Origin of the sequence: Mycolicibacterium parafortuitum (genome assembly GCF_002086815.1) — a bacterium.
GTDB lineage: Bacteria > Actinomycetota > Actinomycetes > Mycobacteriales > Mycobacteriaceae > Mycobacterium > Mycobacterium parafortuitum.
On sequence record NZ_MVID01000035.1, the window covers coordinates 1 to 57671 of the forward strand.

General features: G+C 68.4%; 54 protein-coding genes (1 of these 54 running past the window's edge). 20 read left to right on the forward strand and 34 right to left on the reverse strand.

Annotation, left to right across the window (positions count from 1 at the left end):
* The first annotated feature begins 5 nt into the window (after positions 1-5).
* From BST38_RS26130 to BST38_RS26140, 3 genes are read left to right on the forward strand one after another with little or no spacing between them, the layout of a single operon-like run.
* A complete protein-coding gene (locus tag BST38_RS26130) occupies positions 6-821 on the forward strand; it encodes an enoyl-CoA hydratase/isomerase family protein (protein WP_083146413.1) in 816 nt (271 codons plus the stop codon).
* 47 nt (positions 822-868) lie between these two features.
* Positions 869-1198, forward strand: coding sequence for an ArsR/SmtB family transcription factor (locus BST38_RS26135; protein ID WP_083146414.1), 330 nt, complete (start codon positions 869-871; stop codon positions 1196-1198).
* The gene (locus tag BST38_RS26140) at positions 1198-1818 is read left to right on the forward strand and encodes a methyltransferase family protein (RefSeq protein WP_083146487.1); all 621 of its coding nucleotides are present in this window, start codon (positions 1198-1200) and stop codon (positions 1816-1818) included. The genes BST38_RS26135 and BST38_RS26140 overlap by 1 nt, the downstream gene beginning before the upstream one ends.
* On the opposite strand, the gene BST38_RS26145 is transcribed toward BST38_RS26140, so the two are convergent.
* Complete coding sequence (locus tag BST38_RS26145) at positions 1808-3850, reverse strand: NAD(+) synthase (RefSeq protein ID WP_083146415.1); 2043 nt, start codon at positions 3848-3850, stop codon at positions 1808-1810. The two genes, BST38_RS26140 and BST38_RS26145, sit on opposite strands and share 11 nt — an antisense overlap.
* A gap of 102 nt (positions 3851-3952) precedes the next feature.
* Between BST38_RS26145 and BST38_RS26150 the strand changes: the two genes are divergently transcribed.
* Positions 3953-4795 (forward strand): NAD-dependent protein deacetylase, encoded by an 843-nt coding sequence (locus BST38_RS26150; protein WP_083146416.1) that lies wholly within the window; start codon positions 3953-3955, stop codon positions 4793-4795.
* On the opposite strand, the gene BST38_RS26155 is transcribed toward BST38_RS26150, so the two are convergent.
* On the reverse strand, positions 4785-6062 hold the full coding sequence (locus tag BST38_RS26155) for a cytochrome P450 (RefSeq protein ID WP_083146417.1): 1278 nt from the start codon (positions 6060-6062) through the stop codon (positions 4785-4787). The genes BST38_RS26150 and BST38_RS26155 overlap by 11 nt on opposite strands.
* Before the next feature lie 66 nt (positions 6063-6128).
* Here BST38_RS26155 and BST38_RS26160 point away from each other — a divergent pair, with 66 nt between their 5' ends.
* Positions 6129-6761, forward strand: a complete 633-nt coding sequence (locus BST38_RS26160) for a TetR/AcrR family transcriptional regulator (RefSeq protein WP_083146418.1) — start codon at positions 6129-6131, stop codon at positions 6759-6761.
* 10 nt (positions 6762-6771) lie between these two features.
* On the opposite strand, the gene proB is transcribed toward BST38_RS26160, so the two are convergent.
* From proB to BST38_RS26220, 12 genes are all read right to left on the reverse strand, one after another.
* The gene (gene proB, locus BST38_RS26165; RefSeq protein ID WP_083146419.1) at positions 6772-7887 is read right to left on the reverse strand and encodes a glutamate 5-kinase; all 1116 of its coding nucleotides are present in this window, start codon (positions 7885-7887) and stop codon (positions 6772-6774) included.
* Positions 7884-9323: a GTPase ObgE gene (gene obgE, locus BST38_RS26170; protein WP_083146420.1), complete on the reverse strand. Its 1440-nt coding sequence runs from the start codon at positions 9321-9323 to the stop codon at positions 7884-7886. Before obgE ends, proB begins: the two co-directional genes overlap by 4 nt.
* A gap of 85 nt (positions 9324-9408) precedes the next feature.
* Positions 9409-9675, reverse strand: a complete 267-nt coding sequence (gene rpmA / locus BST38_RS26175; RefSeq protein WP_083146421.1) for a 50S ribosomal protein L27 — start codon at positions 9673-9675, stop codon at positions 9409-9411.
* An 18-nt stretch (positions 9676-9693) separates the two neighbouring features.
* Complete coding sequence (gene rplU, locus BST38_RS26180) at positions 9694-10017, reverse strand: 50S ribosomal protein L21 (protein ID WP_083146422.1); 324 nt, start codon at positions 10015-10017, stop codon at positions 9694-9696.
* A gap of 156 nt (positions 10018-10173) precedes the next feature.
* Positions 10174-13254, reverse strand: a complete 3081-nt coding sequence (rne, locus tag BST38_RS26185; protein WP_083146423.1) for a ribonuclease E — start codon at positions 13252-13254, stop codon at positions 10174-10176.
* A gap of 310 nt (positions 13255-13564) precedes the next feature.
* Entirely contained in the window at positions 13565-13975 is a 411-nt protein-coding gene (gene ndk / locus BST38_RS26190; RefSeq protein WP_083146424.1) for a nucleoside-diphosphate kinase, read from the reverse strand.
* Between the two features lie 10 nt (positions 13976-13985).
* Positions 13986-14396, reverse strand: coding sequence for a DUF4233 domain-containing protein (locus BST38_RS26195; RefSeq protein ID WP_083146425.1), 411 nt, complete (start codon positions 14394-14396; stop codon positions 13986-13988).
* Positions 14393-15802 carry a bifunctional tetrahydrofolate synthase/dihydrofolate synthase gene (folC, locus tag BST38_RS26200; protein ID WP_083146426.1) on the reverse strand — a complete coding sequence of 470 codons (1410 nt, stop codon included), beginning with the start codon at positions 15800-15802 and terminating at the stop codon, positions 14393-14395. The genes BST38_RS26195 and folC overlap by 4 nt, the downstream gene beginning before the upstream one ends.
* Complete coding sequence (locus BST38_RS26205; protein WP_083146427.1) at positions 15799-18483, reverse strand: valine--tRNA ligase; 2685 nt, start codon at positions 18481-18483, stop codon at positions 15799-15801. Before BST38_RS26205 ends, folC begins: the two co-directional genes overlap by 4 nt.
* Before the next feature lie 53 nt (positions 18484-18536).
* Complete coding sequence (locus BST38_RS26210) at positions 18537-19130, reverse strand: DUF937 domain-containing protein (RefSeq protein WP_083146428.1); 594 nt, start codon at positions 19128-19130, stop codon at positions 18537-18539.
* Between the two features lie 43 nt (positions 19131-19173).
* Positions 19174-20430 (reverse strand): saccharopine dehydrogenase family protein, encoded by a 1257-nt coding sequence (locus tag BST38_RS26215; protein WP_083146429.1) that lies wholly within the window; start codon positions 20428-20430, stop codon positions 19174-19176.
* 11 nt (positions 20431-20441) lie between these two features.
* The gene (locus BST38_RS26220) at positions 20442-22454 is read right to left on the reverse strand and encodes a S9 family peptidase (protein WP_083146488.1); all 2013 of its coding nucleotides are present in this window, start codon (positions 22452-22454) and stop codon (positions 20442-20444) included.
* A gap of 176 nt (positions 22455-22630) precedes the next feature.
* Here BST38_RS26220 and BST38_RS26225 point away from each other — a divergent pair, with 176 nt between their 5' ends.
* Complete coding sequence (locus BST38_RS26225) at positions 22631-23965, forward strand: ammonium transporter (RefSeq protein ID WP_083146430.1); 1335 nt, start codon at positions 22631-22633, stop codon at positions 23963-23965.
* The gene (locus BST38_RS26230; RefSeq protein ID WP_083146431.1) at positions 23966-24184 is read left to right on the forward strand and encodes a hypothetical protein; all 219 of its coding nucleotides are present in this window, start codon (positions 23966-23968) and stop codon (positions 24182-24184) included.
* Between the two features lie 170 nt (positions 24185-24354).
* On the opposite strand, the gene BST38_RS26235 is transcribed toward BST38_RS26230, so the two are convergent.
* The 3 genes from BST38_RS26235 to BST38_RS26245 are packed head-to-tail and all read right to left on the reverse strand — an operon-like array spanning position 24355 to position 26827.
* The gene (locus tag BST38_RS26235) at positions 24355-25332 is read right to left on the reverse strand and encodes a heme-dependent oxidative N-demethylase family protein (RefSeq protein WP_083146432.1); all 978 of its coding nucleotides are present in this window, start codon (positions 25330-25332) and stop codon (positions 24355-24357) included.
* Positions 25329-26291, reverse strand: coding sequence for a PDR/VanB family oxidoreductase (locus BST38_RS26240; RefSeq protein WP_083146433.1), 963 nt, complete (start codon positions 26289-26291; stop codon positions 25329-25331). The genes BST38_RS26235 and BST38_RS26240 overlap by 4 nt, the downstream gene beginning before the upstream one ends.
* Positions 26288-26827 (reverse strand): dimethylamine monooxygenase subunit DmmA family protein, encoded by a 540-nt coding sequence (locus tag BST38_RS26245; protein WP_083146435.1) that lies wholly within the window; start codon positions 26825-26827, stop codon positions 26288-26290. The genes BST38_RS26240 and BST38_RS26245 overlap by 4 nt, the downstream gene beginning before the upstream one ends.
* A gap of 127 nt (positions 26828-26954) precedes the next feature.
* On the opposite strand from BST38_RS26245, the gene BST38_RS26250 reads away from it, so the two are divergent.
* Positions 26955-28121 (forward strand): FAD-dependent oxidoreductase, encoded by a 1167-nt coding sequence (locus BST38_RS26250; protein WP_083146437.1) that lies wholly within the window; start codon positions 26955-26957, stop codon positions 28119-28121.
* A gap of 8 nt (positions 28122-28129) precedes the next feature.
* Here BST38_RS26250 and BST38_RS26255 read toward each other — a convergent pair whose 3' ends face one another.
* From BST38_RS26255 to BST38_RS26285, 7 genes are all read right to left on the reverse strand, one after another.
* Entirely contained in the window at positions 28130-28639 is a 510-nt protein-coding gene (locus BST38_RS26255; protein ID WP_083146440.1) for a transglycosylase family protein, read from the reverse strand.
* 197 nt (positions 28640-28836) lie between these two features.
* Entirely contained in the window at positions 28837-29154 is a 318-nt protein-coding gene (locus BST38_RS26260; RefSeq protein ID WP_181792060.1) for a transglycosylase family protein, read from the reverse strand.
* Between the two features lie 1000 nt (positions 29155-30154).
* Complete coding sequence (gene mobA / locus BST38_RS26265; protein WP_083146446.1) at positions 30155-30760, reverse strand: molybdenum cofactor guanylyltransferase; 606 nt, start codon at positions 30758-30760, stop codon at positions 30155-30157.
* A gap of 44 nt (positions 30761-30804) precedes the next feature.
* Positions 30805-31887, reverse strand: coding sequence for a 2-oxoacid:ferredoxin oxidoreductase subunit beta (locus BST38_RS26270; RefSeq protein WP_083146449.1), 1083 nt, complete (start codon positions 31885-31887; stop codon positions 30805-30807).
* A complete protein-coding gene (locus tag BST38_RS26275; RefSeq protein ID WP_083146452.1) occupies positions 31884-33824 on the reverse strand; it encodes a 2-oxoacid:acceptor oxidoreductase subunit alpha in 1941 nt (646 codons plus the stop codon). The genes BST38_RS26270 and BST38_RS26275 overlap by 4 nt, the downstream gene beginning before the upstream one ends.
* A 372-nt stretch (positions 33825-34196) precedes the next feature.
* On the reverse strand, positions 34197-35015 hold the full coding sequence (locus BST38_RS26280) for a PfkB family carbohydrate kinase (protein WP_083146489.1): 819 nt from the start codon (positions 35013-35015) through the stop codon (positions 34197-34199).
* Positions 35016-35157: 142 nt separating this feature from the next.
* Positions 35158-36168 carry a LacI family DNA-binding transcriptional regulator gene (locus tag BST38_RS26285; protein WP_083146455.1) on the reverse strand — a complete coding sequence of 337 codons (1011 nt, stop codon included), beginning with the start codon at positions 36166-36168 and terminating at the stop codon, positions 35158-35160.
* 166 nt (positions 36169-36334) lie between these two features.
* On the opposite strand from BST38_RS26285, the gene BST38_RS26290 reads away from it, so the two are divergent.
* Genes BST38_RS26290 through BST38_RS26305 form a run of 4 tightly spaced genes read left to right on the forward strand, consistent with a single transcriptional unit; the run spans position 36335 to position 40357 of the window.
* Positions 36335-37513, forward strand: a complete 1179-nt coding sequence (locus tag BST38_RS26290) for a phytanoyl-CoA dioxygenase family protein (RefSeq protein WP_083146456.1) — start codon at positions 36335-36337, stop codon at positions 37511-37513.
* Positions 37510-38526: a Gfo/Idh/MocA family protein gene (locus BST38_RS26295; protein WP_083146457.1), complete on the forward strand. Its 1017-nt coding sequence runs from the start codon at positions 37510-37512 to the stop codon at positions 38524-38526. The genes BST38_RS26290 and BST38_RS26295 overlap by 4 nt, the downstream gene beginning before the upstream one ends.
* Positions 38523-39398, forward strand: coding sequence for a sugar phosphate isomerase/epimerase family protein (locus tag BST38_RS26300; protein WP_083146458.1), 876 nt, complete (start codon positions 38523-38525; stop codon positions 39396-39398). Before BST38_RS26295 ends, BST38_RS26300 begins: the two co-directional genes overlap by 4 nt.
* Positions 39395-40357 (forward strand): Gfo/Idh/MocA family protein, encoded by a 963-nt coding sequence (locus BST38_RS26305; RefSeq protein WP_083146459.1) that lies wholly within the window; start codon positions 39395-39397, stop codon positions 40355-40357. Before BST38_RS26300 ends, BST38_RS26305 begins: the two co-directional genes overlap by 4 nt.
* 3 nt (positions 40358-40360) lie before the next feature.
* Here the strand turns inward: BST38_RS26305 and BST38_RS29500 are convergent, their stop codons facing one another.
* Positions 40361-40501, reverse strand: coding sequence for a hypothetical protein (locus tag BST38_RS29500; RefSeq protein ID WP_165761661.1), 141 nt, complete (start codon positions 40499-40501; stop codon positions 40361-40363).
* 91 nt (positions 40502-40592) lie between these two features.
* On the reverse strand, positions 40593-41066 hold the full coding sequence (locus tag BST38_RS26310; protein WP_083146461.1) for an SRPBCC family protein: 474 nt from the start codon (positions 41064-41066) through the stop codon (positions 40593-40595).
* A gap of 123 nt (positions 41067-41189) precedes the next feature.
* Between BST38_RS26310 and BST38_RS26315 the strand changes: the two genes are divergently transcribed.
* Both BST38_RS26315 and BST38_RS26320 read left to right on the forward strand, forming a co-directional pair.
* On the forward strand, positions 41190-41888 hold the full coding sequence (locus BST38_RS26315; RefSeq protein ID WP_083146463.1) for an Abi-alpha family protein: 699 nt from the start codon (positions 41190-41192) through the stop codon (positions 41886-41888).
* Positions 41885-43147 carry a DUF445 domain-containing protein gene (locus BST38_RS26320; protein WP_083146464.1) on the forward strand — a complete coding sequence of 421 codons (1263 nt, stop codon included), beginning with the start codon at positions 41885-41887 and terminating at the stop codon, positions 43145-43147. Before BST38_RS26315 ends, BST38_RS26320 begins: the two co-directional genes overlap by 4 nt.
* An 83-nt stretch (positions 43148-43230) precedes the next feature.
* Here BST38_RS26320 and BST38_RS26325 read toward each other — a convergent pair whose 3' ends face one another.
* The 3 genes from BST38_RS26325 to BST38_RS26335 are packed head-to-tail and all read right to left on the reverse strand — an operon-like array spanning position 43231 to position 46195.
* On the reverse strand, positions 43231-44055 hold the full coding sequence (locus BST38_RS26325) for an ATP-binding cassette domain-containing protein (protein WP_083146465.1): 825 nt from the start codon (positions 44053-44055) through the stop codon (positions 43231-43233).
* Positions 44056-44059: 4 nt separating this feature from the next.
* On the reverse strand, positions 44060-45118 hold the full coding sequence (locus BST38_RS26330) for an ABC transporter permease (protein ID WP_083146467.1): 1059 nt from the start codon (positions 45116-45118) through the stop codon (positions 44060-44062).
* A gap of 60 nt (positions 45119-45178) precedes the next feature.
* Positions 45179-46195, reverse strand: a complete 1017-nt coding sequence (locus BST38_RS26335; protein ID WP_083146468.1) for a substrate-binding domain-containing protein — start codon at positions 46193-46195, stop codon at positions 45179-45181.
* A 377-nt stretch (positions 46196-46572) separates the two neighbouring features.
* Here BST38_RS26335 and BST38_RS26340 point away from each other — a divergent pair, with 377 nt between their 5' ends.
* The gene (locus tag BST38_RS26340) at positions 46573-47367 is read left to right on the forward strand and encodes a TIM barrel protein (protein WP_083146470.1); all 795 of its coding nucleotides are present in this window, start codon (positions 46573-46575) and stop codon (positions 47365-47367) included.
* Here the strand turns inward: BST38_RS26340 and BST38_RS26345 are convergent.
* From BST38_RS26345 to BST38_RS26355, 3 genes are all read right to left on the reverse strand, one after another.
* On the reverse strand, positions 47336-48091 hold the full coding sequence (locus BST38_RS26345) for a dihydrofolate reductase family protein (RefSeq protein ID WP_083146472.1): 756 nt from the start codon (positions 48089-48091) through the stop codon (positions 47336-47338). The genes BST38_RS26340 and BST38_RS26345 overlap by 32 nt on opposite strands.
* Positions 48088-49563, reverse strand: a complete 1476-nt coding sequence (locus tag BST38_RS26350; protein WP_237160929.1) for a DHA2 family efflux MFS transporter permease subunit — start codon at positions 49561-49563, stop codon at positions 48088-48090. Before BST38_RS26350 ends, BST38_RS26345 begins: the two co-directional genes overlap by 4 nt.
* A gap of 104 nt (positions 49564-49667) precedes the next feature.
* On the reverse strand, positions 49668-50399 hold the full coding sequence (locus BST38_RS26355; protein WP_083146474.1) for a GntR family transcriptional regulator: 732 nt from the start codon (positions 50397-50399) through the stop codon (positions 49668-49670).
* 157 nt (positions 50400-50556) lie between these two features.
* Here BST38_RS26355 and iolC point away from each other — a divergent pair, with 157 nt between their 5' ends.
* Genes iolC through BST38_RS26380 form a run of 5 tightly spaced genes read left to right on the forward strand, consistent with a single transcriptional unit; the run spans position 50557 to position 56303 of the window.
* A complete protein-coding gene (iolC, locus tag BST38_RS26360) occupies positions 50557-51558 on the forward strand; it encodes a 5-dehydro-2-deoxygluconokinase (protein ID WP_083146476.1) in 1002 nt (333 codons plus the stop codon).
* Positions 51551-52435, forward strand: coding sequence for a Cgl0159 family (beta/alpha)8-fold protein (locus BST38_RS26365; RefSeq protein WP_083146478.1), 885 nt, complete (start codon positions 51551-51553; stop codon positions 52433-52435). Before iolC ends, BST38_RS26365 begins: the two co-directional genes overlap by 8 nt.
* Positions 52432-53322 (forward strand): 5-deoxy-glucuronate isomerase, encoded by an 891-nt coding sequence (iolB, locus tag BST38_RS26370; protein WP_083146479.1) that lies wholly within the window; start codon positions 52432-52434, stop codon positions 53320-53322. The genes BST38_RS26365 and iolB overlap by 4 nt, the downstream gene beginning before the upstream one ends.
* Positions 53323-53325: 3 nt before the next feature.
* A complete protein-coding gene (gene iolD / locus BST38_RS26375; protein ID WP_083146480.1) occupies positions 53326-55275 on the forward strand; it encodes a 3D-(3,5/4)-trihydroxycyclohexane-1,2-dione acylhydrolase (decyclizing) in 1950 nt (649 codons plus the stop codon).
* An 11-nt stretch (positions 55276-55286) separates the two neighbouring features.
* Positions 55287-56303 (forward strand): Gfo/Idh/MocA family protein, encoded by a 1017-nt coding sequence (locus BST38_RS26380; RefSeq protein WP_083146481.1) that lies wholly within the window; start codon positions 55287-55289, stop codon positions 56301-56303.
* A gap of 28 nt (positions 56304-56331) precedes the next feature.
* Here BST38_RS26380 and BST38_RS26385 read toward each other — a convergent pair whose 3' ends face one another.
* Together BST38_RS26385 and BST38_RS26390 are read right to left on the reverse strand one after the other, a co-directional pair.
* The gene (locus tag BST38_RS26385) at positions 56332-56826 is read right to left on the reverse strand and encodes a hypothetical protein (protein WP_237160930.1); all 495 of its coding nucleotides are present in this window, start codon (positions 56824-56826) and stop codon (positions 56332-56334) included.
* Between the two features lie 16 nt (positions 56827-56842).
* On the reverse strand, positions 56843-57671 hold the 3' portion of the coding sequence (locus BST38_RS26390) for a glutamine synthetase III family protein (RefSeq protein ID WP_083146482.1). 1346 nt of this gene lie beyond the right edge of the window; 829 of the gene's 2175 nt are visible here — the last part of the coding sequence; its start codon lies beyond the right edge, outside the window; it ends in the stop codon at positions 56843-56845.

Here is a 57671-nt window from a genome sequence, read left to right on the forward strand (position 1 = left end):
CCCCTGTGCCTTCTCCCGCCCGCCCCCCTGAAGGCGACTGGCTCGGCACCCCCTTCCTCCACTTCACCCGCGAAGGGCCGTTCGGCGTGTGCCGGCTGGACCGCCCCGAAGCCCGCAACGCGATGACCCCGGCGATGTACTTCGGCATCAAGTACGCGGTCAAACACGTCGAGGCCGACCCGGACCTCGCGGGGCTGCTGATCACCGGCACCGGTGACGTGTTCGCCCCCGGCGGCGACATGGGCGGCGGCGGGGCCGACAACTGGATGACGTTCGGGCCCGCGCTCGGCATGGACGCGCTGCCCTTCGACACGCTGCGCCAGTCGGCCAAGCCGGTCGTCGCCGCGGTCAACGGCCTGTGCCAGGGCGGCGGACTGCAGATCGCGCTGTGCGCCGACATCGCCGTCGTCAGCGAGCGTGCCACGTTCCGGGTGCCCGAGCTTTACCGCGGCATCGCCGACACGTACTACAGCCACATGCTGGCCCGGTTGATCGGCCCGGTGCGCACCCGCGACCTGATGTTCACCGGGCGCACGCTGACCGCCGCCGAAGCCCACGACTGGGGCATGATCGCCCGCGTCGTCACGCACGACGAACTCCAGGACGCGGCCCGGGAGGTGCTGGCGCAGTGCTGCCGCACCGCCCCCGGCGCGCGCACGGTGGTCAAGTCGAGCATCGACGACTACATCGGCCTCTACGACCGCATCGGCATGCAGGCCAGCCTCGGCGCCCCCGAATCCATCGAAGGCTTCCTGGCGTTCAAGGAGCGGCGTTCGCCGTCCTGGGTGCACCCGGATCTGCGCATCGACGGCAGGCTCTGAATAGTTCAGCCTTTCCTGAATACAGAATCAGATGTACTGTCTCGGTCATGAAGACAGTCATCGGCCGTGACGCGCTGGCCCGTTTCGGATCCGCCCTGTCGGATCCGACCCGTGCGGAGATCCTGCTGATCCTTCGGGACGGGCCGGGCTATCCGTCCGAACTGGCCGACCGAATCGGGGTGTCGCGCCAGATCCTGTCCAACCATCTGGCCTGCCTGCGGGGTTGCGGACTGGTCGCCGTCAGCCCGGAGGGCAGACGCAGCCGCTACGAACTCGCCGATCCCCGCATCGCCCATGCGCTCGCCGACCTCGTCGGTCTGGTGCTCGACGTGGACCCGGCGTGCTGCCCCGCCGCCGGCGACAACGCGTGCTGCTGATGACTCCGTCTACCGCGGCTGTCGTCGCGATCGCGTTGTTCGTCGTATTCGGAGCCCTCGGATTCGGTTGGCGCAGTTGGGTGCAACACCGCAGGACCGGCTCCACCGGATTCAAGGGCATCAGCGGACGGCCCGGATCGGTCGAATGGTTCGCCGGGGTCGGGTTCGTCGCCGCGATCGTCGTCGGCGTGGCGGCACCCACGCTGCAGTGGGTGGCACTGGTCGCACCGCTGCCGCTCCCGAACTGGGTGCCGGTGGCCGGAACAGCGATCGCGGTCGCCGGGATCGCGGCGACCGTCTACGCGCAGATCGACATGGGCGACTCGTGGCGCATCGGCGTCGACCACAGCGAGTCCACGACGCTGGTGCACCGCGGCGTGTTCGCGGTCGTGCGCAACCCGATCTTCACCGCAATGCTGATCTTCGGGTTCGGGATCATGCTGGTGACGCCGAACGTCGTCGCGATCGTCGGTTTCGCGCTGTTGCTCGTCACGATCGAACTGCAGGTACGGGCCGTCGAGGAACCGTACCTACGGAAGGTCCACGGTGCGGCCTACCGCGAATACCTCGCCACCGTAGGGCGTTTCGTGCCGCGGGTCGGCACCACCCCTATTCGATAGGGATGCTGCGTTCGATCTCCTCGAGCCAGATGCGCGCCGACATGTCCGACGGCGCCCGCCAATCCCCGCGCGGCGACAGCGATCCGCCCGCGGACACCTTGGGGCCGTTGGGCAGCGCCGACCGTTTGAACTGGCTGAACGAGTAGAACCGCTGAGCGAACACCTGCAGCCAGTGCCGGATCTCGTTGAGCGAGTAGCTCGGCCGCTTCTCCTGCGGGACGCCGACGGGCCAGTCGCCGCGGTCGGCGTCGCTCCACGCATGCCAGGCAAGGAATGCCACCTTCGACGGCCGGAATCCGTAGCGCAGCACCTGGAACAGTGAGAAGTCCTGCAGCACATAGGGCCCGACCTTGCCCTCGCTGCTCTGGATCTCCTCGTCCTCCCCGGCCGGAACGAGCTCGGGGCTGATCTCGGTGTCCAGCACCGACTGCAGCACGTCGTTGACCGTGTCGTCGAACTGGTTCGACGAGATCACCCAGCGGATCAGGTGCTGGATCAACGTCTTCGGCACCCCGCCGTTGACGTTGTAGTGCGACATCTGGTCGCCGACACCGTAGGTCGACCAGCCCAGCGCCAGCTCCGACAGATCTCCGGTGCCCAGCACGATCCCGCCGCGCTGGTTGGCCAGGCGGAAAAGGTAGTCGGTGCGCAGACCGGCCTGCACGTTCTCGAAGGTGACGTCGTAGACCTTCTCACCGCGGGAGAACGGGTGGTCCATCTCGGAGAGCATCAACTCGGCAGTGGCCTTGATGTCGATGGTCTCGAACGTCACTCCGAGCGCTTCGGCCAGCCGGGTCGCGTTGTTCCTGGTGCGGTCGCCGGTGGCGAAACCGGGCATGGTGAACGCGAGAATGTCGCTGCGGGGCCGCTCTTCCCGGTCCATCGCCTTGGCCGCGACGATCAGCGCGTGCGTGGAATCCAGACCGCCGGACAGGCCGAGGACGATCTTCGGGAAGTGCAGCGCGCGCAGCCGCTGTTCGAGCCCTGAGACCTGGATGTTGTAGGCCTCGAAGCAATCCTGTTCCAGCCGGGCCTCGTCGGCGGGCACGAACGGGAAGCGCTCGACCTCGCGAAGCAGCCCGATGTCGCCGTCGGGCGGGTCGAGCCGGAACTCGATGCGACGGAACGAGTCCTCGTCGATCAAGTGGTGACGGCGGTTGTCGTCGAAGGTGCCCATGCGCACCCGTTCGTTGCGCAGCAGCTCCAGGTCGACGTCCGCGGTCGAACGGCGCGGTCCCTTCGGGAAGCGCTCGGACTGCGCCAGACACACCCCGTTCTCCCAGATCATCGTCTGCCCGTCCCAGGCCAGGTCGGTCGTCGACTCCCCTTCGCCGGCGGCGGCGTAGACATAAGCGGCCAGGCAGCGCGACGATGCCGAGCGCGCCAGCAGAGCGCGGTCCTCGGCGCGACCGATGGTGATCGGACTGCCGGACAGATTCGCCAGCACCGTGGCACCGGCCAGCGCGGCCTCGGCGCTGGGCGGCACCGGGACGAACATGTCCTCGCAGATCTCCACGTGCAGGACGAACGCCGGCACGTCGACGGCGGTGAACAACAGGTCGGGCCCGAACGGCACGGTGCCGTCACCGAGCCGGATCTCGCCGCGCTCGTCGTCACCCGCCGCGATCTGCCGCTTCTCGTAGAACTCGCGGTAGGTCGGCAGGTAGGACTTCGGCACCACCCCGAGCACCCGGCCGCGGTGGATCACGACGGCGGTGTTGTAGATCCGGTGGCGGTGGCGCAGTGGCGCGCCGACCACCAGCACCGGCAGCAGGTCGACAGATCCGGCGACCACCTCGAGCACCGCCTCGTGCACGGCTTCGAGCAGCGCGTCCTGCATCACGATGTCCTCGATCGAATAACCGGACAGCGTGAGCTCAGGGAAGACCGCGAGCGCGACGTTGTCGTCGTCGCATTCGCGGGCAAGCGCCAGCACCGTCTCGGCGTTCGCGGCGGGATCGGCGAGGGCGGTGTGATGGGTGCACGCGGCGACCCGCACGAATCCGTGCCGGTAGGCCGAATAGAAATCCATGCCTCATTGTTGCCCGAACCCGCCGCGGCTATACATGCCCCCTCCGGTACCGCTGACCAGCGCGTCTCCACCACGCCCCGACCGTGGCCTACATTCGACTACGTGGAAGCACCCGAACTCGTCTCGCTGTTACAGGGGCGGCGCATCGCGGTGCTCACCGGCGCGGGCATGTCCACCGACTCCGGGATTCCCGACTACCGCGGGCCGGATTCCCCGCCGAGCAACCCGATGACCATCCGGCAGTTCACCTCGGATCCGGCGTTCCGGCAACGCTACTGGGCACGGAACCATCTCGGCTGGCGGCACATGGACCAGACGCTGCCCAACGCCGGGCACCGCGCGCTGGCCGCTCTCGAGCGCGCCGGTGTGGTGACCGGGGTGATCACCCAGAACGTCGATCTGCTGCACACCAAGGCCGGCAGCGAGGTGGTGGTCAACCTGCACGGCACCTACGCCCAGGTGATCTGCCTCGACTGCGGGTACACCATGTCGCGCACCCTGCTGGCCGAGATGCTGGAGGCGGCCAACCCCGGTTTCGCCGACCGCGCGGCGGCACTGGGTGGTATCGCGGTCGCCCCTGACGCCGACGCGGTCGTCGCCGACACGTCGTCGTTCCGGATCGTGGACTGCCCGCGCTGCGGCGGCATGCTCAAACCCGACATCGTCTACTTCGGCGAGAGCGTGCCCAAGCAGCGCGTCGAGGACGCCTACGCCCTCGTCGACGCCGCCGACGCGCTTCTCGTCGCCGGATCGTCACTGACCGTGTACTCGGGCTTCCGGTTCGTGCGGCACGCGGTTGCGGCCGGGCTTCCGGTCGCGATCATCAACCGCGGCCGGACCCGCGGCGACGAACTCGCGACGGTGAAGATCGACAACGGCTGCTCGCCGATGCTGGCGCTGCTGGCCGACGAGCTGCCCGCGGCCGGGGCCAGCCTCACCAGGTGACGGGCATCCGACGCACTGCGTGGATGAAATTGCCTGCCACATAGGACGGTTCACCGGCCTGCAGATCGGGGATTTGGGTGAGCAGTTCATCGAAGATCGCGCGCAGCTGCGCGCGGGCCACGTGTGCGCCGAGGCAGAAGTGCCTGCCACCGCCACCGAAACCGATGTGCGGGTTTGGATCCCGGCCCAGATCGAACCGTTCGGGGTGGTCGAACACGGCGGTGTCCTGATTGCCCGACGAGTAGAACATCACCACCTTCTCGCCCGCGGCGATCTGCCGGCCGCCGAGCACGTAATCGGTTGCCGCCGTGCGACGGAAGGTCATCACCGGGCTCGCCCACCGGATGAGCTCCTCGACCGCGACGCCGATCCGGTCCTCGAACGACGCCGTCAACCAGGCGCGCTGCTCGGGGTGATCGGTGAGCGCCTTCATCCCGAGGCTGGTGGTCTGGCGGGTGGTGTCGTTGCCCGCTACCGCGAGCAGCACGAAGAATGCGGCGATCTCCGCGTCGGTCAGGCGGGCGCCTTCGACCTCGGCGTGCACCAGCGCGCTGAACAGGTCGTCACCGGGGTTCTCGCGGCGTTCGGCGGCCAGACTCAGCGCCACCTGGTGCAGGTACATCTGGCTGGAGACCAGCACCTCCAGCGGATTCCGGCCGGCGAGGTACTCCTCGTCGCCCCAGCTGACCAGCGCGTCGGCAGCGTCGGCGACCGCGTGCCGTTCGGATGCGGGAATGCCGACCATGTCCGACAGCGTGCGCACCGGTAGCTCCTTGGCGCAGTGGCTGACGAAGTCGACACCGCTTCCCGCCGCCCTCAACTCGGCCACGATGTCGCGGGCGTTCGCCTTGATCGAGTCCTCGATGCGACGGACCTGACGCGGGGTGAACGCGGCGTGGACGACCTTGCGGATCAGCGTGTGCCGCGGCGGATCCATGGCCAGGAACGACTGGCTGGCCTCGAGCAGTTCCTCGGGGACGTTCTCGAACAGCACGCCCTTGCCCGACAGGAACACCTCGCTGTTGCGGCTCACCTCGACGATGTCGGCGTGCCGGGTGACCGCCCAGAAGCCGGGGTCGGCCGGATCGGGCATCAGCGAGTCTTCGACGGGCGGATGCCAGCTCACCGGGCGCTCGGCGCGCAGTTGTGCGAACGAGCGTTCCCGCTCGGCGGCGGTGGTGGCCCAGAACGCCCGCGAGGACAGATCGATGGGGTCGTATGACCGACCCGACGGATCGGCTCTTGGTGTGGGCGTGGTCACAGTCATGGCGGCGACAATACGACTAGACACTATGTCTAGTCAATGGCGTCAGGCTTCGGATACGCTCGGGCGATGCCCTCGGTCACCAGAAAACCGCAGGCCAGTCGGCAGGAGCGGCGCGAGCAGATCGAACGCAAGCTGCTCGAGGCCACCGATCGGCTGATGGCCGACGGGGCGAGTATCACCGAGCTCAGCGTCGACCGGCTGGCCACCGAGGCGGGGATCTCGCGGGCGAGCTTCTACATCTACTTCGAGGACAAGGGCCATCTGCTGCGCCGGCTGGCCACCCAGGTCTTCGTCGATCTCACCGAGGCCGCGCAGCGCTGGTGGTCGGTCGCCGACCGGCTCGACCCCGCCGATGTGCATTCCGCGATGACGGCGATCATCGCCGCCTACCGCCGACATCAGCCCGTGCTGGTGGCGCTCAACGAGATGGCGCCGTACGACACCGCGGTCGGCGACACCTATCGGTCCCTGCTCGCCGAGGTCAGCGACGGGTTCAGGGCGGTGATCGTCGCCGGGCAGAAGGCCGGCGCGATCCGCCCGCAGCTGCCCCCGGACACGACCGCCCAGGTGCTGGTGTTGATGGTCGAGCGCACCTGCCAGCAGAACCTGCCGTCAAAGCCCACGTCGTTCGACGCCGAATTGGCCGGGGTGCTGACCGAATTGGTCTGGGGCGCGCTGTATCTGAAGGCCGGCCTCTGACTGCTGGCCGCTAGACCGCGACGAGATCGTCGGCGTGCACGGCGGGGCGGCGCATCTCGGCGGGCAGATCGGCGGTGGACCGGCCGAGCATGGTGGCCAGCTCGGCGGCATCGTAGGCGACCACCCCGCGGGCCACCATGGTGGCGTCCTGGTCGCGCAACTCGACCACATCGCCGCCGTAGAAGCGGCCCGACAACGAGGTGATTCCGGCCGGAAGCAGCGAACGCCGTTGCTGAACCACCGCCTTCACCGCACCGGCGTCGAGCGTGAGCGCTCCTGAGGACTCCGCGGCGTAACGCACCCAGAACCGCCGCGCCGACATCCGCTCCTTACGGGGCGCGAATACCGTTCCGACAGAGGCGGTTTCGAGAGCGGCCGCCGCGTCGGAGGCGGCCGCCAGCAGCACCGGGACGCCGGCGTCGGCCGCCAGGAGCGCCGAGGACAGTTTGGAGACCATCCCGCCGGTGCCCAGGTTGCTTCCCCGGCCCGCGGTGACACCGTCCAGGTCGTCGGGGCCCGCGACCTCGGGGATGAACCGGGCCGGATTGTCCTTGGACGCCTTGCGCGGGTCGCCGTCGTAGAGACCGTCGATGTCGCTGAGCAGGATCAGGGCATCCGCGCCGACCAGATGGGCCACCAGCGCCGAAAGGCGGTCGTTGTCACCGAATCTGATCTCGTTGGTGGCGACGGTGTCGTTCTCGTTGACGATCGCCACGGCGTGCAGCGCCCGCAGCCGGTCCAGGGTGCGCTGGGCGTTCGTGTGCTGAACCCGCATCGAGATGTCGTGCGCGGTGAGCAGCACCTGGCCCACGGTGCGGTCGTATCGCCCGAACGCGGCGCTCCACGAGTTCACCAGCGCCACCTGCCCCACGCTGGCCGCCGCCTGTTTGGTGGCCAGATCGGTGGGTCGCTTGGTCAGCCCGAGCGGCTCGATGCCCGCGGCGATCGCACCCGAGGACACGATCACCACATCGGAGCCGGACTTCATCCGCGCCTCGATGGCGTCGGCGAGATGCTGCAGCCTGCCGGTGTCGAACACCCCGGCCGGGGTGGTCAGCGCGGTGGTGCCGATCTTGACCACCACGGAACGAGCATCGCGAATGGCCGCGCGGTGGACCGAGTTCACTCGCTCGACTCCCGACGCGCCTTCCGTGCCGCCTTGCGCTCGTCTGCCCCGATCCGGTCGGTCTGCTCGAGGCGGATGTCGGTACCGCGGCCCGACAGATGGCCGTCGACACCGGCCGGCGTCTGCGGCTCCCAGTCGAACGTCATGTCGCCGATCGTCACCGCACATCCGGGCCGCGCGCCTTGCTTGAGCAGTTCGTCCTCGACGCCGAGGCGGGCCAGCCGGTCGGCGAGATAGCCGACCGCCTCGTCGTTGTCGAAGTTCGTCTGGGCCACCCAGCGCTGCGGCCGGGTGCCCTTGACGACGAATCCGCCCGTCCCATCCGGCTGCACGCTGAAACCACTGTCGTCCACCGGGACCGGCCGGATGACCGGGCGGCGCGGCACCGCCGCCGGCTGGGCGGCACGGTAGGCGGCGACCATATCCCACAGCGCGAACGTCAACGCGCGCAGACCTTCTCGTGCCACGGTCGAGATCTCGAAGACCGGCCAGCCGAACTTCTCCTTGATCTCGTCACGGACGAAATCGGCCAGTTCGCGAGCCTCGGGCACGTCGATCTTGTTGAGCACCACCGCGCGTGGACGTTCGGCGAGATCGCCCAGCGTCGTATCGCCTTGCAGCGTCGGGGTGTAGGCCGCCAGTTCGGCCTCCAGCGCCTCGATGTCCGAGATCGGGTCGCGGCCGGGCTCCAGCGTCGCGCAGTCGACGACGTGCACCAGCACGGCGCACCGCTCGATGTGGCGGAGGAAATCCAGGCCCAGGCCGCGTCCTTGCGACGCACCGGGAATCAGCCCGGGCACGTCGGCGACGGTGAAGGTGTTCTCCCCCGCCGACACGACGCCGAGGTTGGGCGCCAGCGTGGTGAACGGGTAGTCGGCGATCTTCGGCTTGGCCGCGGAGATCGTCGACACCAGCGAAGACTTACCCGCCGACGGAAAACCGACGAGGCCGACGTCGGCGACCGTCTTGAGTTCGAGGGTGAGATCGCGGACCTCACCCTGCTCGCCGAGCAGAGCGAAGCCGGGAGCCTTACGCGCGCGGGAGGCCAACGCCGCGTTGCCGAGCCCGCCCCGGCCACCTGCGGCGGCCTCGAAACGGGTACCTGCGCCGACCATGTCGGCCAGGATCTGGCCGTGCTCGTCGAGGACGACGGTGCCGTCGGGAACCTTCACCTCGAGGTCGGCGCCTGCGGCCCCGTCGCGGTTGCTGCCTGCGCCCTGCTTACCCGACGGTGCCACCACGTGCGGGTGGAAATGGAAGTCCAGCAGCGTGTGGACCTGAGGGTCGACGACGAAGATGACACTTCCGCCGCGACCGCCATTGCCGCCGTCGGGGCCACCGAGAGGCTTGAACTTCTCGCGGTGGACGGACGCGCAGCCATTGCCGCCGTTACCCGCCCGCGCGTGGATGACGACGCGGTCGACGAACCGGGGCATCGGTGATCCTTTCCATGACGAAATCTACGTTTTGCCGCCCGAAGCGTGAAGGCCGGTCAAAACGCCGATCTCGACGTCAAGGACCTCAGGCGTCGGTACGGGCGACGCGGACGATGTTGACGTACTTGCGACCGCGCTTGGTGCCGAACTCAACGGCGCCGGGTGCGGTGGCGAACAGCGTGTCGTCGCCGCCACGGCCGACGTTGACGCCGGGGTGGAAGTGAGTGCCGCGCTGGCGGACCAGGATCTCGCCGGCCTTCACGATCTGGCCGCCGAACCGCTTGACGCCGAGGCGCTGCGCGTTGGAATCGCGACCGTTACGTGAGCTGGAAGCGCCCTTCTTGTGTGCCATGTCTGCTCGCTCCCGTCGTTACTTGATGCCGGTGACCTTGAGCACCGTCAGCTGCTGACGGTGGCCCTGGCGCTTGTGATAGCCGGTCTTGTTCTTGAACTTGTGGATACGGATCTTCGGGCCCTTGGTGTGCTCGAGGACCTCGCCGGTGACGGCGACCTTCTCCAGCGCCTTGGCGTCGGTGGTGACGTTCGCACCGTCGACGACCAGCGCGACGGGCAGCGAGACCGATGCGCCGGGCTCTGCGTCAAGCTTCTCCACCTTGACGATGTCGCCGGCCGCGACCTTGTACTGCTTGCCACCGGTCTTGACGATCGCGTACGTGGCTGATTTGGCTGCCATCGCTAGGTCTTCCTCTGCTCTGCGTGCGGGCGCGCATCACCGGGGTGTGCGTGCGGGTCTTGGTGCGGGATCTCGTCCCGTCTCCGGCCGGCTGTGGGCAGGCCCTGGAGACAACTGGTCAAGGGTACGTGACCAGCGGGTAGAGGGTCAAACCGCTCAGTCGCGAGTGGGTGGGCCCGCCGGACGCGCAGCCGCGCGCCTGCGTTGCCTGCCCACTGGAGCAGCGACTATGGGTTCATCCTCGTCGTCGGAGTCGTCATCCTCGTCGTCGGAGTCCTCGTCGTCAGAGTCCTCGTCGTCGGAGTCGTCCTCGTCAGAGTACTCATCGTCGTCTTCGGAGTCCTCGTCCTCGTCGGAGTACTCTTCGTCGTCTTCGGAGTCGTCTTCGGAGTCCTCGTCGAGATCTTCCAGGTCGTCGTCCTCGTCGTCTTCATCGTCGTCGAGGTCGATCTCGTCGGTGTCGTCGGAGTCGTCCTCGTCCGAGTCGTCTTCGTCGTCAGAGTCGTCTTCGTCGTCAGAGTCGTCTTCGACACCGAACTCGTCTTCGGTGGGCACCGGCGTCGTGTCGTCGTCGAGCTCGTTGATCTCGTCGGTCGGCGTGGTGTCCTCGCCGTCCTCGCCGTCCTCGTCCTTGCCGTTGGCCGCCGCCATCGCCTTGAACATCGGGTGGTCACCGGGCAGGTGGGCGGGCACCTTCGTGACCTGAACCTCGGGTTCGGCCTTGGCACCGCGCTTGCCGCGCTTACCGCGGCGTCCGCCGCCACCGCCACCGCCGCCGTTGTTGTTGCCGGAGTCGGCCTTGCGTCCGCCGGAGCTCTGCGCCGACTCGATCGGATCGCCATGCAGCACGATGCCGCGGCCTGCGCAGTGCGTGCACGTCGTCGAGAACGCCTCGATCAGTCCGGTGCCGAGCCGCTTCCTGGTCAGCTGAACCAACCCGAGCGACGTCACCTCCGAAACCTGATGCCGAGTGCGGTCGCGGGCCAGCGCCTCGGTGAGGCGGCGCAGCACCAGATCCCGGTTGGATTCGAGCACCATGTCGATGAAGTCGATGACGATGATGCCGCCGATGTCGCGCAGCCGCAGCTGCCGGACGGTCTCCTCGGCGGCTTCGAGGTTGTTGCGCGTGACGGTCTGTTCCAGGTTGCCCCCGGAACCGGTGAACTTGCCGGTGTTGACGTCGATGACCGTCATGGCCTCGGTGCGATCGATGACCAGGGTGCCGCCCGACGGCAGCCACACCTTGCGGTCCATCGCCTTGGCCAACTGTTCGTCGATGCGGTGCACGGCGAACACGTCGGGCCCGTCCGGGCTCGCGGGTTCGTACTTCGTCATCCGGGGCAGCAGCTCGGGCGCGACGGCGGTGACGTAGTCGCTGATGGTCTTCCACGCGTCGTCACCCGACACGATCAGCCCGGAGAAGTCCTCGTTGAACAGATCGCGGATGACCTTGACCAGCACATCGGGCTCTTCGTAGAGCGCGACGGCGGCGCCGGCCTTCTTCTGGGTGACCTCGGCGGCCTTGGCCTCGATCTCACTCCACCGCTTCTGCAGCCGCTCGACGTCGGTGCGGATGTCCTCTTCCTTCACGCCCTCGGAGGCGGTGCGGATGATCACGCCGGCATCGGACGGGACGACCTCTTTGAGGATCTCCTTGAGGCGCTGCCGTTCGGTGTCGGGCAGCTTGCGGCTGATCCCCGTCGACGACGCGCCCGGCACGTACACCAGGTAGCGGCCTGCCAGCGACACCTGGGTGGTCAGGCGGGCACCCTTGTGTCCGACGGGGTCCTTGCTGACCTGGACCACGACGTAGTCACCGGGTTTGAGGGCCTGTTCGATCTTGCGCTGGGCGCCGCCGAGGCCGGCGGCTTCCCAGTTGACCTCACCGGCGTACAGCACGCCGTTGCGGCCGCGGCCGATGTCGACGAACGCCGCCTCCATCGAGGGCAGCACGTTCTGCACGATGCCGAGGTAGATGTTGCCGACCAGGGACGCCGACGCCGGCGAGGTCACGAAGTGCTCGACGACCACGCCGTCTTCGAGGACCGCGATCTGGGTGTAGCGGGCGCCTTCGTGCGGCGGCTCGGTACGCACCTTGTCGCGGATGACCATCGTGCGTTCGACGGCCTCGCGGCGGGCCAGGAACTCGGCCTCGGACAGGATCGGTGGCCGACGCCGGCCCGCGTCGCGTCCGTCGCGGCGGCGCTGGCGCTTGGCCTCAAGGCGGGTGGAACCGCTGATGCCCTGGATCTCGTCGTTCTTGTCGCCCTTGTCCGACCGTCCCGATTTACGGGGTTCGCGCTCGTGGACGACGGTGTTCGGCGGATCGTCGGGAGAACCGCTGGCGTCGCCGTCGTCATCGGAACCGGACTTGCGGCGGCGCCTGCGCCGACGCCGGCGGGTGGTGCCGTCACCGGACGTGCCCTCGTCGTCACCGTTGTCGTCGTCCTGATCATCGGCGGCCTCACTACCCGACTGCTCGGCCTCGGCGTCGCCGTCGGTGTCCGCATCGGTGGCGGCCTCGTCACCGTTCTGCTCACCGCGGCCCCGTCCGCGTCCGCGGCGTCCGCGGCGGCGGCGTTTGGCGGCGGGCCGGCCGGACTGGTCGTCGGAGTCCGAATCGGCGTCATCGGCGTCGTCGTCGGCGCCGTCGGTGGCGTCGTCGTCATCGCTGTCGTCGTCGTGGGCGTGGTCGTCGAAGCGGACGGGCTGCGGCGCGACGAACAGCGGCAGGTAGTCGGCGGGTTCGGCGACTGTGCGGGTCTCGGGGGTCTCCAGGATGAGCCGGGATTCGGGCTCCTCCTCGGCGGGAGCCTCGGCTGCTTCCTCGGCGGGGGCCTGAGCTGCGGGCTCTTCGGCGGAGGGGGCTTCTGCGACCGGCTCTTCGGCCGAGGGGGCTTCGGTGACCGGTTCCTCGGCGGGGGCCGCCTGGCTCTCGACCGCATCGGTGGCGATCGCGGTGGGGGCCGGCTCCGGCTCGGGGGCCGCCAGCACCTCGCGTACCCGGTCAGCCTCTTCGCGGCCGACCGTCGAGTGCGCGCTGCGGGCGCGGCCGTCGAGTTCGACGAGCGCGTCGATGATCCGTCGGCTCGTGGTGCCCAGCACCCGGGCCAGCGAGTGGACCCTGACCTTCTCGGGCGTCGGAGCCGCGGGGGCTTCGACGGGCGGCTCGGCTATCTGCTGAGGCGCTTCCGCGAGGTCGTGGTTCGGATCTTGATTCTGCTCATTGTCAGCCACGTATTCTCCTCAAGCCCCCGGGCGCGTCGATTAGCTGACGCGGCCACGCGAGGGCTTCTGTTGTGTGTCCGGGCTACCAACTCCCGGACTTGTAATGGTCTCGCTCCGAGTGATCCCGAAAGAACGATCTCGGTGCCTGTCTGAATGATGGCCGGACGGTCTGCGCCGCACCGTGGGTAGACGGTGGTCGCGCTCGTCGAAGTCTTCATTCGGGTGCTCGGCCCGGGTTGTAAGGCCGGTCACCCTCGACCATTATCCCACACCTCGGAGAGTGATCCGCGAAGGCCGGGGTCGGCCCGGCGATGCGGCCTCAGAGCTCGGGGAACCAGAGGGCGATTTCGCGGGCCGCGGAATCCGGCGAATCGGAGCCGTGGACCAGGTTGAACTGCGTCTCCAGGCCCAGGTCACCCCGGATGGTGCCGGGGGTCGCCTTCTCGACGGGATCGGTGCCGCCGGCGAGTTGCCGGAACGCCGCGATCGCCCGCGGGCCTTCGAGCACGGCCGCGACCACCGGGCCGGAGGTGATGAACTCCAGCAGCGAGGGGAAGAACGGCTTGCCCTCGTGTTCGGCGTAGTGCGCGCGGGCGGTTTCGTCGCTGACGTTCTTCAGCTCCAGGGCGGCGATCGCCAGGCCTTTGGCTTCGATTCGGCTGATGATCTCTCCGATGAGGCGGCGCTGCACACCGTCGGGCTTGATCAGTACGAGAGTTCGCTCAGTCACGCAGGACAGCCTATCGGGGATCGGGACGCTGCCCCGGAAGCAGGCCCCGCTTCTGCCGGCGCAGCACCTCCGCGCGCAGGTAGGCGATGAGCAGCCACACCACGATGAACAGCAACCCGATGAAACCGATGCCGGGATAGAGGAACCAGCCGGCCACGAGCGGCAACTGCATCCCGAGGTTGGCCCACAGCGCCCACGGGCGGCCCTGCACCCCGGCCAGGAGCACCAGCAGCACCGCGACGCCGAGGACATAGGTCGTCGTCCACACGGTCAGGCCCGGACCGACGGCGCCGACCACCGGCAGCGCCAGCAGCACGACGACGGCCTCCAGGATCAGCGTCCCCGCCATCACGCCCCGGAAGCTCTTCCACGGATCCGGTGGCGGCGGGCCGGCGGCGGGTTGCGGCGGTTGCTCGCTCATGCGGGGTCCTTTCCGAACAGCGTGCGCGCCGCACCGGCGGTGACCACCGATCCGGTGATGACGATCCCGGCGCCGCTCATCCCGGCGGCGTCGCCGTCACTTCCGGACTCCTCGACCAGCGCGGTCGCGGTCTCGATCGCGTCCGGGAGGGTCTCCGCGGTGATGACCCGCTCGGGCCCGAAAAGCTCCTCGGCCTTGACCGCCAGCGCGGCCACCTCCAGTGCTCGCGGGGATCCGTTGTGGGTCACCACGATCTGGTCCAGTACAGGTTCCAGCGCCGCCAGGATGCCGTCGACGTCCTTGTCCCCCATCACCGAGACGACACCGACCAGGAAGCGGAAGTCGAACTCGTCGCGCAACGTCTCCGACAGCGCCGCCGCCCCGGACGGGTTATGCGCGGCGTCGATGAAAACCGTTGGTGCGCTGCGCATCCGCTCCAGCCGTCCGGGCGAGGTGACCGAGGCGAATCCGGCCCGCACGGTGTCGAGGTCGAGCTGGCGCTGCGCGCCCGCGCCGAAGAACGCCTCGACGGCCGCCAGCGCGAGCACCGCGTTGCGGGCCTGGTGCTCGCCGTGCAACGGCAGGAAGATCTCCGAATACAAGCCGCCGAGGCCCTGCAGCTCGAGGAGCTGGCCGCCGATGGCGACCTGGCGGCCGACGACGGCGAATTCCGAGTCCTCCCGGGCGACCGCGGCCTCGGCGCGCACGGCCTGGGCGAGCAGAACCTCCATCGCCTCGGGCACCTGGCGGGCGATGACGGCGACGGTGTCGGTGGGCACCAGGTCGTCAGCCTGGCGGGTGATGATGCCCGCCTTCTCCGCGGCGATCTCGGCGACCGTACCGCCGAGGTAGTCGACGTGATCCAGCCCGATCGGGGTGATGACGGCGACGGGCGCGTTGACGACGTTGGTGGCGTCCCACCGTCCGCCGAGCCCGACCTCCACCACGGCCACGTCGACCGGCGCGTCGGCGAACGCGGCGAACGCCATCGCGGTGACGACCTCGAACTTGCTCATCTTGGGGCCGCCCGCGGCCTCGGACTGCTGGTCGACGAGCTCGACGAACGGCTCGATCTCGCGGTAGGTGTCCACGTAGGTCGCCGGGCTGATCGGCACACCGTCGATGGCGATGCGCTCGACGGCCGACTGCAGGTGCGGGCTGATGGTGCGGCCGGTGCGCCGGGAGAACGCGGTCAGCAGCGCGTCGACCATCCGCGCGACCGAGGTCTTGCCGTTGGTCCCGCCGATGTGGATCGACGGATAACCCTGCTGCGGCGATCCGAGCATCTCCAGCAGCGCCGAGATCCGGCTGGTGCTCGGCTCGATCTTGGTTTCGGGCCAGCGTTGGTCGAGCAGATGTTCGACCTGCAGCAGTGCGGCGACCTCGTCGGGCGTGGGTTCGGTCATGAGAGTGCGGCCAGCCGCGCCTTGATCCGTTCCACTTCCTCACCGGCGACCTGCTGGCGCGCCCGGATCTTGTCGACGACCGCCTCGGGAGCCTTGGCCAGGAACGCGTCGTTGCCGAGTTTCGCCGACGTGCCGGCCAGCTCTTTCTCGGCGGCGGCGAGATCCTTTTCCAGCCTGCGGCGTTCGGCGTCGACGTCGACGGTGCCGGAGGTGTCCACCTCGACGACGACCGTGGCCGAGGACAACCGCACCTCGACCGCCGCCGACGGGGTGAAACCGTCGGCGGGCGGGGTCAGCCAGGCCAGCGCGGTGACGGCGGGCACGTGGGCGTCCAGACCCGCGGCGGTCACCTCCGACAGCCGGGCAGGCACCTTCTGCCGGTCGGCCAGGCCCTGGTCGCTGCGGAACCGGCGGACCTCGGTGATCAGCTTCTGCATATCGGCGATCCGTTGCGCCGCAGCATGATCGGCCGCGAATCCGCTGGGCTGCGGCCAGTCCGCGATGACCAGCGACTCACCCCCGGTCAACGTCTTCCACAGCACCTCGGTGACGAACGGCATCACCGGGTGCAGCAGCTTGAGCAGCGTGTCCAGCACCGCGGCGAGCACCGCTGTAGTGCGTGCGGTATGTGCCTCTTCCTGGCCGAGTTGGACTTTCGCCAACTCCAGATACCAGTCGCAGAACTCGTCCCACGCGAAGTGGTAGAGCGCCTCACAGGCCCGGTTGAACTCGTAGGCGTCGAGGGCGGCGTCGACGTCCGCGCGGACCTCTTCGAGCCTGCCGAGGATCCACCGGTCGGCGTCGGTCAGTTCGGCGGCCGGCGGCAGCGGGGCCGGGCTGGCCCCGTTGAGCAGTGCGAACCGGGTGGCGTTGAACAGCTTCGTGGCGAAGTTGCGGGACGCGCGGGCGTGGTCCTCGCCGATCGCGAGGTCGCCGCCCGGGCTGGCGCCGCGGGCCAGGGTGAACCGCAGCGCGTCGGCGCCGAAGGCCTCCACCCAGTCCAGCGGGTCGATGCCGTTGCCGCGCGACTTGCTCATCTTGCGGCCGAACTCGTCGCGGATCAGGCCGTGCAGGAACACGTTCTCGAACGGCACCTGCGCACCCCGGGCGCCGTCGCCGGTGATCGCCGGGTCGTCGCCGACGAAGGTGCCGAACATCATCATCCGGGCCACCCAGAAGAACAGGATGTCGTAGCCGGTGACCAGCACCGTCGTCGGATAGAACTTCTCCAACTCGGGGGTGCGGTCCGGCCAGCCCATCGTCGAGAACGGCCACAGCGCGGAGCTGAACCAGGTGTCCAGCACGTCCGGGTCCTGTTCCCAGCCCTCGGGCGGGGTCTCGTCGGGGCCGACACAGACGGTCTCGCCGTTGGGGCCGTGCCAGATCGGGATGCGGTGGCCCCACCACAGCTGGCGCGAGATGCACCAGTCGTGCATGTTGTCCACCCAGGCGAACCACCGCGGTTCCAGGCTCGCCGGATGGATCACGGTGTCGCCGTTGCGGACTGCGTCGCCGGCCGCCTTGGCCAGCGACTCCACCTTGACCCACCACTGCAGGCTCAGCCGGGGTTCGATCGGCTCACCGCTGCGCTCGGAATGCCCGACGCTGTGCAGGTACGGCCGCTTCTCGTCGACGATGCGGCCCTGGGCGGCGAGCGCCTCCCGCACCGCGACGCGGGCCGCGAAGCGGTCCATGCCGTCGAACTGCGTGCCGGTGTTGGCGACGCGGCCCTTCGTGTCGAGCATCGTCGGCATCGGCAGCTGGTGGCGCAGGCCGATCTCGAAGTCGTTGGGATCGTGCGCCGGGGTGACCTTGACTGCGCCGGTGCCGAATTCGGGGTCGACGTGCGAGTCGGCGACGACGATGAGCTCGGTGTCGAGGAACGGGTGCGGCAGCGTCGTGCCGACGAGGTGGCGGTAGCGGTCGTCGTCGGGGTGCACCGCGATCGCGGTGTCGCCGAGCATCGTCTCCAGCCGGGTGGTGGCCACGACGATGTGCGGCTCGGCGTCGTCCATCGAGCCGTACCGGAACGACACCAGCTCACCCTCGACGTCCTCGTACTTGACCTCGAGGTCGGAGATCGCGGTCTCCAGCACCGGGGACCAGTTGACCAGCCGCTCGGCCTGGTAGATCAGCCCGGCGTCGAAGAGCCGTTTGAAGATCGTGCGGACGGCGCGCGACAGCGTCTCGTCCATTGTGAAGCGGTCGCGACTCCAGTCGACCCCGTCGCCGATGCGGCGCATCTGCGCCCCGATGGTGCCGCCGGACTCGCGCTTCCAGTCCCACACCTTCTCGATGAACTGCTCGCGGCCGAGGTCTTCCTTGGTCTTGCCGTCGGCGGCCAGCTGCTTCTCGACCAGCGTCTGGGTGGCGATGCCGGCGTGGTCCATCCCGGGCAGCCACAGCACCTCGTAGCCCTGCATGCGCTTGCGCCGGGTCAGCGCGTCCATCAGGGTGTGGTCCAGCGCGTGGCCCATGTGCAGGCTGCCGGTCACGTTGGGCGGCGGCAGCACGATCGAGTACGCGGGCTTGTCGCTCGCGGGGTCGGCGGTGAAGTAGCCGGCCTTGACCCAGCCGTCGTACAGATCGCTCTCCACCGCCCCCGGATCCCAGGACTTGGGCAGGGAGTCGAGCTCGGGGACGCCGCGCGCGTCACCGTCGGAATTGGGCTGGGAAGTCACCGCGCCATTCTAGGAAGTCCCTGCGGATGGTTCGGTCGCGCCCGACGGACCGGCTATTTTCGCCCGCCCAACAGGCCGCCCAGGATGTCGCCGAGGGGTCCGCCCTTGTCCCCGCCGAGCACGCTGCCCAGGATGCTGCCCAGCGGGTTGTCGCCTCCGCCGCCGGCGCCCTGCCCGCCGCCGAGGATTCCGCCGAGGATGTCGCCGAGTCCGCCCCCGGACTGACCCGACGGCGCGCTCTGCCCACCCGAGAGCTTCCTGCCGATGTAGGCGAGCACGATCGGCGCGAGGATCGGCAGCAGCTTGTTGATCAGCTCGCTGTTCCCGGCGCCGCCGCCGGACAAGGCCGAAGCGACCTGACCGGTGTCGTTGCCACCGAAGATCTTCGCGATCGCCTTGGATCCGTCGGCTTCGTCGACCTGGTCGACGTCGACGCCGCCGTCGAGCAGACCGCTGGCGGCGTGGTTGTCCGCCGCGGCGGCGATACCTGCCGCGGCGCCGGGGTCCGCGGCGTTGTGCTGCAGCCCGCCGACCAGCACCGGCAGCAGTGTTTTCACCGCGCTGCCGACCTCGTTCTCGTCCGCGCCCAGCCGCTGCGCGATCTGCTGTGTGGGTATCTGCGCGTAGAGATCATCGAGGTCGGCCATGATCCGACGGTAGACCCGCCGACCGGCGCCCGGAAGACTTCGGCTAGTTCAATCGCGTGACGTCGAGGGAGACCTGCGCGGCGGGGAATCGGGCCAGCAGCGCATCGCCCATCGCGGCCGCCGGGGTCAGGATTCCGTGCAGGTCGGACAGCTTGTCGCGGTCCAGCGCGAGCGCCAGGCCGCTCTCGCCGAGCAGCACCGCGGTGGCCTTGTACCCGGGGTCGCCCTGCTGCGACATCCGGGCCACGTAGCGCGCCCCCTTGGTGGTGGTGGTGTACGTCTCGACGGTGTAGTGACCACGCTCGCGGGTGCGTTCGTCGGGTCCGGTACCCGGCTTGGGCAGCACACGCTCGAGCATGCCGCGCGGGACGCGGTCGAGGAACCGGGTGCCGAGTCCGAAGGTGGCGGCATTGCCCGCCGTCGCCATCGCCGCGAGTACCGGTGCGGCCACGGAGCGGCCGAGGCTCATCTGCTCGGCGTACTCGAAGCGCCGGCCGTAGCCGTAGCCGAGCAGCGCGTTGCTCCGCCGCACGATCCGCGAGTTGGGGATCGCCATCGGGAACGCGCCCACCCAGTAGCCGGACAGTTCGGGGGCGATCTCCCGGCCGCGCCGCCACCGGGCGTCGGGTTGGGCCCCGAGTTCGGGTTCGGCGGCCCGGTCGGGGCTCAGCGTGTACGGATCCTCGACCAGCCGCCGTCCATCGGGGTCCTGTGCGGCCTCGCGCACGAACTCGATCATCGACGCCATGGTGCCGCCCGATACGCCGCCGGCGAAGCTCTTCGCGACGAAGTTGGTGTCGGTGAGCTCGCCGGTGCCGTCCTGCTGCGTCTGTCGGTACAGCGCGAACACCGTCAGATCGGACGGGATGGAATCGAACCCGCAGGCGTGCACGATGCGTGCCCCGGTCTCGACGGCCTGCTCGTGGTACTGGTCGATGGCCTTGCGGACGAACAGGCTCTCGCCGGTCAGGTCGGCGTAGTCGGTGCCCGCGGCCGCGCAGGCGGCCACCAGCGGCAGCCCGTAACGCAGGTAGGGGCCGACCGTGGTGATCACGACGCGGGTGCCGGCGGCCATCTCGTTGAGGGTCGACGGCTGCGACGCGTCGGCGACGATCAGAGGCCAGTCCTGCGCCGCCTCGCCGAGCGAGTCGCGCACGGCGAGCAACTTGTCGGTGGAACGGCCGGCCAGCGCGATCCGGGCACCCGTGCCGGCGGTGGCCAGGTATTGCGCGGTGAGTTTCCCGACGAATCCGGTGGCTCCGTACAGGACGATGTCGTGGTCGCGCTGGTTTCCACTCATGTCCGCCGACGCTACCCGAGCAGTTCGGGCACCCCGCTGTCCTCTCCGAGCACGTGCCCGCCGAGAAACGCGAGCACCACCTCGTACCAGAGCTTGGCGTGCTGCGGGCTCAGGACCCAGTGGTTCTCCGACGGGAAGTACAGGAACCGGTGCACGGTGGAGCCCGTTTCGGGACCGGAGTCGGCGGCGGGCAGCGCCGAGCGGCTGAGCAGGTCGTACCACAGCCGCAGCGCCTCGCCGATCGGCACGCGATAGTCCTTGTCGCCGTGGATGACCAGCATCGGGGTCCGGATCTGGTCGACGAAAAGGTGCGGCGAGTTCGCGCTCGTCATCTCCGGGGTCATCTCCCTGGCCCACCAGTAGCTGCCGTCGGTGGTGCCGCCGAACTGGTCGAGCGCCCACAGGCTGGCGTGGGTCACGATCGCGGCGAAACGGTCGGTGTGGCCGGCGATCCAGTTCGCCATGTACCCACCGAACGAACCACCCATCGCCGCAGTGCGGGTGTCGTCCACCCTCGGATGCGCGCATGCCGCGTCGGTAGCCGCCATCAGATCGGTGTACGGGGCGAAACCCCATGCCCCCCAGCCGCGTTGGATGAAGTCCTGGCCGTACCCGGTGGACAGCGCCGGGTCGGGCAGCAGCACCGCATAGCCCTGCGCGGCCATCAGCCACGGATTCCAGCGCCAGTGCCAGGTGTTCCAGCTGCCCAATGGGCCGCCGTGGATCCACAGCACCAGCGGCGCGGGTGCTTCCCCGTCGGGCAGCACCAGCCACGACCGGACCGGCATCCCATCCTCGGCGGTGGCGGTGATCTCGGTGAGGCTTCCCGGAAGTTCGGGCAGTGCAACGCAATCCAGCACGGTCACCGATCCGTCCGGGTCGATCCGGACCGGATGCTGCGGGGTCGAATACGAGCCGCGCAATGCGAAGAGCACTCCCCCGGGCGCGGTGCGCACGTCGGAGTAGGTGTGATCGTCGGCGACGACGGCATTCACCGCCCCGGTCTGCGGGTCCACCGCGAAGATCGGCCCGCGCCCGTTCTCGTCGGCGGTGACGATCAGCGTCGAGCCGTCGTGCGACCAGGTCACCGAGGTGGGCCAGCGGTCCCAGCCACCGGTCAGCTCGCACGGTTCTTCGCCGAATCGCAGCAGCCCCAATGTGATCCGGGGCGCTTGATGCGGCGTGGACAGAGTCTCCCGCAGATACGCCACCGACTGTCCGTCCGGAGCGATCGCCGGGAACCCGAGGTCGGCGCCGGGGTCGTCGGCGATCACGGCGCGCTCTGCCGTCGCCATGTCGATCCGGACCAGGACGCTCCGCAAGGCCGCCCCCGGTGCCGCGACGTTCCAGGACGTGACCACGAAGGTGCCGTCTCGACTGATGTCGAAGTGACTGTCGCGCAGCGCGCCTGCGGGGTCGGGAGTGAGATCGCGGCGAGTGTCGCCGTCGGCGTGGAACAGGTGCGTCTGCGCGGGCCCGATGTCGTGATCCCAGGACCGCACCGGGTATCCGGTGTGCAGGATCGCCGACACCTTGTTGTCCTTGCGCGCGGCGCGCAGCTTCTCGTCGGCGTCGAGGTCGGTGGCCGAGGGCAGCATCGACGAGGCCAGCACGGTCGCGCCGCCGGCGGACACCACGCCGTCGACACCGCCGGGCATCGTGCACACCTGGTAGGCCTCCCCTCCCGGCGCGGGCAGACACCACAACGCCTTGGGCGGCTTGTCCTCACCGGCGTCCGGCCGGGAGGCCAGGAAGAGCAGATCGCCGTCGGCGGTGAACGCCGGAGCCGACTCCCCCGTCCTGCCGTGGGTGATCCGCCGGGCCGGCAGGCGCCCTGCCGGGTCGAGTTCCCACAGCGCGCTGACGAACTCGGTGCGCTTGTCGTCGAGCGCCGCGACGGTCGTCACGACGCGGCTGCCGTCGGGCGACACCGCCAGTCCCGAGACCCGGGGCAGGGACAGAAACTCGTCGAGGTTGTGAAACGGTGTGCTGGATACCGGATTCGCGTCCGAATGAGCGGCCATGCCTTCTTCGTAACACAGCACACCGTACGACTTCACACGGAATTAACTCGCCTTGACAGGTGGGACACATTCCCACGGTTAGCGTCAACCCTCGTACACCATCAGTACCTCGAGAACACTACGAATAAACGCGGCGACTCGGGGCACGTCATTCAACCCACACGGCGGAGGTCCCTTTGACACCTGAAGTGGAGGACGCACTCGCAACGATGGCGTCCGTCAACAATGAATTCTTCTACTGGATGTCCATCGCGCTGATGATGCTCATCCACGCGGGATTCCTCGCCTACGAAGTGGGCGCCTCGCGATCGAAGAACGTTCTGGCGACGGCCATGAAGAACCTGCTTGCGTTCGCCACCATCGTGGCGTCGTTCTTCTTCGTCGGCTGGTTCCTCTACAACGCGATGCCCAGCGGCTTCATCGAGTTCAACGATGCGGCCAAGGCGGCATTGCCGTGGAGCGACAACATGGGCCCGAACACCGCGGACTCGGGCAGCGGGATCTTCTGGGGGGCGTTCGCGCTCTTCGCGGCCACCACCGGGTCGATCATGTCCGGCGCTGTGCTGGAACGGATCCGGACGAGCGGCTTCCTGGTGCTGACAGTCCTGGTCGGCTCGGTGACCTGGATCATCGGCGCCGCGTGGGGCTGGCACGGTGCCGGCTGGATGCTCACCAAGCTCGGCTTCCACGACGTGGGTGCGGCCGGCTGCGTGCACATGATCGCCGGGTTCGCCGCGCTGGGCATCCTGATCAACCTCGGTCCGCGCATCGGCCGCTTCCGCGCCGACGGCACCGCCGTGACGATCCGGCCGCACAACCTGCCGCTGACGATGCTCGGCCTGTTCCTGATCTTCACCGGGTTCTTCGGCTTCCTGATGGGCTGTGTCATCTACGGCGCCGACGGCTACGCGACGATCTACGCGAGCCCGACGACGTTGAGCGCGTTCGCATTCAACACCCTGATGGCCCTGGCCGGCGGCATCATCGGCGCCTACCTGACGTCTCGCGGTGAACCGTTCTGGACCATCTCGGGCGGCCTGGCCGGCGTCATCGGCTGCGCCTCCGGTCTGGACCTCTACCACCCGGCCCTGACGTTCATCCTGGGCCTGGGCGCGGGCGCGCTGATCCCGTACATCGGCAAGCTGCTGGAGAAGTTCAAGATCGACGACGTGGTCGGCGCGTTCTCCGTCCACGGCGGCATCGGCCTGTACTCGGTGCTGATGGCCGGGGTGTTCCTGTCCGGCTACCCGAATACCGACGGCAACCCGTCGATCACGCTCTGGGGCCAGGCCGTCGGGGCGCTGGTGTTCGCCGCGCTCGGCTTCTTCCCGACGTACTTCCTGTCGCTGCTGCTGAAGAAGGTTGGGCTGCTGCGCATCCCGAAGGAGGTCGAGGAGCAGGGTCTGGACCTCAGCGAGGTGCCCGCGACCCCGTACCCCGAAGGTATCCCGGTGACGGTGATGCCCGTCAACGGCGGCAAGGCACTGGTCGGCACGATGGAGGTGAAGTAAGTGTTCAGTCCTATCGACAGTTATGACGTGCCCGGAGTGGTGTTCACGTTCGGCGGCTTCTCCGTCGGCGTGTGGCTGAGCTTCATCGTCGCGGTCCTGCTGTTCGTCGGGTTCTTCGTGCGGATGATCCAGCACGAGAACAAGGCGTACAAGGCGATCATCGAGCACAAGCCGGTGGAGCCGGGACCGGCCGCGGAGGGAGAACCGACACCGTACTGAGTCCCGCAGGGGAACGTCTCGACAAAAGGGGAACTACGGAATCGCCCGGATCCGAAAGGATCCGGGCGATTTCGCGTCCCCGGTCAGGCGCCGATCGCACGCCGAATGCACGGTTTCTGTCGGATTCAGGTGGGCGATCCGGTCAGAAACCGTGCATTCGGTGCGGGGTGTCAGCCCGCGTTCTGAAGCCAGGCCACCGCGCGGTCGCGGTAGGCGATGATGCCCTTGTAATCGGCCATGTCGTCGGGAAGGTCGGCGAGCACCGCCGCGGCGCGCACGCGCCACGGCTCATAGGCCGCCAGATCGGCCAGCGGCAGCATGTAGGTGCGGATCAGGAAGCAGATCGATCCCGACTCGGGCAGCCGGATCAGGTGCTGCACCTCGACCCGCAGGTGTACCCGGCGCCCGAACTCCTCGTCGGACACGGACTGGATCAGGGTGCGGTCGGGACCCCACTCGTGATAGCGCTCGGTCGACACGTCGAGACGCCGGTCGATGGTCAGGGTCCAGTTGGTCCGCCGGTAGGTCTCGCCGGGTTGTAGCCGCATCAGGAACTCACGGGCGCGGGTGATCACGCCGGTCTGGCGCAGCCGTGGGACCGGACCGTGGATCTCCAGAAAGGTCATCCCCACGTCGAACCCGAACGACCAGTCGGCCGCGAAGGTCACCACCCCGGCGTCGCCGAACAGATCGCCGTCGCGCTGGTCGAGCAGCACGATGTCCTCCTGTACCTGGCCGCCGATGTAGGCGAGCGGCTCGGCAGGCAGGGTCGACTCGTCCCCCAATACGAAATCCTGGGTGATGCCGAGACGGTCGTTGCACCATCGCCAGCCCGCCCCGGTGCGCTGCAGCGACATCGTGTCCGGGTAGGCGGTGGCCATCTCGCGCATCAGGGTCATCATCGCGTCCCAGCACGCCGTCCTCATATGGGGCAGCACGGCGTACCGGGTCGGATCGGCGGCGAGAATCGCTGCGCGCTCGGCGAGTTCGGCTTCGTATTCGCTGTCGACGTCGACCACCCGCTCGCCCCAGCGTCCCGCCGGGGTGGGGACCGTCGCGCCCGCGGGCTCGACGTTGGTGGTGTAGCGGTAGCTGTCCGCGGCGAACGGGAACGGGAACGTTTCGATCAGGTCCGGTGCCGAGATCACAGCGCCACCTCCAGGGTCTGGTCGGCGCAGCCGCGTGACACACACGCCATCAGCGAGTCCGCCGCTTTCTTGTCGTCGTCGGTCAGATACAGGTCGCGGTGCGTGATCGCGCCGCCGCCGGCCACCGGGATCCGGCATTCGCCGCACACGCCCCGGCGGCAGAGGTTCGGGATGTCGAATCCGCGGCGCTCCAGCGCCTCCAGCAGTGAGACACCGGGTTCGACGGTGAACCTCTCCCCCGTCGAGCGCACCTGGACGGAGAACGGCTCGCCGGGATCGAGGGCGTCCGAACCGAAGTGCTCGACGTGGATTCGGCTCGCCGGCCAGCCCAGCGCCGTGGCGGTGACGCCGACGAACTCGATGAACGCGGGCGGTCCGCACACGTAGAGATGGGTGCCGAGGGGCTGCGCGGCGAGGGCGGCCGAGATCTCGGTCGCGAACGGTGCGCGCCGGGTGTGGATCGACGCGTACTCGGTCAGTTCGCGGACCGTGTCGACGTAGGCGCCCCGCCCCGGCCGGTGGATGTAGTACAGCCGGGCGTCGCGGCCCCACAGTTTCGCGCTGCGCAGATGCGAAACCATCGGGGTGATGCCGATCCCGGCCGCCACCAACAGATGTCGGCGCGCGCGCAGCACCGGGGCGAACGCACTGCGCGGCGGACGCGCGATCACGGTGTCCCCGACCGCGAGTTCGTCGTGGATCCACTGCGATCCGCTGGCCGCGCCCGCGAGTTGGTCCGCCCGGCGCAGCACCGAGATCACGTAGCGCTCCGGTGCGACCCCGTCCCCGGTCAGCGAGTAGGCGTTGGCCGGCCGGCCCGTCGTCTCGCACTCGACGACGATGTGGCTGCCCGGGGTGAACGACGGCAGCGGGGCGCCGTCGACGTGGGTCAGCGTCAGGGTGCGAATACCGTCGATCGAATCGTCGACCGCGGCGACGGTGAGCTTCAACGCGGTCACGAGGCCACCTCTTCGGCGTCGATCATGAAGCCGAGGTGAGCGCCCTGTCGCCGCGAGACATGGTAGTACACAACGAGATTGCGGCCACAGCCCGCGCACGGTACGACGTCCTCCAGTTCGGCCCGCACCGACGTGACGGCGCGGCAGTGCACGCACTGCACAGTGCGCAACCCGACGTCGGTGGACGCGACGGTGATCTCGTCGTCGGCGATGCCGAGTTCGAGCGCCGCGGCGCGCACCCGTAGACAGGCGTTCGCCGGGCCGGCCAGCATCAGTCGCCAGCCGACTCGGGCGCCGGCCACGTCGGCGGCCAGCGCGGCGCACGCCGCGTCCGCGTCGTGTTCGGCGACCCGGTGGATCCTCAACCCGGATTCGCGTCCGGCAGCGTAGATCTCGTCGCTCCAGTCGCGGACCACCTCGTCACCGTCCGCCCCGAAGGCGACGACGGTCCAGTACCGTCCGGACGTGTCGGCCCGGGGTCGGGTCGCGGTCACGGCCCACGGGGGCACACTTGTGAGCTCGAGAGCAGGTCTCATACGGCAATGACACCTTTCGGGTACACCACAGGTTGACAGGGTTGCCCTTCAGGAAACCAGCCTCGCGTTTCGGCAATGTGACTGTGCTGTCTCGGCCAGTTGACGCGTGCCCCGATAAGGTCGCGGCATGTCAGCGCACATCTCGGTGATCGGCGCCGGCATCGCCGGATTGTCGGCCGCCGTCGCGTTGCGGCGCGCGGGCCATGAGGTCTCGGTGATCGAACAACGTGCCGAGGTCGGTTCCGGGTCCGGCATCAGCCTGTGGCCCAACGCGCTGGCCGCACTCGATGCGATCGGGCTGGGCGACGCCGTGCGCCAGGCCGGCGGGCGGGTCACCGCGGGCGCGATCCGCTGGCGGGACGGCACCTGGGTGCGCCGCCCCTCGGCGCAGCGCATCGTCGACGCCCTCGGTGAGCCACTCGTGGTGGTCCGTCGGTCGACGCTGACCGACATCCTGCGGGACGCGCTCCCGGTCAGCGCGGTGCACGCGGGCGTCGCGGTGACCGCGGTGGCCGCGACCGAGTCCTCGGCACGGATCACACTGGCGGACGGCCGGGTCCGCGAGGCGGATGCGGTGGTCGGCGCCGACGGCGTCAACTCCGTCGTCGCCCGCACGCTGAACGGACCGCTGCGCACCCGCTATGTCGGCTACACGGCGTGGCGCGGCGTCGCGGCGTGCCCGCTGGACCCGGATCTGGGCGGCGAGACGCTGGCACCGGGCACCCAGGTGGGCCATGTGCCGTTGGGCACCAGCCACACCTACTGGTTCGCGACGGAGCGCACACCGGAGGGGTCGACATCTCCGGGCGGTGAGCACGCGTATCTGACGGCCAAACTCGCCGGCTGGGCCGAGCCGATCCCGCGGTTGGTCGCGGCCACCGATCCGGCCGATCTGTTACGCAACGATCTGTACGACCGCGGCCAGGCGACCCACTGGTCGCGGGGTCGGGCGGTGCTGATCGGCGACGCGGCCCACCCGATGCGGCCGCATCTCGGCCAGGGCGGCTGTCAGGCCCTCGAGGACGCGGCGATCCTGGCCCGGTTCGTGGACCTGACGCCCGATCTCGCGACGGCGTTCCACCGGTTCGGCGCGTACCGCAAGGGCCGGGTCCGGCGGCTGGTGCGGGAGGCGGAGCTGATCGGGCGGGTGCTGAACTTTCGCCCAGCCGCGCTCGGCGGCCTGGCCAGCCGGGCGACGGCGTTGATCCCGGAACGCGTGGTCACATCCCATCTGACCGGGATCGCAGCCGGCTCGGCCTTCGTCCTACCGACGCCGGCCGATCTGGGGGGCTGACCGCCTGGTCAGCGCGCGGCGCGCGGGGTGAACAGCGCGGTGCACATCTTGCGCAGGTCGACGATGCCGCCGAATACGGAGGTCGGCATCGTGGCGCAGCCGTTGGCCTTGCCGGGCGCGGTGGCCGGGACGACCGCGGGCATCTGCGTCGGCGCCTGGTTGCCCCACACCTGAGCAGCCATCCCCTTGGCGCCGCACTTCGGCCACGCCTTGAGTCCCTGGGTGCGCAGAACGTTCTCGGCGACGCGAATCTGCTCGTGGCGCGGGGCGGTGGCCGGGTTCCCGGCGCCACCGTTGGCCGACCAGGTCGTTTGCTTGAACTGCAGACCGCCGTAGTGGCCGTTGCCGGTGTTGATGGCCCAGTTCCCGCCCGACTCGCACTGCGCGATCGCGTCCCAGTTGACGGAATCGGCGTGAGCGGTGGCAGTGGTGCCGTCCATCGCCATCGGCACGACGGCGAGCGCTCCGGAGATCGCGGCGGCCATCAGGCCCTTGCTGACAATCTTGCGAACGTTCATCTTTGCGGTCCTTCCCCGACCTTGACCTTGCGGCTACCCGAACTGTCGAGTGAGGCACGTCACCTGTTACCGAAGAGATGAAAGTTTTAGTAGTTACTTATCTGACGTAAGAGGCCTCTGAGGAGCTTGGTCCTGAAGACGACAAAGGCGGTGCCGACCATGGTCGGCACCGCCTTTTCGACGAGGTGTGGCTGCGGTCAGCCGCGGCCACCGCAGGTCGGCCACGCGCCGATGCCCTGCGACTGCAGCACGTTGTTGGCCACCCGGATCTGCTCTTCCCGGCTCGCGTTGTGCGGCGAGCCGCTGCCGCCGTTGGCCTGCCAGGTGCTCATCGTGAACTGCAGGCCACCGTAGTAACCGTTACCGGTGTTGATGGCCCAGTTACCGCCCGATTCACAGGCCGCCACGGCGTCCCAGTCGACGTTCGCGTTCGCGGTGCCTGCCAGCGCCAGGGGCGCGACGGCGAGCGCGCCGGCGATGGTGGCCAGCCCGAAAGTCTTGCGGATGTTCTTCAACTTCTGTCCTTTCGCCGAGCGCGCGCCACCGACACCCGCGAGACACGGCGGTGTCACACGGGCGTGATGCCTGCAGGGCAGGCCGGGGTGGTCGGATCGTGCCGTCTCGGTCAGGCACAACAGGGGAGGTCGCATCGGACCTCACCGGGTTGGTGAACCCGGCAGCCACAGCAAGCCGGTCCGGCTTCCGGGCTCCACTCACACGCTGGTTAGTGGTTTTGAGTTATTTGCTCCCGAAGAAGCTCCATTGGACCGTACAAACCGATTCACCCAAAGTCATCTCGATCAGGAACAGGTCGCGGACAGATAACGGATTGATCACGACCCGGGCTAGCCGACGTCCACGCAGGTCAACGATCGGTTCCGCCGGCCGCGTCCGGCGGCTCGCCACCAAACCGAAAGTGAGCCAAATCACCGGCATTTTGTGAGCTGGACCACCGCAAAACACTTGTTCACCGGGCCGTTTGCACGAAAAAGCCTGCCCGCCTGCAATTGACGACGATTCCACATGGGCAGGGCAACTCACCGGTTCGCCGGCATGGACGTCCCGCCGATTCGCCAGACCCAGCCGATGACGTTCTCTCCAAAGAGATTTCACCTTGAGCCCTGTTCGCCGAGGTCGATCCCGGCGCCATCGGATGCAAAAATGTTGCAGGGCAACGCTTATGGCCGAACCTGCCAGTACTTCCCCGCCACCGATACCGCATTTCCCGCCGGTCCGCCGACCCCGCCGCAATAGTGGCGAATTGGACGGAATCCACTATTTCGACGCCTGACGAATCGACTCGAAGTCGGCCGAACAGGCGCTCTTTCCGACATTACGTCCGCGAAATCACTTCGTGCACATGGGGACTCGCCCGCCGACGAAACGGTGACTGTCCACCGTCTGCCGTACGAACCGACGAACTCGCATCTTATTACGGGAGAAATTCGGAATTTAAATGGCGGAGAATACTCCCCACGACAATGGCGATTGCGACGCGCCGGAATGGCGAATTTGCTAGGCCAATCGGGGCGGGCGGATGGCCTCCAGGTCCTCCGTGGTGTTGACGTTCGCGAGCGCGGGCTGCTCAGGGAGCACGATCCGCTGGGTGTCCACGGAGTCGACCAGCGCCCGCATACTGCGGGCACCGGTCTTGAGCAGATCCGACACGACGTCGTGCAGTGCGGTCCGGTAGATACCTGCCAGGTAGTGGTCGCGCCCGTCCCACGGCAGCACGACGTCCGCGTCGAGCCGTTCGGCCGGGGCCGCGAGGATGTCGATCAGATCCGGGGTCAGCGCGGGCATGTCCACGGCGCTGACGAACGCGTGCCGGCGGCCGGCCTCGGCGGCGGCACGCAGCCCCCTCCCGGTGGCCAGCAGAGGCCCCACTCCGAGAACCTCGTCCCGCAGCACCACGGCGTCGAGGTCGGGAAGCGCCTGGCCGGGGGCCGCGATCACGAACACCGGATCGCAGCGGGCGCGCAGCACCGACACCACCCGCTCGACCATCGTGGTCGGGGAACCCGAGGGCTCGTCGACCACCAATGTGGCCTTGTCGCGGCCCATCCGCCGCGACGCACCACCAGCGAGGACAACACCAGCCAACGACAGCGACGACGTCACACCGCGACGTTAGCGCAGCGGTCGTCGACCGTCAGCCGGTCGGATCAGTCGACGGTCCAGGTGTCCTTGCCGCGCAGCAGAGCCTGCAGCGCCGCGGTGTCATGCGCCTTGGCCTCACGGGCCGACGCGATCTGCTGACGCGCCGCGTCGTCGTAGGTCGGCTTGCTGACCTTCCGGAAGATGCCCATGACCATGTGGTCGAGGTTCTGCTCCGACAGCCGCGACAGCGCGAACGCGTACGCCGGGTCCTCCAGCGTCGCGTCGTGCACGACGATGTCGGCGGCCGACACGTCGGCGGTCTTGGCGACCTCCAGCCCGTAGCCGGACTTGATCACGCAGTACTCACCGTCGGTGCCGAACGTAATCGGCTCGCCGTGGGCGAGGTTGATCAACCGCTCCTCGGCGCCTTCTTTGCGCAGCGCGTCGAAGGAGCCGTCGTTGAAGATCGGGCAGTCCTGCATGATCTCGACCAGCGCCGCACCGCGGTGCTCGGCGGCGCCGCGCAACACCTCGGTCAGGCCCTTGCGGTCCGAGTCCAGCGCACGGCCGACGAACGTCGCCTCCGCACCCAGGGCCAGAGACACCGGGTTGAACGGGTAGTCCAGCGAGCCCATCGGGGTCGACTTGGTGACCTTGCCGGTCTCCGAGGTCGGCGAGTACTGCCCCTTGGTCAGACCATAGATCCGGTTGTTGAACAGCAGGATCGTGATGTTGATATTGCGGCGCAGCGCGTGGATCAGGTGGTTGCCGCCGATCGAGAGCGCATCGCCGTCACCGGTGACCACCCAGACCGACAGATCCTCGCGGGCCAGCGCCAGGCCGGTCGCGATGGTCGGCGCACGGCCGTGGATCGAGTGGAACCCGTAGGTCTCCAGGTAGTACGGGAACCGGCTGGAGCAGCCGATGCCGCTGACAAACGCGATGTTCTCGCGCCGCAGACCCAGCTCGGGCAGGAAGTTGCGGATGGTGTTGAGGATGACGTAGTCACCGCAACCCGGGCACCAGCGGACCTCCTGGTCGCTGGTGAAATCCTTGCCCTTCTGCGGGACGTCGGTCTTGGGCACCAGGCTGGTCTTCGTCAGCGCGCCCGGCGTCAGTCCGAGGTCAGTGCCTACGAGGTCAGTCATGCGCTCACTCCCACACTCTCCACGGTGGCCGCGGCCAACCGGGCGAACTTGGCCTTCTCGATTTCCTTGTCGCCGAGCGTTCCATCCAGCGCCGAGTCGATGATGCCCTCGACCTCGTCGGCCAGGAACGCCATCCCCTCCACCTTGGTCACCGACTGGATGTCGATCAGGTACTTGCCGCGCAGCAGCAGCGCGAGCTGGCCGAGGTTCATCTCAGGGACGACCACCTTGGCGTACTTGTTGAGCACGTCGCCGAGGTTGGCCGGGAACGGGTTCAGGTGCCGCAGCTGGGCGTGGGCGACCTTGATGCCCTTGCGCCGGGCGCGGCGGCAGGCCTCGCCGATCGGGCCGTAACTGGAGCCCCAGCCGAGCATCAGCAGTTCCGCGTCGCCGGTCGGATCGTCGACCTCGAGGTCGGGAACCTTGATCCCGGCGATCTTCTCCTGACGCAGCCGGACCATCAGGTCGTGATTCTTCGGCTCGTAGGAGATGTTGCCCGAGCCGTTGGCCGACTCCAGGCCGCCGATGCGGTGCGCGAGACCCGGGGTGCCGGGAACGGCGAACTGACGGGCCAGCGTCTCGGGATCGCGGGCGTAGGGCTGGAACGGCTCACCCTCCTTGGCGAAGGTGTGCTCGATCGGCTCGTACGTCGAGATGTCCGGGATGGCCCACGGCTCCGAGCCGTTCGCGATCGCGCCGTCGGACAGGATCATCACCGGGGTGTGGTAGTCGATCGCGATCCGAGCGGCCTCGACCGCGATGTCGAAGCAGTCCGACGGCGAGCGCGGCGCCAGCAGCGCCACCGGGGATTCGCCGTTGCGGCCGAACATCGCCTGCAGCAGGTCGGCCTGCTCGGTTTTGGTCGGCAGACCGGTGGACGGGCCGCCGCGCTGGACGTCGATGACGATCAGCGGCAGCTCGGTCATCACGGCCAGGCCGATGGCTTCGGACTTCAGCGAGATGCCGGGACCCGAGGTGCTGGTGACACCGAGCGCGCCGCCGTAGGAGGCGCCGATCGCGGCACCGATACCGGCGATCTCGTCCTCGGCCTGGAACGTCATCACATTGAAGTTCTTGTGCTTGGACAGCTCGTGGAGGATGTCCGACGCGGGCGTGATCGGGTAGGTCCCGAGCACCAGCTGCAGGTTGGACAGCTGACCGGCGGCGACGAGGCCGTACGCGAGCGCGGTGTTGCCGGAGATCTGCCGGTATTCGCCGGTCTTGAGCTTCGCCGGCGCGACCTCGTAGGTGGTCGCGAACGCCTCGGTGGTCTCACCGAAGTTCCATCCGGCCTTCAGCGCGAGGACGTTGGCCTCGGCGACGTCGGGCTTGCGGGCGAACTTCTCCCGGATGAAGGCCTCGCTGTGCGCGAGCTCGCGGCCGTACATCCACGACAGCAGTCCGAGCGCGAACATGTTCTTGGCGCGCTGACCGTCCTTCTTGGTCGCGCCGATCTCCTCGACGGCGCCGAGCGTCAGCGTCGTCATCGGCACTGCCTGCACGACGTAGTCGGACAGTTCGTCGCTCTCCAGCGGGTTGGAGTCGTAACCGACCTTGGCGAGGTTGCGCTTGGTGAACTCGTCGGAGTTCGCGATGATCAGGCCGCCGCGGGGCAGGTCGGAGACATTGGCCTTCAGCGCGGCCGGGTTCATCGCGACGAGCACGTCGGGCCGGTCACCGGCGGTCAGGATGTCGTAGTCGGCGATCTGGATCTGGAACGACGAGACGCCCGGCAGGGTGCCCTGGGGCGCCCGGATCTCCGCCGGGTAGTTCGGTTGGGTGGCAAGGTCATTGCCGAACAGCGCGGCTTCAGAGGTGAAGCGGTCGCCGGTCAGCTGCATACCGTCACCGGAGTCACCGGCGAACCGGATGACGACCTTCTCCAGCTTCTGCCGGGGGGCGGTGCCGTTAGCGGAGTCACTGCCGTTTGAACTCACGACCCTGCCTCTCAACGTCTCGTCAGGCCGCACATCTCCGCGTCGCAACTCGGCTGCATTGCCGGCTCAGCCGGCGGCTGCATCGCCGACTCAGCCGGCGGCCGCGAAGTGCACGTCGCTCCGATACGAAATGGCTACCCAAATGTTTCTGTCACTGGGAGTACCGATTATTGCACTTCTCTTAGGCTAACCAGAAAAGGACTCACGGGTTACCGCCAAGTAAAGCTGGAAGGTATACCCAGCTCAACACGTCCCCGCCGGGAAACAGCGCGCGTTTTTGTGGTTTTCGTCACGTTCAGGAGAATGGCATTCTCTAAGACTGGGGTTACCGGTCGGTAGCCCCCAGCAAGCACCGCAAGCACCGGGTGCGGCTCAGAGCGGAACGGACCCGACGCGGCGCTTGTCGAGTTCGGAGGCGACGAGCTTGCTCGCCTGTTCGGCAGCGCGCCGGGGATCGGCGCCGGCTGCCCGATTGGCCACATAGCTCGCGGTGAACATGTCACCGGCGCCGGTGGTCTGCACGTCGAGCACCCGCCACGCCGCGGGAACGTGGATGACGCCGCCCTCGGTATAGATGTGGCAGCCCTCGGAGCCGTAGGTCACCACGATCTCCGGAACCCCGAGCCGCTCGGCGGCCTCGGCGTCGAACGGGCCGTCGGCCACCACGACGGCCTCGTCCTCGGCCAGCTTCAGGACGTCGAGGTGGGTCAGCAGATCGGCGGAGAAGTGCCGGTCCTCCACGAGCGGACCGCGCCGGTCGGCGCGCACGAGGCCCTGACCGTCGTAGGCGACGCGGTGCCCGCGCGCGGACAGCAGCGCCAGCGTCTCGGCCGGGAAATCCGTGCGCAGCAGCGGCGCGAGGTGCACCCAGGTGGTGTCCGGATCGGCGGCCTCGATCTCGGCGGCACCCCAGACCGGCCCGATCTCGTCGACGGCCATGTGGCGGTGGTCGATGTCGTCGTAGTCGAGGTGGAACGCGCTGGTGCGATCGGCGGGAAGGACCTGGATCATGTCGCCGAACCGCTGGCACAGCGCATCGAACAGTGCGTGGTCGGCCTCGGCGCCCATCGCGACGATGCGGCCCGCACCTCCGGAGGCCTCCAGGGCGGTGCCGGCGAACGACGCGCATCCGCCCGGGCTCGCCGGGCCGCCGTTGATGATGTCGATGGCCAGGTTCCCCAGGATGGTCACACCGTTGACGAGGTCTCGCGGCACCGATTGATCTCCTGGCATTTTGTCGGCGCTCAAGACACCGTGGGACACCAAATGGTAACGAGGGGTGCTGCGATTCGGCGATTCGGCCGTTGTGGGGTGTCACGCTGTGGGGTGTCACTCAGTAGTGCACCGGCAGGTTGTAGGGCGTGACGACCTGGATGGGTACCGGCCTGGCCGGCTCCACCGGCAGCGCACCCCGCTCCTGCAGGATCAGCCGCAACGCCAGCCGCGCGTCGGCCCGAAGATCGTTGTGCAGAACCGCCGAGATGCGCCCCTCCCGCAACAGCCGGCGATTGTCCGCGTCGAGGTCGTGGGCCACGAACACGCGACACTTGCGCCCGAGCGTGTCGAATGCCGCGACGGTCGCGACGTTGCCGCCGCCGACGGAGTAGACCGCCTCGACTCCGGGATTGGCCTCCAGCGCGTCGAGGACCAGCCGCTCCTGCGTCGCGTCGATCCCGTCGGCGTCGCTGACCTCGACCACGGGACGCCCGGAGCCGCGCAGCGCCGACCGGAACCCGACCTCGCGCTCCCCTTCCCCACGAAACACCGTGCGGCTCAGCGTGATCAGCACACCGGACGGATTCTCGCCGAGCCACTGCTCAACCAGGTAGGCCGCGGTCACGCCGGCACCGTGGTTGTCGATTCCGACATAGCCGCAGCGGGCGCTGGCCGGCACGTCGGTGGTGTAGGTGACCACCGGGATCCCGGACTCGACGAGGCGGTCGATCGCCTCGGCCACCTCGGGTTCGTCCTGCGCTTTCAGCACCACGCCGTGACTGCCGCGCAACCGCGCCAGCGTGTCCACCATCTGGGCGGTGGTGCCGGACTCCCACAGATGAAACCGCGCGCGCACCATCGCCGGCGCGAACGCGGGCAGTTCGGCCTCGACGGCCGCGCGGAACGCATCCGAGAACCGCCGCGGCGTCTGCATCACGACGTCGATCAGGTAGCGACGGCCGTTCAGCCGCAGCTGTGCGCGCTGCTTGTCCAGGTCGGCGATCGCCTGGTTGACCTCGGCGACGGTGCTCTCCCGAACCCCGGGCCGCCGGTGCAGCACGCGGTCGACGGTCGCCTCGCTGAGACCGGCCTGCTGCGCGATCTCACGCACTTTGTAGCGGTGCGGCACCGTCGGCCCCCTGGTTCTCCCGCGAGTTCTCCCCGCGAGCAGACGCAAACTCGCACACATTGGCCCCGAAAGGTGCGAGTTCGCGTCTGCTCGCGGGCAATTGGTGAGGTGTTTTTGATGGATTTATGCCGTTGATTGCGTCCTCGATCACAGCAAGACTACTGCCATGACGCCCCTCCACGCCGAGCTCCTCCACGCCGGGCAGGCACCCTGGCTCGGCGAATCAGACCTGAGCCTGGACGCCTTCCGCGCGCAGGTGGAACGCGACACCGCCCTGGCCGACTACCCGCACGCCGAGGAGGTGCGCGGCAACGTGCTCGTCTACTCCGCGCAGGCGATGGCCGGCGCGGGCAACCGGCGGGCGCTGCAGGCCGAACTCATCCGCGCGCTGTCCGACGGGCCCGGGGTCGTGGTGTTCACCGGCGCGTTCGACCCCGCCATCGTGGACCGGGCCAGCGCCGCGTTCTTCGCGATCATCGAGGCCCAGCGCTCGGCCGGCCTCGCCGCGGGCGACCACTTCGGTGCGCCCGGCGCCAACGACCGCATCTGGAACGCCGCGCAGAAGCTCGCGCTCCATGACCCGCAGGTCTTCGCCGAGTACTACGCCAACGACGCACTCGCGCTCGTCTGCCAGGCATGGCTGGGCCCGCGGTATCAGGTGACCTCACAGGTCAACGTCGTCAACCCCGGTGGCACGGCGCAGGTCCCCCACCGCGACTATCACCTCGGGTTCGTTCCCGAGGACCATCTGGCCGCCTACCCCGCGCACATCCACCGCACCTCACCGGCGCTGACGCTGCAGGGCGCCGTGGCGCACTGCGACATGCCGGTCGACAGCGGGCCGACCATGCTTCTGCCCCACTCGCAGCGCTTCGCCGGCGGCTACATCGCGTTCAACCGGCCGGAGTTCATCGACTATTTCGCCGCGAACCACGTGCAGTTGCCGTTGTGCAAGGGCGACGCGGTGTTCTTCAACCCGGCGCTGTATCACGGTGCGGGAACGAACTTCTCGGCAGATATCCGGCGCATCGCGAACCTGATGCAGATCAGCTCGCCGTTCGGGCGGGCGATGGAGGCGATGGACCGCACCGCGATGGTGCGGGCCGTCTACCCGGTGCTGCGCGCGATGCGGGCGGCGGGCCGCCCGGCCCGCGACGTCGAGAACGTCGTGATCGCGACGGCGGAGGGCTACGCGTTCCCGACCAACCTGGACAGCGACCAGCCGATCGGCAGCCTCGCCCCGCCCAGCCAGGTGGACACCGTGCTGCAGGCACTGGCCGACGACCTCACCCCACAAGACCTCGACCTCGCGCTCGGCGAGCAGAACGAACGGAGAACCCCATGACCACACTCGGACTGATCGGGCTGGGCCGGATCGGCGCGTTCCACGCCGAGACCCTGACCAACCTGCCTGCCGTCTCCGGGCTGGTGATCACCGACGAACGCGCCGACATCGTCGGTGAGGTCGCCGCCAAATACGGTGCCACGCCGGTGGATTCGGTGGAGAAGCTGCTGTCGTCCGGCGTCGACGGCGTGGTCGTGGCCGCCGCGACCCCGGCGCACGCGGAGCTGACCCTCGCCGCCGTCGAGCGCGGGTTGCCGACGTTCTGCGAGAAGCCGATCGCCTCCACGGCCGCGGAGAGCCAGCGGGTCGCCGATCTGATCGCCCGCTCCGGCGTACCGGTCCAGGTGGGTTATCAGCGCCGTTTCGACACCGCGTTCGCCGCGGTGAAGGCCGCGGTCGACAGCGGATCGCTGGGCGCGCTGACCACCGTGCGCAGCACCACGATGGATCCCGCTCCCCCGCCGATGGACTACATCAAGGGTTCGGGCGGCATCTTCCGCGACTGCGCGGTGCACGACTTCGACGTGATCCGTTGGGTCACAGGACAAGACGTGGTCGAGGTGTATGCGACCGGCAGCGTGCAGGGTGACCCGCTGTTCACCGAGTACGGCGACGTCGACACCGCCGCCGTCGTGGTCCGCTTCGACGGTGGCGCACTCGGGGTGGTGTCCGCGGCCCGGTACAACGGCCGGGGTTACGACTGCCGCCTGGAGGTGCATGGGTTCGACGACACCGTGGTGGCCGGCTGGGATCAGGGCGCCCCGGTGCTCAACGCCGACCCCGCGGTCGAGTTCCCCTCGGGCCAGCCGCACCACTTCTTCATGGACCGGTTCACCGAGGCGTTCCGCACCGAGCTGGGCGCATTCGTCGAACTCGTTCAGGGCGGCCCGATTCAGGGTGCCACCGTCGCCGACGCGGTCGAGGTCGCGTGGATCGCCGAAGCCGCGACGGAGTCCCTGCGCCGCGGTGTCCCGGTCAGCATCGAATCGGTCCGCAAGGAGGCCAAGCAGTGAAGATCGCGGGCGCACCCATCTCATGGGGAGTGTGTGAGGTTCCGGGCTGGGGATATCAGCTGGGCCCCGATCAGGTACTGACCGAGATGCGCGAAGCCGGGCTGACCGCAACAGAACTCGGCCCTGACGGGTTCCTTCCGTCCGATACCGTCGAACTGGTGCGGCTGCTCGACGGACACGGGCTCGCGTGTGTGGGCGGCTTCGTCCCGGTGGTGCTCTACCGCGACGACCACGACCCGGCCGACGACCTCGCAGGCCCGCTGGAGTCGTTGGTCGCCGCCGGTGCCGGTGTCGTGGTACTCGCCGCCGCCACCGGTCAGGACGGCTACGACGAGCGTCCGGTGCTCGACGACGCACAGTGGCGGACACTGCTTTCCAATCTGGACCGGCTGGCCGGCATCGTCGCGGCACGAGGCCTGACCGCGGTGCTGCACCCGCACGTCGGCACGCTGGTGGAGACTCGCGCCGAAGTGGACCGGGTGCTGACCGGATCGCACATCCCGCTGTGCCTGGACACCGGCCATCTGCTCATCGGCGGCACCGATCCGCTGGCACTGGCCCGGGAGGTGCCGGACCGCATCAAACACGCGCACCTCAAGGATGTGGACGCCGGCCTCGCCGCCCGGGTGCAGTCGGGTGAGATGACCTACACCGAAGCGGTCGCGGCGGGCATGTACGTGCCGCTGGGCGTCGGCGACGTCGACATCGCCGGCATCGTCTCGGCGTTGGAGGACAACGGCTTCGACGGCTGGTACGTGATGGAGCAGGACAAGATCCTCGCCGGGGTCCCCGGTGCCGGGGAAGGTCCGTTGGACGACGTGCTGGCCAGCGTCAGGTTCCTGCAGGGCGCGGCCTCCGGCGTCACGTCGTGACGCTGCGCATCGGCATCCTGGGCGCGTCCCGCATCGCCGAGTCGGCGATCGTCGAGCCGGCCCGGGAACTCGGGCACCGCCTGGTGGCCGTCGCGGCACGTGATCCGTTGCGCGCGGACGTGTTCGCCGACAAGTACGGCGTGGAACGGGTGCTGCCGACGTATCAGGACGTGGTGAGCGATCCCGAGGTCGACGTCATCTACAACCCGCTGGCGAACGCGTTGCACGCACCGTGGAACCTCGCCGCCGTCGCGGCGGGCAAACCGGTGTTGAGCGAGAAGCCGTTCGCACGTGACCGTGCCGAGGCGGCCAGGGTCGCCGCCGCGGCCGACGCTGCCGGCGTCACCGTGATGGAGGGGTTCCACTACCTGTTCCACCCGGCCAATCAGCGGGCCCTCGCGCTCGCCGGCGACGGCACCCTCGGTGAGCTGACCCGCGTCGAGGTCCGGATGGGTATGCCCGAACCGCAGCCCGACGACCCTCGCTGGTCACTGGAGCTCGCCGGCGGGGCGCTGATGGACCTGGGCTGCTACGGGCTGCATGTGCTGCGCCGGTTCGGTGCGCCGTCGGTGGTGTCGGCGACGGCGGTGCAGCGCACCCCGGGTGTCGACGAGCGGTTCGACGCCGAGCTGGTGTTCCCGTCGGGACTGACCGGGTTCACGTCGAACTCGATGGTCGAGGACGAGTACTCGTTCACGCTGCGGTTGATCGGTACGCGCGGGGAGGCGTTCGTCCACAACTTCATCAAGCCCCCGGACGACGACCGGCTCACCGTGCGCACCGAGGACGGCACGACCGTCGAACGCTTCGGCCCGCGCGCGTCCTACACCTATCAGCTGGAGGCGTTCGCCGAGCACGTCCGCCACGGCGCACCGCTGCCACTGGACACCGCCGACGCCGTGGCGAACATGGCCCTCATCGACGACGTGTACCGCGCCGCCGGGATGGCGCCGCGCTGACCGTCAGTCCCGGCCCTCCGCGGCGGTACGCCGCTCGTGCCAGCGCAGGCGCAGCAGCAACAGGCCGCGGTGGGCGCGCCATCCCGCCGACAGCGGGTCACGCCAAACGGGCGAGTGCACCCGAGTTCCGTTCTCACTGTCCATGTGGCCCATTGTGCCGCCGCCGGGCGGGCGCGGCTCGTCGTCGGGATACCGGCCTCATGACGACATCGTGAACAGTCGGTATCGGCGCACGTCAGTGCGTGTCGTAGCGGTCGGCCAGGGCCAGCAGTGTGGACTCGATGCCGTCGGCGTTCTTCTTCTGCATTCCGAGCAGTTCGATCATCACCGGCAGTTTGGCCGTCGAATAGTCGAAGGTCTCGGTCACCTTCGTCGCGCCGGGGCCGACCTCGGCCAATTCCCAGCGCCACCGGTGCCCGAGCGGATGCTCCCACTCCACGACGCGGTTCTCTTCCACCGCGGTGACCTTCGAGGTGATCTTGTACGGCACGCCGTACTGCGTCATCCCGACGGTGAACTTGTCGCCGGTGTTCAGCCGGTGCGGCCCCTTGACGTCGACGTCGCGCACCGTGCCCGAGCCGTCGATCTCCGGATGCCGGTGCGGGTCGGCGATCAGCTCGAACAGGGTCGCTGCCGGCGCGGACACCTGCACACTGCGACTCACCGCGCGGGGTCCGGCGTCTTCTGTCTTCAGGGTCGAGATAGTCATGTCGGAGTCGTACCCGGCACCCCTGCCACCCAATCGACCGCACGGCCATACACCCGCGACGCGGTGTGAGATTCCCCAAGGTTTGCCGTCCGATCGACGTGACACCCGTTAACTTCTCTGTCTATGCCGAACCCGTACGTCCCGCGCGCGCTGATGAACCACGCCATCGACGCCGTGCGCACCGGCCTCGACCTCTACACCTGGACCGAGAAGCAGGTCGTCGGCGCGTTGCGGACCGGGCTCGACGCGCTGGACCCGAAGGACGAGCCCGCACCCGAGGAGCCCGACGAGCGCCCGGTCGCGTCGGCGACACCTGAACCCGACACCGCGTCGCTGACCGAGAAGATGAGCACGCTGCTGGGCCGCGCCCTGGATCAGAACACCCGGGGCAGCCAGGTCGAGCTCTATCACCATCTGCTCGACCAGCTGGTGGCCGACGAGGCGCGCATTCTCGGCGCACTGTCGGACGGCTCCTCGTCACCGCTGGTGAACGTCTACGGATGGAAACAGTCCAGGACACCGCGCCGTGCGGTGCTGGAGAACGCGTCGCTGGTGGGCCGCACCGCCAACGTCGCGCTGCCGCACATGGTGCCGCAGTACGTCAGCCATCTGCTCTCCCTGGGCCTGGTCGAGGTCGGACCCGAGGACCCGGCTCTGGACACCGAGTACGAGGTGCTGCTCGCCGAATCGGCGGTGCTCGCCGCGATCAAGAGCGCGACCAGGGGTCCGGTGCCCGCGCGGATCGAGAAGTTCACGCTGTCGCTGTCGCCGCTGGGCACGTCGCTGTGGCAGGCCGCCGCAGAGGGCGCCGAGCACGAATGACCGTCACCACGGTCGCGTTGTCGAGTTGGGCCGAGATCACCACCGACGTCCGCGAGTACTGGTGGGTGTATCTGTCCATGCCGTTCGTCGCGGCGTTCGTCGGGTGGAGCACCAAGATCGTCGCGCTGGAGATGCTCTACCGGCCAACCGAGTTCAGAGGGGTCGGCCCGTTCGGCTGGCAGGGCATCGTGCCGCGGCGGGCCGGCAAGGTGGGGTCGAAGACCATCGAGCTGCTCACCACCAACCTGCTCAAACCCGAGGAACTGCTGGACCGCATCGACGTCGACGACGCGCTGGAGACGTTGCGGGAACCGCTGACGCAGGCCGTCGACGAGATCTCCCGCGACATCGCCGAACAGATCCGCCCGGGGTTGTGGGATGCGTTGCCCGAGAGCGGACGTCAGGCGGTGCAGGCCCGGATCACCGCCCAGGTGCCGCAGATCATCGAGAACATGCTCACCGAGGTCAGATCCGACCTCAGCCGCTACCTGGACGTGCAGTTCCTCGCGGTCACCACACTGGTGCGCAACAAGGACAAACTCGTCAAGCTGATGCGCGGGGTCACCGCCGACGCGATGGCGTTCGTGCGGCGCAGCGGCATCTACTTCGGATTCGCGATCGGTTTGGTCCAGGTGGTGGCCTGGGCACTGTTCAAGAATCCGTGGATCATGCCCGCGTTCGGGTTCGCGGTCGGCTTCCTCAGCGACTACATCGCGCTGAACATGTTGTTCCGGCCGACACAGCCGCGGAAGTTCCTGGGGCTGTTCCCGTTCCAGGGTCTGCTGCACGCCCAGCGCGACCAGATCACCCGCAACTACGCCAAGATCCTGGCCGACGACCTGTTCTCCCCCGAGGTGTTGTTCGACGGCCTGATCAAGGGCCCGGGTGCGGACAAGCTGTTCGCGTTGGTGGGCCGCGAGATCGAGGCGGCGATCGACAACCAGACCGGCATCGCCAAGCCGATCGTCGCGCTGGCCATCGGCACCAAACGCTATCGCGCCCTCAAGGATCGGGTGGTGGCGCTGACGCTGGAGCGGCTCCCCGAGACGCTGTCGGAGGCACAGAACTACGCGGTGCGGGTGATCGACCTGGAGAACACCATCGTCGACAAGATGAGTCAGCTCAGCAACGAGGAGTACGAGTCGATCCTGCGACCGGTATTCAAAGACGACGAGCCGCTGATGATCGCCGTCGGCGCGGTCCTCGGCGGGGTCGTCGGCGAGATCCAGGTCCAGTTCATCGAGCTGGTCACCAAGTAGCGCCTCGCCCTTTTTCGCCGAACTGAGGTTCCCGGCTGTTGTCGGGGCCGAATTCGCAGCCGGGAACCTCAGTTCGGCGCAAATTACTTCTTGGCCGAGCGCAACTCGTGGGACAGCGCCTCGAGTTCGTCGCCGCCTGCCATCTGCTGGGTCAGGTGCTCGAGGGTGATGTCGTCGTAGCTGCAGTCCAGCTTCTGGCGGCCGCGGTTGAGCAGCACGAAGTGGTCGCCGACCAGGTGGGCGTGGTGCGGGTTGTGGGTGATGAACACGACGCCGAACCCGGCCTCCTTGGCCGCGGTGATGTACTTGAGCACCACACCGGACTGCTTGACGCCGAGGGCTGCGGTCGGCTCGTCGAGGATCAGTACCCGGGCGCCGAAGAACACCGCGCGCGCGATCGCGACGCACTGCTTCTGACCGCCCGAGAGCGATCCGATCGGCACGTCCACGTCGGGCAGGTCGATGCCCATCTTGGCCAGTTCGGTCAGCGTGGTCGCCCGCATCGCGTTGGCGTCCAAGGACCACGGGAACGACTTCTTGCGCAGCTCCTGACCGAGGAAGAAGTTGCGCCACACCGGCATCAGCGGCACGACGGCCAGGTTCTGGTACACCGTCGCGATGCCCTTGCCCAGCGCGTCCGCCGGTGAGCTGAACTTGATCGGTTCGCCGTCGACCAGAAGCTCACCGTCGGTCTGCTGATGCAATCCGGCGATGATCTTGATCAGGGTGGACTTGCCCGCGCCGTTGTCGCCGAGGATGCCGGTGACCTCGCCGGCGTGCACCCGCAGGCTGATACCGGTGAGCGCGGTGATGTTGCCATAGGCCTTGCCGACGTCCCTCAACTCGACCAGAGGCACCTTGCCTCCGGCCTGCGGTGCGCTGTTGGGCTTTTCGACGGAGATGGTCATCGGATCACTTCTTTGCTGCGTAGTTGCGGAAGGCGTTGTTGGCGATCACGGCGAACAGCAGCATCGCGCCGAGGAAGAACTTGAACCAGTCCGGGTCCCAGCCCGCGTACACGATGCCCTGATTGGTCATGCCGAAGATGAACGCGCCGATGGCCGCGCCGATCGCGGTGCCGTAGCCGCCGGTGAGCAGGCAGCCGCCGATCACCGCGGCGATGATGTAGAAGAACTCGTTGCCGATGCCCTGGCCGGATTGCACGGTGTTGAACGCGAACAGCAGGTGCATGCCGACGAACCACGCGCAGAAGCCGACGAACATGAACAGCCCGATCTTGACCTTGGTCACCGGAACACCCACCGCGCGAGCGCTGTCGGCGTCTCCGCCGACGGCGAAGATCCAGTTACCGATCTTGGTCTTGAACAGCACCCAGGTGGCGATCGCGGTGAACACCAGCCACCACACGACGGTGATCCGGATGCTGACGCCGAAGAGCGTGAACGACGACGCGAACACCTTCTGCGCCGAATCCCAGCCGGCCATGTCGGACACGCTCTGGGTGGCGACCTGTCCGGCCACCAGCTTGGTGACCGCCAGGTTGATGCCGGCGAGCATGAAGAACGTACTCAGCGTGATCAGGAAGCTCGGGATCTTGGTTCTCATCACCAGGAACCCGTTGAAGAATCCGACGGTCAGCGACAGCACCAACGCCAGCAGCGCGCCCACCCACAGGTTCAGGTGCAGGTTGTAGGCCAACATCGACGCCGCCAGCGAGCTGAACGTCACGGCCACACCGGCGGACAGGTCGAACTCGCCGCCGATCATCAGCACCGCGACGCCGCAGGCCATGATGCCGATCGTCGAACTGGCGTAGAGCACCGTCGCCAGCGAGGACGCCTCGCGGAACGGGGCCGCCACGATCAGGAAGAAGACGAAGATCCCGATGGCGCCGATGCCCGCACCCATCTCGGGCCGGATCAGTACTCGCTGCAGTCGATTTCGTTCCTTGACCCGCTCGTCTCGGACCACCTTGTGGCCGGAGACGTCGAGAGCCTCCTGGGTTGTCATCTGAACTGTCTCCTCTTCGCGCAGGCGCTCATCGCAGGATTCCCGTCTTCATCACGCGACTCAGCGCGTGCCGCCCTTGGCGTACTCCGCCACGGCTTCGATGTTCGACTGGTCGATGAACGCCGGACCGGTCAATGTCGGCTGCCCGCCGCCGATGACGTTGCCGTTGCTCAGGTAGAGCCACAGCGAGTCGACGGCGAGGTAGCCCTGCAGATACGGCTGCTGGTCGACGGCCCACTGCACGTCGCCGTTCTGGATCGCATCGACCAGCGCCGCATTGGTGTCGAATGTGCCGATCTTGGCGGTGCTTCCCGCGTTCTTGGCCGACTGCACCGCGGTCAGCGCGAACGGTGCGCCGAGCGTGACGATGTAGTCGATGCTCGGATCCTGCTGCAGCTTGGCCGTGATGGTCGACTCCACCGACGGCATGTCCTTGCCGTTGACGTTGAGGACCTCGGTGGCCGGGAAGGTCTGCTTGACGCCGGCGCAGCGGGCTTCCAGGTCGACGTGGCCCTGCTCCTGGATCACGCAGATCGCCTTGGTGGCGCCTTCGCTGGTCAGCCGCTCGCCGACACCCTGCCCGGCGATGCCGCCGTCCTGGCCGAAGTACTCCTTGACGCCCATCGGCTTCCACGACTCCATGCCGGCGTTGAATGCGACCACCGGGATGCCCTTGGCCTCAGCGGCTTTCACCGCGGCCTGCATCGCGTCCGGCTTGGCCAGCGTGACGGCGATGCCGTCGACATTGCTGTCGATGGCCGACTGGACGAGGTTGGCCTGATTCGGCGCCTCGGGATCGTTGGAGTAGCGCAGCTCGACGTTGTCCTTCTTGGCCGCCGCCTCGGCGCCCTTGCGCACCAGGTCCCAGAACGAGTCGCCCGGCACCTCGTGGGTGATCATCGCGATGGTCATCCGCGGGGTGTCGACGGTGCCGCCACCACCGCTCTCTCCGGACCCCTGCGGGGCGCCGCCGGTCGACGAGCACGAGACGATCCCGAATGCCAGAACCCCCGCGCCGGCAAATGCCGCGAGGCGTTTGAGGGTCTGGTGTTTTCCGCTCTTCGCGCGATCGCCCATCACAGTTTCTCCTTGTCGTCGACACTGCCGCGACGCCCTTGTCGGCTCGATGAACCCATGTCGGGCGACACGCCTCACAGCTGATGTAATACGGCTCACACGAGAAAGTCAAGACTTTGTCCTGACATTAGGACTGCAAGTCATGCCGTGTTTGAATTGCCGCAGATCAGGCGCCCATGATCCCCGCCGGCTCGGCGGGACTCACGACACGCCTACCGTCCGAGAACGTTCTGGTCCACCTTCACAGATTCCGGAGTGCCCATGACATCGTCGTTGTCCATCGCCCGCCTCGGCGGACCCACTGATAAGCAAAATGCCCAGACTGCAACGGAATTCGGCGCGACACCGGCGCCGGGCCTGCCCAGCCGGGTGGCGCGATGAGCTTCCAGTTGGCGGTGTGCGCCGAGATGGTGTTTCGCGACCTGCCGATCGTCGAGCGGATCGAGCGCATCGGTGAACTGGGTTTCGCCGCCGAGATCTGGAGTTGGCACGACAAGGACCTCAGCGCGCTGGCGGCCACCGGGGTCACGATCACGTCGATGACGGGCTATCTGCACGGCGACCTCGTCGACCCCGAGACCTGTGACGAGGTGGTGCGCACCGCGAGGCGCAGCGTCGAGGCCGCCCAGACCCTCGGCGTCACCCGGCTGAACCTGCACACCGCCGAGTTGGTGGACGGCCACGCAGCACGCCCCCGGCAGCGCAGCACGGGGCAGATGTGGCTCACCGCGGCACGGACATTGGAGCGCATCGGCGAACTGGGCGCCGCGGCCGGTGTGCAGTTCTGTGTGGAGAACCTCAACACGATCGTCGACCACCCCGGGGTTCCGCTGGCGCGGGCAAAGGACACCCTGGCGCTGATCGAGGGGGTGGGCCATCCGAACGTGAAGATGATGCTGGACCTCTACCACGCCCAGATCGGCGAGGGGAATCTGATCGAACTGGTCCGCCGCTGCGGTGACGCGATCGGCGAGATCCAGGTGGCCGACGTGCCGGGCCGCTGCGAGCCCGGCACGGGCGAGATCAACTATCCGGCGGTGGCCGAGGCGCTGCGCGGGATGGGCTACACCGGCACGGTCGGCATGGAGGCGTGGGCGTCCGGAGCGGGCGCAGCGGGAAGTGAGGCCGCGCTGTCGGCGTTCAGGGCGGCGTTCGCGCCCAGCGCACGATGACGGTGCCGTCGCCACCGACGAGGATGGCGCGTCGTTCCATCCGGATCTCGACGTGGGTGTCGGTCGCGGCGATGCGGCGGGCAGGCCCGGCGACCACCTTCGGGCTCGTCGTCAGGCACAGCTCGTCGATCCCGTTGTCGGACACCAGTTGTGAGAACAAGGTGGGCCCTCCTTCGACGAGCACGCGGTGCAACCCGAGCCGGCCGAGCGCGTCGCGGATCGCCGCGGACCCGATCGTGGTGCCGGGCAGCTCGGCCACCCGCGCCGAGGAACGCGCCAGCACACGACGCGCGGACTCGTCGGCGCTCGCGCTGACGAGCACCACGGCGGGCACGTCGACGTCGTCGAGCAGATGCCCGGGCACCGCGCCCGTACCCGACACCACCGCCACGGGCAGCGCGGCGGCCAGCCCGTTCGCGATCCGCCACGCCTGCGCCTCGGCGCTGAGCCGGATGTCGACGTACGGGGCGGCCGCAGCGGTGACGGCACCGACGAGGATCACGTCGGCGACCTCGCGCAGCCTGGTGAACACCCGGCGGTCGGTCGCCGTGCCGAGCCTGCGACCCGAGCCGTCGAGGGTCACCGCACCGTCGATGCTGGCGATGAAATTGGCGCGCAACAGCGGCCGCCGCAGGCCCCCGGGATAAGCCAGCAGGTCGCGCAACTCCTCGTCGGCCAGCGCCTCGGCATCGACCACGCTCGGCTGCGGCGCCACTGCGGTCACGGTGTCCCCCCTCCGTGTCGGGACAGTGCCACTGCGGCCGCCGGCGCGGGCTTCTGCTCGCCGCCCACCAGGAACATCGCCGCCACGATCCCCAGTGCCGCCGCACACGCGGGCAGCAGCATCGACTGCGCCATCGCATCGGCGAACAGGTCCTCGAGCGGTTCGGGCAGCGCCGCCCCGGTTTCGTCATCGAGGTGGATGTGCTCGGCGTGTTCGTCGCCGAGCAGCACCGTGATCAGCGCGGCGATACCGGCGCTGCTGAGCACCCCGCCGACATGGCGGGCGGTGTTGCACACCGCGGATCCGGCACCGGCGAGGTCCTCCGGCAGCGCACGGGTCGCGGTGGCCGACAACGGCTCCCAGGTGAACGCGCCGGCCACCCCGACCAGTGTCATCGGCAGCGCCAACCGCCACACCGGATTCTCGGGTTCCATCTCCACGGCCAGCCACAGCAGCGCGACCGCGAGCAGGGTGAACCCGAACACGACGAGGGGCCGGGGGTGCACACGGTCGACGAGTCGCCCGACCACCGGCGCGAGCAGCACGGTGGCGATCGCCATCGGTGCCATGAGCAGCGCCGCGCGCAGCGCCGTCAGCCCGGCCACCTCCTGCAGGAAGATCATCAACGGGATCGCGAACGCGGCGAAGGCGAAACTGACCAGCGCGATCCCGGCGTTGGACAGCACGAAGTTCCGGTACGAACCCAATGTCGACGGAATCAAGGGTTCACTGGAGCGCTTGGCCTGCCATCCGAAAAACCCTGCCATACAGACGAATCCGGCGATTATCGCCGCCCAGATCGGGGCGGACCAGTCGTGGTGCTGACCCTCCTGCACGCCGAGCACGATCAGGCAGATACCGACGCCCGACAGCACCGCCCCGACGATGTCGAAACGCAGTCGACGCCCCGGCAGGGCCGGAATCAGCCACACCGCCAGCGCCAGACCGGCGACACCGATCGGCAGGTTGATGAAAAAGATCCACCGCCAGTCGGCGGCACCCAGGAGCAGCCCACCGAGCACCGGGCCCGCGAGCATCCCGACCCCGGCCGTGGCGCCCCAGACACTCATCGCAGCACCATGCCGCTCCGGCGGGAACGTCCTGGTGATCGACGTCAGGATCTGCGGGGTCAGCAGCGCCGCACCGATGCCCTGAACCACCCGCGCGCAGATCAGCATGCCGACCGACGTCGACAGACCGCACCACACCGACGCCGCCGTGAACGTCGCCAGCCCGAACAGATAGATGTGCTTGGGGCCGAACCGATCTCCGAGTCGTCCACCGATCAGCAGGAACACCGCGAACGCGAGGAGGTAGGCGCTGGTCACCCAGATGACGGAGTGGTACTCCACCCCGAAGTCGTGTTTGAGCGCCGGGTTCGCCACCGCGACGACAGTCGAGTCCGCGACGATCAGGAAGAACCCGATCATCATCGCCCACAGCGCGCGGAACGGGCGGCGGTGCTGCGACACGATGCCCTCCCCGCGGTCCTGCCGAAGGTTCCAAAGGAAAGGGTGTCACAAATGCCATCCGCCGGTGGCGCAATCGGCGGACCTATTAGAGGACCTTTATAAAATCAGCGGTCCACGAGGGTGGTCTCGAAGTAATAGCGCGATGCGCGATAGCAATGGTGGCCGAACTCGACGGCGGCTCCCGAATCGTCGAATGCGGTGCGCGCCATGGTCAGTAGCGGGGCATTGTGCTTCTCGTCGAGCAGCTGCGCCTCTGCGCGCGTCGCACTGCGTGCGCCGATGCGCTGTCTGGCGAGGCGGATGTGCACACCGCGGGCCCGCAGCGATTGGTAGAGCCCGTACTTCTCGAGTTCCTCGGCCTGCGGCGCGATGTCGGCGGGCAGGTGGTTCGTCATCAACGCCAGCGGTTCGCCGTTCGCGCACCGGAGCCGGTGGATCGTGGCCACATCCCGGCCGTCGGTCAGGTTCAGTTCGCGGGCGACCTCTTCGTCGGGCGGGCCGACGTGATACTTCAGCAGCCGGGTGGTCGGTTCCTGGCCGGCACGCGCGAGGTCGTCGAACAGGCTGGTCAACTCGACGCGGCGGTGCACCGGATTCTGGACGACCTGGGTGCCGACGCCCCGCTTGCGGACGAGTAGGCCCTTGTCGACGAGTTCCTGGATGGCCCGCCGAGTGGTGGGGCGCGACAGCGTGAGTCGCTTCGCCAGCGCGAGCTCGTTCTCGAATCGGTCACCGGGGGCGAGTTCGCCATCTCTGATGGCGGCCTCAATCGCCTGGGCCAGCTGGTAGTAGAGAGGGACCGGGCTTGACCTGTCGAGCTCCACAGTCAGCGGCACATCGGCTCCGATCTCGCGAGGAACGTGTCAAAGGTAGCTGAATCCTAACACCGATTGAGATAAAGATAGAATGTCAGGACAAAGTATTGACAGCTTGCCGTGACGCGGGGCACAGTCATAGTCAGCCACCCACACCTATCCGTCGGAGTGACTTGTGATGACCAATCAGCCATATGACGTGCTCGCCATCGGGCGGTGCGGCGTCGACGTATATCCACTCCAGGTCGGGGTCGGCCTCGAAGAGGTGCAGACGTTCGGGAAGTTCCTCGGCGGCAGCGCTGCCAACGTCGCGGTCGCCGCGGCACGCCTGGGGAACCGCTCGGCGCTGATCTCCGGAGTCGGTGACGACCCGTTCGGCCGTTATGTGCGCGCCGAACTCGAGCGGCTCGACGTCGACAGCCGCTTCGTGGCCACCCACGGCGAGTTCCCGACCCCGGTGACGTTCTGCGAGATCTTCCCGCCCGACGACTTCCCGCTCTACTTCTACCGCAAGCCCAGCGCGCCGGATCTGCAGATCCGGGCCGACGAGATCGACTCCGAGGCGGTGCGATCGGCGCGGCTGTACTGGTCGACGGTTACCGGGCTGTCCGAAGAGCCAAGCCGCAGTGCGCATTTCGCGGCGTGGGAGGCCAGGGGTGAGCGCTCGCGCGAAGACGATCAGCACGGCCAGCGGCGTTCGCTGACGGTGCTCGACCTCGACTACCGGCCGATGTTCTGGGCCAGCCCCGCCGCAGCCACCGAGCAGGTGCGCAAGGCACTGGCCCATGTCACGGTCGCGGTCGGCAACCGTGAGGAGTGTGAGATCGCCGTCGGCGAGACCAATCCGCACAAAGCCGCCGACGCGCTGCTCGACCTCGGTGTCGAGCTGGCCATCGTCAAGCAGGGCCCGCGCGGTGTGCTCGGTAAGACGAAGCACTCGTCGGTGACGGTGCCGCCCAACGAAGTCGACGTGGTCAACGGCCTGGGCGCGGGCGACGCGTTCGGCGGCAGCCTGTGCCACGGCCTGCTCAACAACTGGTCGCTGGAGAAGACGCTGCGTTACGCCAACGCCGCGGGCGCCATCGTCGCGGGCCGACTCGAATGCTCGACCGCGATGCCGACCGCCGCCGAGGTCGCCGATCTGGCCGAGCAGACCGCCATCGGGGCCGTCAATGTCTGACACCGCCGTGTGCACCGACTACGCGTCGCTGACCGAGGTCCGGGCCACCGAACCGGGCGCCGTCGCCCGCGCCTGGGCGCAGCGCACCACCCGGCCCACGCTGCGCGGCAACGGAAGACTGATGATCGTCGCCGCGGACCACCCGGCCAGGGGCGCGCTGTCGGTCGGCTCGCGGCTGACCGCGATGAACAGCCGCACCGAACTGCTCGACCGGCTGCGCACGGCGCTCGCCGATCCGGGCGTGGACGGCGTACTCGCCACCGCGGACATCCTCGACGACCTGGTGCTGCTCGGCGCGCTGGAGGACAAGGTGGTGTTCTCCTCGTTCAACCGCGGCGGGCTGGCGGGTTCGTCATTCGAGCTCGACGACCGCATGACGGGCGCCACCGCGGCATCCACCGCCGCGGCGAAGATGAACGGCGGAAAGATGTTGTGCCGCATCGACCTCGACGATCCGGGCACTGTCGCGACGCTGGCGTCCTGCGCCCTCGCGGTCGACGAACTGGCCGCCCACGGGCTCATCGCGATGCTGGAACCGTTCATGTCGTCGCGAGTGAACGGCAAGGTGCGCAACGACCTGTCGCCCGACGCGGTGATCAAATCGGTGCACATCAGCCAGGGGCTCGGCGCCACCTCGGCCTTCACCTGGATGAAACTGCCCGTCGTGCCCGAGATGGCACGGGTGATGGACGCGACCACGCTGCCGACCCTGCTACTCGGTGGCGACCCGACCGATCCCGACGAGGCGTTCGCCAGCTGGCAGAAGGCGCTGGCACTGCCCTCGGTGCGGGGTCTGATCGTCGGACGCAGCCTGTTGTATCCGCCTGACGACGACGTCAGCTCCGCCGTCGCGACTGCCGTGGCGATGGTCCGATGAGGTCGGTGCTGTACATCCCGGCCAACAGCGCCCCGGCTCCGTTCACCGTCGCGATCACCCCGGAGGATGCCGGCTGGGCCGAATCCTCGCTGCATGTCGTCGATCTGGGTGACGACGGCTCGGTGTCGCTGTCCACCGGCGGCACCGAGGTGATGATCCTTCCGCTGTCCGGCGGCGGACGCGTCGAGTGCGGAGGTGAGACCTTCACCTTGTCGCCACGGGCATCGGTGTTCGACGGACCCGCCGACATGGTCTACCTCGGCATCGGACAGGACTACACCCTGTCGGGCCACGGCCGGATCGCGATCTGCGGTGCGAGGGCCACGACATCGTTCCCGAACCGGCGGGTGGCCGCGACCGAGGTCGCGGTCGAGTTGCGCGGTGCGGGCAACTGCAGCAGGCAGGTGCACAACTTCGGCACCGCGACGGCGTTCGAAGCGGATTCCCTGATCGCGTGTGAGGTGATCACCCCGGGCGGCAACTGGTCGAGCTACCCGGCCCACAAGCACGACGAGAACAGCGACGTCGAGACCCAGCTCGAGGAGATCTACTACTTCGAGATCGACGACTCCCCCGCCGGCACCCCGGGGTTCGGATACCACCGGGTGTACGGCACCCCGCAACGCCCGATCGAGGTGCTCGAAGAGGTGCGCTCCGGCGACGTGGTGCTGGTCCCGCACGGCTACCACGGCCCGTCCATCGCCGCGCCCGGACACCACATGTACTACCTGAACGTGATGGCCGGATCCGGTCCCACCCGGGCCTGGCTGATCTGCGACGACCCGAATCACACCTGGCTGCGCGGCAGTTGGGAGCACCAGGACGTCGACCCGCGCCTGCCGTTCACCGGATCGCCGGCAGCCGACCCCGCGACTCAAGGAGAATGACCCGTGGTTTCCACCGCGCCGAAGTCGACCGAGAAGCTCGTCGACGACGAACCGACCGTGCGGCTCACCGTGGCCCAGGCGACCGTGCGGTTCCTGGCCAACCAGTACGTCGAACGGGATGGCGAGCGACACAAGTTCTTCGCCGGCTGCCTGGGCATCTTCGGCCACGGGAACGTGGCGGGCATCGGGCAGGCGCTGCTGCAGGACGAGGTCGAAGCACGTGAGGCCGGCGTCGAACCCGGGCTGAGATACGTGCTCGGACGCAACGAACAGGCCATGGTGCACACCGCGGTCGCGTACGCGCGCCAGCAGGACCGCACCCAGGCGTGGGCGGTCACCGCCAGCGTCGGCCCCGGCTCCACCAACATGCTTACCGGCGCGGCGCTGGCCACGATCAACCGGTTGCCGGTATTGCTGCTGCCCTCGGACACTTTCGCGACCCGCGTCAGCGCGCCGGTGTTGCAGGAACTGGAGTTGCCGTCCAGCGGCGACGTGACGGTCAACGACGCGTTCAAACCGCTGTCCCGGTATTTCGACCGGGTGTGGCGGCCCGAGCAGTTGCCCGCGGCGCTGCTCGGTGCGATGCGGGTGCTGACCGATCCTGTCGAGACCGGTGCGGCGACTGTGGCGCTCCCCCAGGATGTTCAGGCCGAATCGTTCGACTGGCCGGTGTCGCTGTTCGCCGAGCGCACCTGGCACATCGCACGCCCGCTGCCGGAACGGTCCGTCATCGCCAAGGCTGCGGCGGTGATCCGGTCGGCACGCACACCGCTGATCGTCGCCGGCGGCGGAGTGATCTATTCGGGGGCCGATGAGGCGCTGGCACGTTTCGTCGCCACCACCGGCATCCCGGTGTGCGAGAGCCAGGCGGGTAAGGGCTCGCTGCTGCACGACGATCCGCGCTCGGTCGGCGCGGTCGGATCGACGGGCACCACCGCCGCGAACGCCCTCGCCAGTGAGGCCGACGTCATCATCGGGATCGGCACTCGGTACAGCGACTTCACGTCCGCGTCGCGCACCGCGTTCAACAACCCCGACGTGCGGTTCGTGAACATCAATGTGGCGTCGCTGGATTCGGTCAAGCAGGGCGGCATCAGCGTGGTGTCGGATGCGAGGGAGGCGCTCGACGCGCTGACCGAGCTGCTGGCCGACCACACCGTCGGCGCCGAGTACACCACCCGGATCCGGGAGCTGATGTCCGAGTGGAACGCCACGGTCGACGATGCGTACCGCACCCGTGACGGCGAGGCACTGAACCAGAACCAGGTGATCGGGCTGGTGAACACGCTCTCGGATCCCCGCGACGTGGTGGTGTGCGCGGCCGGGTCGATGCCCGGTGATCTGCACAAGCTGTGGCGGATGCGTGACCGTAAGGGCTATCACGTCGAATACGGGTTCTCGTGCATGGGTTACGAGATCGCCGGCGGTATCGGTGTGCGGATGGCCGCCCCCGACCGCGACGTGTTCGTGATGGTCGGCGACGGCTCGTACCTGATGATGGCGACCGAACTGGCCACCGCGGTGCAGGAGGGCGTCAAGATCATCCCCGTGCTGGTGCAGAACCACGGTTTCGCGTCGATCGGTGGCCTGTCGGAATCGCTTGGCTCGCAACGGTTCGGCACGTCCTATCAGTACCGCGGCGAGAGTGGACGGCTCGACGGCGGCAGGCTGCCGGTGGACCTGGCCGCCAACGCCGCCAGCCTCGGCGCCGACGTCATCCGGGCCGACACCGCAGCTGAGTTCACCGATGCGGTCAAGGTGGCCAAGGCCAGCGACCGCACCACGGTGATCTATGTCGAGACCGATCCGCTGGTGTACGCACCGGACAGCCACTCGTGGTGGGACGTCCCGGTCAGCGAGGTCTCCACCCTGGATTCCACGCAGCAGGCCTACCAGCGGTACGCGGAGTGGAAGAAAGTGCAACGGCCGCTGATCAATCCGTCCGACCGCTGACAAGGAACGCCATGTCCGATCTGCGCATCGCCGTGCTCGGCGTCGGCGTGATGGGCGCCGACCACGTCGCCCGCATCACCTCGCGCATCTCCGGTGCCCGCGTGAGCGTGGTCAACGACTACGTCACCGAGAAGGCCGAACAACTCGCCGCCGCCATCCCCGACTGCCGGGCCGTCGCCGACCCACTCGATGCGATCGCCGGTGACGATGTCGACGCCGTGCTGCTTGCCAGCCCGGGGGCAGCCCACGAGAAGCAACTTCTCGCCTGCCTGGAGCACCGCAAACCGGTCATGTGCGAAAAGCCCTTGACGACAGATGTTTCCACATCGCTGGAGATCGTGCGGCGGGAAGCCGAACTCGGCCGGTCGCTGATCCAGGTCGGGTTCATGCGCCGCTTCGACGACGAGTACATGCGGCTGAAGATGCTGCTCGACGGCGGTGAGCTCGGCCGGCCACTGGTGATGCACTGCGTGCACCGCAATCCGAATGTGCCGTCGTACTTCGACAGTTCACTGATCGTCAAGGACTCACTCGTGCACGAGGTGGACGTGACCCGCTTCCTGTTCGGCGAGGAGATCGCCGCCGTGCAGATCATCAAGCCCGCCTCGAATCCCGGTGCACCCGAAGGTGTGATCGACCCGCAGATCGCGATCATGAAGACGGTCTCGGGCAAGCACGTCGACGTCGAACTGTTCGTCACCACCGGCGTCGCGTACGAGGTGCGCACCGAGGTGGTCGGTGAGCATGGCAGCGCGATGATCGGTCTGGACGTCGGGATGATCCGCAAGAGCTCCCCCGGCGTCTGGGGCGGCACGATCACCCCCGGGTTCCGGGAGCGCTTCGGTCGCGCCTACGACACCGAGATCCAGCGCTGGGTCGACGCGGTCAGGGGCGGTGCCGCCACGGGGAAGTACATCGATGGCCCGACCGCGTGGGACGGCTACGCCGCCGCGGCGGTCTGCGCCGCCGGCGTCGAATCGCTGGAGACCGGTCGGCCCGTCGACGTGCGCCTCGCCGAACGCCCCTGAGCGTCGGCACGCGAGCGCGCGTCGCGCGTCAGCTGGTCCGGCGGTCGCGCGGGTGTCGGTAGGCCTCGATCGACTCCAGGTCGGCGAGCACCTCGGCGCGGGTGTCGTAGTGCAGGGCGTGATCGACCTGGTGGTCGGCGTGGTCCGCCGACTGCATGATGTAGCCGTCGGGCTGGACGGTGATCATGGTGGGCACCCAGCCGTCGTCGCCGGGTGTGGACGGCGGCAACACCCACATGTCGGACAGCTGCTGGACGTGAGCGTGGACCGCGACCCACCCGCGCTCGACCAGCCGAGCACCTAGTTCGTCGTCGCGGTAGCGCGCGTGCGGCGCGACGTCGACCGCGCTCAGTGACTCTTCGAGGGCGTCGACGTCGATCCCGTCGAGCCGGGGGTCACCGGCGCCCGCGTCGCTGTCGGAGGCGCCGTCGCGACCGGCCCGCCAGGCCTTGCCCTTGGCGGTTTTCTTCCTACCCTTGCTGCGCGGCATGAGGTCCATCATGCCGCGCAGCGGGTACCGCACCCCCTGCTCCCCCCGGTCAGAGGATGAAGAGCATCTCCTGGTAGGTCGGCAGCGGCCAGAGGTCATCGGCGACAACCGCTTCCAGCGCGTCGGCGGCCGCACGGACCGCATCCATCGCGGGCAGCAGCGCCTTCTGGGCGTGCGTCGCCTCCTCCAGCGCCGAGTCCGCCGAGTGGCCGAGTGCACCCCTGAGTACACCGAGCGCGGCGGTCAGGTCGGCGATCGGCGCCGAAACCGCCTGCAGCAGCGTGGTATCGGCGTCCACGCCGGCCGCCTTGAGCGCCGCGACGTTCTGCGCGAGCTCGGTCTGGTAGCGCACCGCGGCGGGCAGGATCACCGTGGTACCGAGCTCGAGGGCGAGCTTGGCCTCGACCGCGATCGTCAGCGCGTACTGCTCGAGGCGGACCTCGTAGCGGCTGTGCAACTCCCGCTCGCTGAACACGCCGTACTTCTCGAAGACCTCGACGGCGCCGGGCTTGATCAGCTCGGGGATCGCGTCCAGCGTGGTCTTGAGGTTGGGCAGCCCGCGTTCGGCGGCTTCGATCTGCCAGTTCTCCGAGTAGCCGTCCCCGTTGAACACGACCGCGCCGTGCTCGGTGATGATCTCGGTGAGCAGGCTCTGCACTGCCACGTCGAAGTCCTCGCCGTCGGCGACGGCCTTCTCCAGCACGGTCGCCATGTAGTCCAGCGAGTCGGCCATGATCGTGTTCAGCACGATCATCGGCACCGCGACCGTCTGGCTGGAGCCCGGCGCGCGGAACTCGAAGCGGTTGCCGGTGAACGCGAACGGGCTGGTGCGGTTGCGGTCACCGGGATCGGTCGGCAGCGCCGGCAGCGTGTCGACA

Coding starts and splice junctions, on each gene's coding strand:
- BST38_RS26135 (WP_083146414.1), top strand. CDS start 869: ATGAAGACAGTCATCGGCCGTGACGCGCTGGCCCGTTTCGGATCCGCC.
- BST38_RS26140 (WP_083146487.1), top strand. CDS start 1,198: ATGACTCCGTCTACCGCGGCTGTCGTCGCGATCGCGTTGTTCGTCGTA.
- BST38_RS26145 (WP_083146415.1), bottom strand. CDS start 3,850: ATGGATTTCTATTCGGCCTACCGGCACGGATTCGTGCGGGTCGCCGCG.
- BST38_RS26155 (WP_083146417.1), bottom strand. CDS start 6,062: ATGACTGTGACCACGCCCACACCAAGAGCCGATCCGTCGGGTCGGTCA.
- BST38_RS26160 (WP_083146418.1), top strand. CDS start 6,129: ATGCCCTCGGTCACCAGAAAACCGCAGGCCAGTCGGCAGGAGCGGCGC.
- obgE (WP_083146420.1), bottom strand. CDS start 9,323: ATGCCCCGGTTCGTCGACCGCGTCGTCATCCACGCGCGGGCGGGTAAC.
- rpmA (WP_083146421.1), bottom strand. CDS start 9,675: ATGGCACACAAGAAGGGCGCTTCCAGCTCACGTAACGGTCGCGATTCC.
- rplU (WP_083146422.1), bottom strand. CDS start 10,017: ATGGCAGCCAAATCAGCCACGTACGCGATCGTCAAGACCGGTGGCAAG.
- BST38_RS26195 (WP_083146425.1), bottom strand. CDS start 14,396: ATGAGCGAGCAACCGCCGCAACCCGCCGCCGGCCCGCCGCCACCGGAT.
- folC (WP_083146426.1), bottom strand. CDS start 15,802: ATGACCGAACCCACGCCCGACGAGGTCGCCGCACTGCTGCAGGTCGAA.
- BST38_RS26210 (WP_083146428.1), bottom strand. CDS start 19,130: ATGGCCGACCTCGATGATCTCTACGCGCAGATACCCACACAGCAGATC.
- BST38_RS26215 (WP_083146429.1), bottom strand. CDS start 20,430: ATGAGTGGAAACCAGCGCGACCACGACATCGTCCTGTACGGAGCCACC.
- BST38_RS26220 (WP_083146488.1), bottom strand. CDS start 22,454: ATGGCCGCTCATTCGGACGCGAATCCGGTATCCAGCACACCGTTTCAC.
- BST38_RS26245 (WP_083146435.1), bottom strand. CDS start 26,827: ATGAGACCTGCTCTCGAGCTCACAAGTGTGCCCCCGTGGGCCGTGACC.
- BST38_RS26250 (WP_083146437.1), top strand. CDS start 26,955: ATGTCAGCGCACATCTCGGTGATCGGCGCCGGCATCGCCGGATTGTCG.
- BST38_RS26255 (WP_083146440.1), bottom strand. CDS start 28,639: ATGAACGTTCGCAAGATTGTCAGCAAGGGCCTGATGGCCGCCGCGATC.
- BST38_RS26270 (WP_083146449.1), bottom strand. CDS start 31,887: ATGACTGACCTCGTAGGCACTGACCTCGGACTGACGCCGGGCGCGCTG.
- BST38_RS26290 (WP_083146456.1), top strand. CDS start 36,335: ATGACGCCCCTCCACGCCGAGCTCCTCCACGCCGGGCAGGCACCCTGG.
- BST38_RS26295 (WP_083146457.1), top strand. CDS start 37,510: ATGACCACACTCGGACTGATCGGGCTGGGCCGGATCGGCGCGTTCCAC.
- BST38_RS29500 (WP_165761661.1), bottom strand. CDS start 40,501: ATGGACAGTGAGAACGGAACTCGGGTGCACTCGCCCGTTTGGCGTGAC.
- BST38_RS26310 (WP_083146461.1), bottom strand. CDS start 41,066: ATGACTATCTCGACCCTGAAGACAGAAGACGCCGGACCCCGCGCGGTG.
- BST38_RS26315 (WP_083146463.1), top strand. CDS start 41,190: ATGCCGAACCCGTACGTCCCGCGCGCGCTGATGAACCACGCCATCGAC.
- BST38_RS26320 (WP_083146464.1), top strand. CDS start 41,885: ATGACCGTCACCACGGTCGCGTTGTCGAGTTGGGCCGAGATCACCACC.
- BST38_RS26325 (WP_083146465.1), bottom strand. CDS start 44,055: ATGACCATCTCCGTCGAAAAGCCCAACAGCGCACCGCAGGCCGGAGGC.
- BST38_RS26330 (WP_083146467.1), bottom strand. CDS start 45,118: ATGACAACCCAGGAGGCTCTCGACGTCTCCGGCCACAAGGTGGTCCGA.
- BST38_RS26335 (WP_083146468.1), bottom strand. CDS start 46,195: ATGGGCGATCGCGCGAAGAGCGGAAAACACCAGACCCTCAAACGCCTC.
- BST38_RS26340 (WP_083146470.1), top strand. CDS start 46,573: ATGAGCTTCCAGTTGGCGGTGTGCGCCGAGATGGTGTTTCGCGACCTG.
- iolC (WP_083146476.1), top strand. CDS start 50,557: ATGACCAATCAGCCATATGACGTGCTCGCCATCGGGCGGTGCGGCGTC.
- BST38_RS26365 (WP_083146478.1), top strand. CDS start 51,551: ATGTCTGACACCGCCGTGTGCACCGACTACGCGTCGCTGACCGAGGTC.
- iolB (WP_083146479.1), top strand. CDS start 52,432: ATGAGGTCGGTGCTGTACATCCCGGCCAACAGCGCCCCGGCTCCGTTC.
- BST38_RS26380 (WP_083146481.1), top strand. CDS start 55,287: ATGTCCGATCTGCGCATCGCCGTGCTCGGCGTCGGCGTGATGGGCGCC.